The sequence below is a fragment of the Streptomyces hawaiiensis genome, from assembly GCF_004803895.1.
Taxonomy (GTDB): Bacteria; Actinomycetota; Actinomycetes; order Streptomycetales; family Streptomycetaceae; genus Streptomyces; species Streptomyces hawaiiensis.
The window spans coordinates 8,708,859-8,765,012 of sequence record NZ_CP021978.1 but is presented as its reverse complement, the minus strand read 5'-3'; the positions used below and the strand labels follow the sequence as shown (position 1 = coordinate 8,765,012).

At 69.1% G+C, this 56,154-nt stretch carries 49 protein-coding genes and 12 pseudogenes (1 of these 61 cut by a window edge); 20 read left to right on the top strand and 41 right to left on the bottom strand.

All coding sequences use genetic code 11. The features are described from left to right. Both CEB94_RS39790 and CEB94_RS39785 read left to right on the top strand, forming a co-directional pair. Positions 1-619: the 3' portion of an SDR family NAD(P)-dependent oxidoreductase gene (locus CEB94_RS39790; protein ID WP_175436749.1), read on the top strand. It extends 140 nt beyond the left edge of the window; the window shows 619 of its 759 coding nt (coding positions 141-759); its start codon lies off the left edge, out of view; the stop codon is at positions 617-619. A 91-nt stretch (positions 620-710) separates the two neighbouring features. Further along, positions 711-1,181 (top strand): annotated as a pseudogene (locus tag CEB94_RS39785) (IS6 family transposase); the annotation flags it as partial. A 217-nt stretch (positions 1,182-1,398) separates the two neighbouring features. Here CEB94_RS39785 and CEB94_RS39780 read toward each other — a convergent pair. Together CEB94_RS39780 and CEB94_RS39775 are read right to left on the bottom strand one after the other, a co-directional pair. Continuing rightward, entirely contained in the window at positions 1,399-2,268 is an 870-nt protein-coding gene (locus tag CEB94_RS39780; protein WP_175436748.1) for a helix-turn-helix domain-containing protein, read from the bottom strand. Further along, positions 2,265-3,005 carry a peptidoglycan-binding protein gene (locus CEB94_RS39775; RefSeq protein ID WP_342790397.1) on the bottom strand — a complete coding sequence of 247 codons (741 nt, stop codon included), beginning with the start codon at positions 3,003-3,005 and terminating at the stop codon, positions 2,265-2,267. Before CEB94_RS39775 ends, CEB94_RS39780 begins: the two co-directional genes overlap by 4 nt. A 381-nt stretch (positions 3,006-3,386) precedes the next feature. Here CEB94_RS39775 and CEB94_RS39770 point away from each other — a divergent pair, with 381 nt between their 5' ends. Next, positions 3,387-3,854 carry a hypothetical protein gene (locus CEB94_RS39770; protein WP_175436746.1) on the top strand — a complete coding sequence of 156 codons (468 nt, stop codon included), beginning with the start codon at positions 3,387-3,389 and terminating at the stop codon, positions 3,852-3,854. A gap of 160 nt (positions 3,855-4,014) precedes the next feature. Beyond that, positions 4,015-4,935, top strand: coding sequence for a hypothetical protein (locus tag CEB94_RS41535; RefSeq protein ID WP_246112086.1), 921 nt, complete (start codon positions 4,015-4,017; stop codon positions 4,933-4,935). Here CEB94_RS41535 and CEB94_RS39755 read toward each other — a convergent pair. Continuing rightward, on the bottom strand, positions 4,893-5,135 hold the full coding sequence (locus tag CEB94_RS39755) for a hypothetical protein (RefSeq protein WP_175436745.1): 243 nt from the start codon (positions 5,133-5,135) through the stop codon (positions 4,893-4,895). The genes CEB94_RS41535 and CEB94_RS39755 overlap by 43 nt on opposite strands. Positions 5,136-5,388: 253 nt before the next feature. On the opposite strand from CEB94_RS39755, the pseudogene CEB94_RS39750 reads away from it, so the two are divergent. Both CEB94_RS39750 and CEB94_RS39745 read left to right on the top strand, forming a co-directional pair. Beyond that, positions 5,389-5,707: pseudogene (locus CEB94_RS39750) on the top strand (IS6 family transposase); the annotation flags it as partial. A gap of 91 nt (positions 5,708-5,798) precedes the next feature. Further along, entirely contained in the window at positions 5,799-7,088 is a 1,290-nt protein-coding gene (locus CEB94_RS39745) for an MFS transporter (protein WP_175436744.1), read from the top strand. On the opposite strand, the pseudogene CEB94_RS39740 reads toward CEB94_RS39745, so the two are convergent. The 16 genes and pseudogenes from CEB94_RS39740 to CEB94_RS39670 form a co-directional block, all read right to left on the bottom strand. Next, a pseudogene (locus CEB94_RS39740) lies at positions 7,089-7,450 on the bottom strand (ATP-binding protein); the annotation flags it as partial. It abuts the gene before it with no gap. Beyond that, entirely contained in the window at positions 7,396-7,587 is a 192-nt protein-coding gene (locus CEB94_RS42390; protein WP_425472573.1) for a hypothetical protein, read from the bottom strand. The gene CEB94_RS42390 and the pseudogene CEB94_RS39740, both read right to left, overlap by 55 nt. A gap of 4 nt (positions 7,588-7,591) precedes the next feature. Next, positions 7,592-8,002, bottom strand: a complete 411-nt coding sequence (locus CEB94_RS41530; protein ID WP_425472568.1) for a hypothetical protein — start codon at positions 8,000-8,002, stop codon at positions 7,592-7,594. Next, positions 7,900-8,382: a Mu transposase domain-containing protein gene (locus CEB94_RS42385; RefSeq protein WP_425472525.1), complete on the bottom strand. Its 483-nt coding sequence runs from the start codon at positions 8,380-8,382 to the stop codon at positions 7,900-7,902. Before CEB94_RS42385 ends, CEB94_RS41530 begins: the two co-directional genes overlap by 103 nt. Before the next feature lie 828 nt (positions 8,383-9,210). Continuing rightward, positions 9,211-10,368 carry an Mrp/NBP35 family ATP-binding protein gene (locus CEB94_RS39725; protein ID WP_175436743.1) on the bottom strand — a complete coding sequence of 386 codons (1,158 nt, stop codon included), beginning with the start codon at positions 10,366-10,368 and terminating at the stop codon, positions 9,211-9,213. Between the two features lie 45 nt (positions 10,369-10,413). Further along, on the bottom strand, positions 10,414-11,511 hold the full coding sequence (locus CEB94_RS39720) for a 2-oxoacid:ferredoxin oxidoreductase subunit beta (RefSeq protein ID WP_175436742.1): 1,098 nt from the start codon (positions 11,509-11,511) through the stop codon (positions 10,414-10,416). After that, entirely contained in the window at positions 11,508-13,427 is a 1,920-nt protein-coding gene (locus CEB94_RS39715) for a 2-oxoacid:acceptor oxidoreductase subunit alpha (protein ID WP_175436741.1), read from the bottom strand. The genes CEB94_RS39720 and CEB94_RS39715 overlap by 4 nt, the downstream gene beginning before the upstream one ends. Positions 13,428-13,708: 281 nt before the next feature. Next, positions 13,709-14,404 carry a hypothetical protein gene (locus CEB94_RS39710; protein ID WP_175436740.1) on the bottom strand — a complete coding sequence of 232 codons (696 nt, stop codon included), beginning with the start codon at positions 14,402-14,404 and terminating at the stop codon, positions 13,709-13,711. Further along, positions 14,401-14,739 carry a ferredoxin gene (gene fdxA / locus CEB94_RS39705; RefSeq protein WP_175436739.1) on the bottom strand — a complete coding sequence of 113 codons (339 nt, stop codon included), beginning with the start codon at positions 14,737-14,739 and terminating at the stop codon, positions 14,401-14,403. Before fdxA ends, CEB94_RS39710 begins: the two co-directional genes overlap by 4 nt. Before the next feature lie 69 nt (positions 14,740-14,808). After that, a complete protein-coding gene (locus CEB94_RS39700; protein ID WP_175436738.1) occupies positions 14,809-15,585 on the bottom strand; it encodes an ABC transporter ATP-binding protein in 777 nt (258 codons plus the stop codon). Then, positions 15,582-16,478: an ABC transporter permease gene (locus CEB94_RS39695; protein WP_175436737.1), complete on the bottom strand. Its 897-nt coding sequence runs from the start codon at positions 16,476-16,478 to the stop codon at positions 15,582-15,584. The genes CEB94_RS39700 and CEB94_RS39695 overlap by 4 nt, the downstream gene beginning before the upstream one ends. 21 nt (positions 16,479-16,499) lie before the next feature. Next, complete coding sequence (locus tag CEB94_RS39690; protein ID WP_175436736.1) at positions 16,500-17,954, bottom strand: ABC transporter substrate-binding protein; 1,455 nt, start codon at positions 17,952-17,954, stop codon at positions 16,500-16,502. Positions 17,955-17,971: 17 nt separating this feature from the next. Next, positions 17,972-18,199, bottom strand: coding sequence for a 4Fe-4S dicluster domain-containing protein (locus CEB94_RS39685; RefSeq protein ID WP_175436735.1), 228 nt, complete (start codon positions 18,197-18,199; stop codon positions 17,972-17,974). Between the two features lie 84 nt (positions 18,200-18,283). Continuing rightward, a pseudogene (locus CEB94_RS39680) lies at positions 18,284-20,967 on the bottom strand (fumarate reductase/succinate dehydrogenase flavoprotein subunit). A gap of 6 nt (positions 20,968-20,973) precedes the next feature. Then, positions 20,974-21,771, bottom strand: coding sequence for a GntR family transcriptional regulator (locus tag CEB94_RS39675; protein WP_175436734.1), 798 nt, complete (start codon positions 21,769-21,771; stop codon positions 20,974-20,976). Between the two features lie 341 nt (positions 21,772-22,112). Continuing rightward, a complete protein-coding gene (locus tag CEB94_RS39670) occupies positions 22,113-23,018 on the bottom strand; it encodes a LysR family transcriptional regulator (RefSeq protein WP_175437364.1) in 906 nt (301 codons plus the stop codon). A 165-nt stretch (positions 23,019-23,183) separates the two neighbouring features. Between CEB94_RS39670 and CEB94_RS39665 the strand changes: the two genes are divergently transcribed. The 4 genes and pseudogenes from CEB94_RS39665 to CEB94_RS41815 all read left to right on the top strand — a co-directional run bounded on the left by CEB94_RS39665 (position 23,184) and on the right by CEB94_RS41815 (position 25,450). Next, positions 23,184-24,206 (top strand): YeiH family protein, encoded by a 1,023-nt coding sequence (locus CEB94_RS39665; protein WP_246112084.1) that lies wholly within the window; start codon positions 23,184-23,186, stop codon positions 24,204-24,206. Between the two features lie 200 nt (positions 24,207-24,406). Then, positions 24,407-24,511 (top strand): annotated as a pseudogene (locus CEB94_RS42015) (VOC family protein); the annotation flags it as partial. A 291-nt stretch (positions 24,512-24,802) separates the two neighbouring features. Then, on the top strand, positions 24,803-25,156 hold the full coding sequence (locus tag CEB94_RS39655; RefSeq protein WP_175436732.1) for a hypothetical protein: 354 nt from the start codon (positions 24,803-24,805) through the stop codon (positions 25,154-25,156). A gap of 171 nt (positions 25,157-25,327) precedes the next feature. Then, positions 25,328-25,450: a hypothetical protein gene (locus CEB94_RS41815; protein WP_281292564.1), complete on the top strand. Its 123-nt coding sequence runs from the start codon at positions 25,328-25,330 to the stop codon at positions 25,448-25,450. Between the two features lie 129 nt (positions 25,451-25,579). Here CEB94_RS41815 and CEB94_RS39650 read toward each other — a convergent pair whose 3' ends face one another. Further along, a complete protein-coding gene (locus CEB94_RS39650; RefSeq protein WP_246112082.1) occupies positions 25,580-25,795 on the bottom strand; it encodes a hypothetical protein in 216 nt (71 codons plus the stop codon). Positions 25,796-26,001: 206 nt separating this feature from the next. Between CEB94_RS39650 and CEB94_RS39645 the strand changes: the two genes are divergently transcribed. Beyond that, on the top strand, positions 26,002-26,352 hold the full coding sequence (locus CEB94_RS39645) for a hypothetical protein (RefSeq protein WP_246112081.1): 351 nt from the start codon (positions 26,002-26,004) through the stop codon (positions 26,350-26,352). Between the two features lie 266 nt (positions 26,353-26,618). Next, complete coding sequence (locus CEB94_RS39640) at positions 26,619-27,746, top strand: hypothetical protein (RefSeq protein WP_175436731.1); 1,128 nt, start codon at positions 26,619-26,621, stop codon at positions 27,744-27,746. Between the two features lie 90 nt (positions 27,747-27,836). On the opposite strand, the gene CEB94_RS39635 is transcribed toward CEB94_RS39640, so the two are convergent. The 4 genes from CEB94_RS39635 to CEB94_RS39620 form a co-directional block, all read right to left on the bottom strand. Then, on the bottom strand, positions 27,837-27,980 hold the full coding sequence (locus tag CEB94_RS39635; RefSeq protein WP_175430204.1) for a hypothetical protein: 144 nt from the start codon (positions 27,978-27,980) through the stop codon (positions 27,837-27,839). Positions 27,981-28,258: 278 nt separating this feature from the next. Next, positions 28,259-28,555 carry a hypothetical protein gene (locus CEB94_RS39630; RefSeq protein WP_175436730.1) on the bottom strand — a complete coding sequence of 99 codons (297 nt, stop codon included), beginning with the start codon at positions 28,553-28,555 and terminating at the stop codon, positions 28,259-28,261. 208 nt (positions 28,556-28,763) lie between these two features. Beyond that, positions 28,764-29,435, bottom strand: a complete 672-nt coding sequence (locus CEB94_RS39625) for a pyridoxamine 5'-phosphate oxidase family protein (protein ID WP_246112080.1) — start codon at positions 29,433-29,435, stop codon at positions 28,764-28,766. A gap of 1,034 nt (positions 29,436-30,469) precedes the next feature. Beyond that, positions 30,470-30,874 (bottom strand): DUF6336 family protein, encoded by a 405-nt coding sequence (locus tag CEB94_RS39620; protein ID WP_175436728.1) that lies wholly within the window; start codon positions 30,872-30,874, stop codon positions 30,470-30,472. Between the two features lie 408 nt (positions 30,875-31,282). Here CEB94_RS39620 and CEB94_RS39615 point away from each other — a divergent pair, with 408 nt between their 5' ends. Further along, positions 31,283-31,486 (top strand): MarR family winged helix-turn-helix transcriptional regulator, encoded by a 204-nt coding sequence (locus CEB94_RS39615; RefSeq protein WP_246112079.1) that lies wholly within the window; start codon positions 31,283-31,285, stop codon positions 31,484-31,486. Between the two features lie 38 nt (positions 31,487-31,524). Here the strand turns inward: CEB94_RS39615 and CEB94_RS39610 are convergent. From CEB94_RS39610 to CEB94_RS39595, 4 genes and pseudogenes are all read right to left on the bottom strand, one after another. Beyond that, positions 31,525-32,019 (bottom strand): annotated as a pseudogene (locus CEB94_RS39610) (GNAT family N-acetyltransferase); the annotation flags it as partial. 597 nt (positions 32,020-32,616) lie between these two features. Next, a pseudogene (locus tag CEB94_RS39605) lies at positions 32,617-33,530 on the bottom strand (hypothetical protein); the annotation flags it as partial. Between the two features lie 600 nt (positions 33,531-34,130). After that, entirely contained in the window at positions 34,131-34,898 is a 768-nt protein-coding gene (locus CEB94_RS39600) for a transposase (RefSeq protein WP_175436727.1), read from the bottom strand. A gap of 51 nt (positions 34,899-34,949) precedes the next feature. After that, complete coding sequence (locus CEB94_RS39595) at positions 34,950-35,294, bottom strand: hypothetical protein (protein ID WP_425472567.1); 345 nt, start codon at positions 35,292-35,294, stop codon at positions 34,950-34,952. Positions 35,295-36,072: 778 nt separating this feature from the next. Here CEB94_RS39595 and CEB94_RS39590 point away from each other — a divergent pair. Beyond that, positions 36,073-36,492, top strand: a pseudogene (locus CEB94_RS39590) (transposase); the annotation flags it as partial. Positions 36,493-36,654: 162 nt separating this feature from the next. On the opposite strand, the gene CEB94_RS42380 reads toward CEB94_RS39590, so the two are convergent. From CEB94_RS42380 to CEB94_RS39575, 4 genes are all read right to left on the bottom strand, one after another. Further along, a complete protein-coding gene (locus CEB94_RS42380; RefSeq protein ID WP_175436726.1) occupies positions 36,655-37,236 on the bottom strand; it encodes an MmyB family transcriptional regulator in 582 nt (193 codons plus the stop codon). Between the two features lie 321 nt (positions 37,237-37,557). Continuing rightward, entirely contained in the window at positions 37,558-37,815 is a 258-nt protein-coding gene (locus tag CEB94_RS41515; protein ID WP_246112077.1) for a DUF6207 family protein, read from the bottom strand. Positions 37,816-37,885: 70 nt separating this feature from the next. Next, complete coding sequence (locus CEB94_RS39580; RefSeq protein ID WP_175436725.1) at positions 37,886-38,158, bottom strand: hypothetical protein; 273 nt, start codon at positions 38,156-38,158, stop codon at positions 37,886-37,888. A 45-nt stretch (positions 38,159-38,203) separates the two neighbouring features. Beyond that, on the bottom strand, positions 38,204-38,434 hold the full coding sequence (locus tag CEB94_RS39575) for a hypothetical protein (RefSeq protein ID WP_175436724.1): 231 nt from the start codon (positions 38,432-38,434) through the stop codon (positions 38,204-38,206). A 151-nt stretch (positions 38,435-38,585) separates the two neighbouring features. Between CEB94_RS39575 and CEB94_RS39570 the strand changes: the two genes are divergently transcribed. Beyond that, positions 38,586-39,803 carry an MFS transporter gene (locus CEB94_RS39570; protein ID WP_175436723.1) on the top strand — a complete coding sequence of 406 codons (1,218 nt, stop codon included), beginning with the start codon at positions 38,586-38,588 and terminating at the stop codon, positions 39,801-39,803. Between the two features lie 97 nt (positions 39,804-39,900). On the opposite strand, the pseudogene CEB94_RS39565 reads toward CEB94_RS39570, so the two are convergent. The 3 genes and pseudogenes from CEB94_RS39565 to CEB94_RS39555 form a co-directional block, all read right to left on the bottom strand. After that, a pseudogene (locus CEB94_RS39565) lies at positions 39,901-40,149 on the bottom strand (transposase family protein); the annotation flags it as partial. Positions 40,150-40,898: 749 nt separating this feature from the next. Continuing rightward, positions 40,899-41,771 carry a GNAT family N-acetyltransferase gene (locus tag CEB94_RS39560; RefSeq protein ID WP_218945960.1) on the bottom strand — a complete coding sequence of 291 codons (873 nt, stop codon included), beginning with the start codon at positions 41,769-41,771 and terminating at the stop codon, positions 40,899-40,901. A 367-nt stretch (positions 41,772-42,138) separates the two neighbouring features. Next, positions 42,139-42,345 (bottom strand): annotated as a pseudogene (locus CEB94_RS39555) (hypothetical protein); the annotation flags it as partial. On the opposite strand from CEB94_RS39555, the pseudogene CEB94_RS42375 reads away from it, so the two are divergent. Further along, a pseudogene (locus CEB94_RS42375) lies at positions 42,320-42,719 on the top strand (transposase); the annotation flags it as partial. The pseudogenes CEB94_RS39555 and CEB94_RS42375 overlap by 26 nt on opposite strands. Then, entirely contained in the window at positions 42,674-43,051 is a 378-nt protein-coding gene (locus CEB94_RS41505; protein WP_425472566.1) for a VOC family protein, read from the top strand. The pseudogene CEB94_RS42375 and the gene CEB94_RS41505, both read left to right, overlap by 46 nt. A 513-nt stretch (positions 43,052-43,564) precedes the next feature. Here CEB94_RS41505 and CEB94_RS39540 read toward each other — a convergent pair. Next, positions 43,565-44,281 (bottom strand): class I SAM-dependent methyltransferase, encoded by a 717-nt coding sequence (locus tag CEB94_RS39540; protein ID WP_175436721.1) that lies wholly within the window; start codon positions 44,279-44,281, stop codon positions 43,565-43,567. Positions 44,282-44,354: 73 nt separating this feature from the next. Between CEB94_RS39540 and CEB94_RS39535 the strand changes: the two are divergent. Then, positions 44,355-44,480 (top strand): annotated as a pseudogene (locus CEB94_RS39535) (helix-turn-helix domain-containing protein); the annotation flags it as partial. A gap of 140 nt (positions 44,481-44,620) precedes the next feature. Here the strand turns inward: CEB94_RS39535 and CEB94_RS39530 are convergent. From CEB94_RS39530 to CEB94_RS39515, 4 genes are read right to left on the bottom strand one after another with little or no spacing between them, the layout of a single operon-like run. Then, entirely contained in the window at positions 44,621-46,654 is a 2,034-nt protein-coding gene (locus CEB94_RS39530) for a beta-galactosidase (protein WP_175436720.1), read from the bottom strand. A 43-nt stretch (positions 46,655-46,697) separates the two neighbouring features. Then, on the bottom strand, positions 46,698-47,585 hold the full coding sequence (locus tag CEB94_RS39525) for a carbohydrate ABC transporter permease (RefSeq protein ID WP_175436719.1): 888 nt from the start codon (positions 47,583-47,585) through the stop codon (positions 46,698-46,700). Beyond that, positions 47,582-48,562: a carbohydrate ABC transporter permease gene (locus CEB94_RS39520; protein WP_175436718.1), complete on the bottom strand. Its 981-nt coding sequence runs from the start codon at positions 48,560-48,562 to the stop codon at positions 47,582-47,584. The genes CEB94_RS39525 and CEB94_RS39520 overlap by 4 nt, the downstream gene beginning before the upstream one ends. A gap of 38 nt (positions 48,563-48,600) precedes the next feature. Next, entirely contained in the window at positions 48,601-49,911 is a 1,311-nt protein-coding gene (locus CEB94_RS39515) for an ABC transporter substrate-binding protein (RefSeq protein WP_175436717.1), read from the bottom strand. Positions 49,912-50,403: 492 nt separating this feature from the next. Between CEB94_RS39515 and CEB94_RS39510 the strand changes: the two genes are divergently transcribed. Together CEB94_RS39510 and CEB94_RS39505 are read left to right on the top strand one after the other, a co-directional pair. Beyond that, the gene (locus CEB94_RS39510) at positions 50,404-51,468 is read left to right on the top strand and encodes a LacI family DNA-binding transcriptional regulator (protein ID WP_175436716.1); all 1,065 of its coding nucleotides are present in this window, start codon (positions 50,404-50,406) and stop codon (positions 51,466-51,468) included. A 205-nt stretch (positions 51,469-51,673) separates the two neighbouring features. Then, complete coding sequence (locus CEB94_RS39505) at positions 51,674-53,731, top strand: RICIN domain-containing protein (RefSeq protein WP_175436715.1); 2,058 nt, start codon at positions 51,674-51,676, stop codon at positions 53,729-53,731. 591 nt (positions 53,732-54,322) lie between these two features. On the opposite strand, the gene CEB94_RS39500 is transcribed toward CEB94_RS39505, so the two are convergent. Further along, entirely contained in the window at positions 54,323-55,645 is a 1,323-nt protein-coding gene (locus tag CEB94_RS39500) for an aldehyde dehydrogenase family protein (RefSeq protein ID WP_175436714.1), read from the bottom strand. Between the last annotated feature and the right edge of the window lie 509 nt (positions 55,646-56,154).

Genomic DNA, 56,154 nt, shown 5'->3' with positions numbered 1-56,154 from the left:
CCTGTCCCACCGGATCGGGGCACGCGGCGCGGAGGTCGTCGCTGCTCGCCTCGATGTCTCCTCCGCGCGGGAGTGGGACGAAGTGATCACCGTCGTACGCGACCGGTTCGGAACGCTGGACGTGCTCGTGAACCTCGCCGGCATCCTGGACTGGCCAGGTATCGAGGACACGCGGGAAGAGGCGTGGGACCGCGTCATCGACGTGAACCAGAAAGGCACATGGCTCGGCATGAAGGCGGCGTTGCCGCTCCTGCGTGCGAGCGGGAACGCGTCGGTGATCAATACGTCGTCAGTACTCGGCCTGGTAGGAAGCGGTGCGGCTGCGGCCTACCAGGCGTCCAAGGGGGCCGTGCGCCTGTTGAGCAAGACCGCCGCGGTCGAGTACGCCCGGCAGGGAGTACGGATCAACTCGGTGCATCCCGGCGTGATCGCCACGCCGATGATCCACGAACTCCTGGACGATCAGGGCGACCAGCAGCCGGACATCCAACGCACCCCCATGCGCCGAGCCGGCCGCGCCGACGAGATCGCACCCGCGATCCTCTTCCTGGCCTGCGACGACTCCTCGTTCGTCACTGGCTCGGAGCTGGTGGTCGACGGCGGGCTCACCGCGCACTGAACAATCCAGCCGTACGACGTCCACGTGGGCCTGCCGTGAATGCGTCAACGGCGCGGCCCACCCGGTCCGCGCACCGCACCACTGCACGGCACTCAAGATCAACGGGCGGTTGCAGTACCTGTGGCGGACCGTCGACCAGGGCGGGAACGTCCTCGACATCCTCGTGCAGAACCGGCGGGACAAGGCTGCGGCCAGGCGCTTCTTCCGCCGTCTTCTCACAAAGACCCGCACGCTGCCCAGGGTGATCGTCACCGACAAGCTCCGCTCCTACGGCGCGGCCCACCGCGAGGTCATGCCCTCCGTCGAGCACCGGCAGTCGAAGTACCTGAACAACCGGGCCGAGAACAGCCACCAGCCCACCAGGCAACGCGAACGCGCGATGAAGGGCTTCCGCAGCGTCGGCGCAGCCCAGCGGTCCCTGTCCGCCTTCAGCGGCATCTCGCCCCACTTCCGCCCCCGACGGCACCTGATGAACGCCCCCGACCACCGCACCGAGATGACCACCCGCTTCGCGATCTGGGACCAGTTCACCGGCACCATCGGCCAGCCCACCACAGCTTGAATCAACACTGAAGGCCTGGGCCAGCCACACCCTGGCACCACGTCAGATACCCACGTGCCCGACAACGTGAGAGCGCCCAGCCCAACATGCCCATGGCCGCCGACCGGCCGGGATGCCACACCGCCACACGTTCAGGTGACGACAAAACTCCTATGCACTCTCATTCCGCCCACTGAGAATTCCCGACTTCGGCATCGACACGCTCGAGGGCCTGACGCTACTGGAGTGAGGGCGGCCGGGTCGTGGTGGCGGCCCCGCCCACGCGGGCCTCGAAGCACTCCCGTTCGCCGTCGGCCGACGCGGGCCGGAAGCAGGCCCGGACGGTGCTGCCAGGACTGACTTCGGTCATCTCGGTATAGATGAAGGTTGCCGAGTCGTCCTTGTTGCTGATGCGCACGCTGTGGGTCGGGCCGCCTGCCGTGACGTCCACCCGGTCGCCGATCTCGGTCCCCCAGGTCCGGGCCCAGCTCGCGCCGCACTTCTTGCTGTAGCGCAGCTCGACGTGGGCGCCGGTGGCGGTGCGGTATGTGGTGAGGGTGTCGGGGCCGATGCCGCAGATCAGGCGCATGGGGTCCCGGCCCTCGCAGGCGGCTCCGTGGCATTGGGGAGCGAGGGAGAACGGGACGGAGGCCGGCAGCGGTTCGTCCTCCTGAGCCTGCGAGTCCGGCAGCAGGGAGAACAGCAGGGCCGCAGCACCACCGACGGTCACGGTGTACACCGACGCCAGCACCACCAGGAGCCTGCCCCCGCGAAGGCGCCGCCGCTCGGTTATGGCGGGCGGTGGCGCCTCCTCGGGATGTGGCCGCGGCGATTCGTCCGCGGGAGGAGCGGGCGCGGGGGCCACCGCGCGTCCGCTCCAGTGCGACTCGGCGATCTCCCACAGGGCTAGCGGCCGCCCGTCCGCTTCGTTCGCGAGCCGGCACAGTTCCTGTACGGCCTGGCGAGGAGGCAGGCTCTTGCCGTTGAGGTAACGCTCCCACGAGGACTTGCTGTACGCGGTCCGCTCCGCCAGCGCCGCCAGGCTCAGCCCCGCACCGGCCCGCAGCTCCCGCAGGGCCGCGACCAGCCGGGTGTGTTCCGCGGTCACTTCGGATCCGCCTCCCGCAGGGCCTGCCAGGTGGGCGGGTCGATGACTCCGTTCACGACCAGCCCGTTCCGCTTCTGCATGAGCTCGACCGCTCGCCGCGTCTTCGGGCCGAAGACGCCGTCGATGTCCCCTGGCGCAGTGCCCGCCCGGCGCAGCAGGCACTGCGCCTCGGCCACTTCGAGCCCCACGTGGGTGTTGGACAGGAGGAGGTCCGTGGTCCGGGTCAGGCCCGCGTACCAGTGACCGTCACGCTGCTCCAGCCGGCAGGTGTAGATGATCGGCACCAGGGACTCCGACACGGTGGCCGGGGCCGTCGCGACAGCATCGCTGCGGTCCTGCGCGAGCTGGGCACGGGCCTCGGTGAGCCGCACGGCCAGCAGGAGCGCCGCGGAGATGGATAGCACCGAGACCACGGCTCCCGCCGTGACCGCGGCGCGCAGGTGACGCCCGTACGGCTGCTGCTCCGTGGGGGTGCGTGCCGGTGTCGCGGAGAGGTTCTCGGGGGCGTCGGTGGTGACCACCCGTCCATCCGCCCAGCGTTCGGCGGCGATCTCGTACAGCACCAGCAGCCGGGGCGGATCGTCACCGCCGACGCGGGCCATCGCCTCGACGGCCTCCCGGGGCGGCAGCGACCTGCCGTTCAGATACCGCTGCCACGACTTCGCGCTGTACCCGGTCTCCACAGCCAGTTGACGCGTGCTCAGTTGGCTGCGGTCCTTGAGTTTGCGAAGTCGCACGATCAACTGGCGGACGTGTGGATGCAGTTCTGCGGGCAACTCTTTCCAACGCGGCATGATTCCCCCCGCTCACATCAGGGACCGCTGGTCCGTCCCCCGTGTCCCGGTCTCATTCTGCATCAGCTGTCACGGGGATCACAGAGCGGGCACGCCGCCCTGGTGCGACCCAGCCCTGGCGCGGAGTCAGCCATTCCCTCTCACCGCAGTCCCGCCGCAGGGACTCGGCGGGCGACATCTCCGCAGATCAGTGCACGGGACGTCCCGGGATGAGGTCACTTCTGCGTCAGCTGTGGCCGAACGTCGCGCCGAACCCGCAATCTCGTTGCGGAGCCGGCCGGTGCGGTCGGCTCCGTCGATGCCACCTCACCAGGAAGTGTTCCCATGAAGCTGAACAGAAAGCTGGCGGCGACCTTGGTCACCACCGGACTGGCCGCGGCCTTGACCCCGCTGACAGCCTCGTCTGCCTCCGCCGCCAGCATGCATGGCTGCTCGTACCCGCGCGTATGTGTGTACGAGGGTTCCTACTCCGGCGGCAGCGTCATCGGCTGGTTCCAGGACACCTACTACCAGAACATGCCGACCGCGATACAGAACGATCCGGACGCGGTCGTCAACACCCGTAACGACGACTCCGTCTGGCTGCTCGACACGCGCCCCTCCCCGGACGCGTACATCTGCATCCCGAAGAACACCGCCGTGAACCTCGGCAACTACGACCACCCCACCAACGACACCACCTGGGCGAACGACGTCGACACCATCAAGATCTGGGGCGATCCCGACACTGGGACGTGCAGCGGCACCCTCAAGGTGCAGCAGGGCCGCGTCCCCGACGGCTGGCGTCCCTGACACACGCGGCCCGTCCCCTCGTGCAGGAAGGGACGGGCCGCGTGCGCCCCTCCGGTCCGCCTGGTGATCCGGACGAAACCTCCTGGCTAACGAGGTGGTGCATGGTTGGCGGTGAGACGTCGAGCTTTTGATCGTTGATCATGGTCATGTGGTGGGGAACGTGACTCGTGCAGTGATCATCAGCAACCGGCGGATCATGGGCCTGGCGGCCGATGTGATCGCTGAACTCGTCGATGAGATCGGCCCGTTGTGGCCCGAGCGGCACCAGGCCAGACTTGCCTCCCGGCAACGGAAGCGGGCCGTAGGTACTGGTGCGAAGCACCAGCTCGTCTTACACGACCTGGGCAGCCGCCGGCAGTACCGCGCCTGGTTCGCCACCGTCGCCCGGGCCGCCGCCGAATCCGGCAACGACCAGCTGCACGCCTGGGTCCTCGCCCGCGAGGCCATGGTCCCGCTCAACTACGGAGCCCCGAAAGCAGCGGCCGATCTCGCCGAACGGGCCCGTCACGTCGCCGGGCACCGGCCGACCGCCGCAACGACACTGGCGGCCGCGGTCGCCGCCCGCACCTACGCCCTCAACCACCAAAGCGAACAGGCCCGCGCCGCACTCGCGGCCGCCGACGCCCTCATGGACCGGCTCCCCGAGAGCCAGCGGTCGGACACGTGGCTGACGTACGGCGAGCAAAAGCACCACGTCCACCTCAGCCACGCCTACACCACGCTCTCAGACACCCGCCGTGCGAACGAGAGCCAGCAGCGCGCCTTGGAGCTGTCCGCGCCGACCAGCACCATGACGCGGACGTTGCTGCACATCGCTGCTGCGTGCTCCCACCACGACGGTGTCAGCGAACAGGCGTGCCGTCGTACGGTCGCCGCCCTGACCGCGCTGCCGCACCGGCCTGGTCCGCCGCCGCGCCCAGGACCTGTACGAGGCGATCCCCGCCCAGCACTACCGCGAGCCCGCTGTACGGGAGCTTCGGGACGTCCTCGCCGCCTGACGCCGAAGCGCGGAACCCGTCGGCACGGCGGGGCAGTCGGTCACGCCGTGGCGTCCTTGGCGGTGATCTTGTCGTCCAGGTAGACAACCTCCGTCGGCCCGGAAGCGTCCGCGGAGGGAACGACGTTCAGCAGGGCCTGCGAGATCGCCGCACCCACCCGGCGCCCGATCGCCTTGTCGAGAGCGTTGTAGGCGTGGTTCGGCAAGTAGGGCCAGTCCTGGACATTGGCGCAGAAGTGCAGCACCGAAGCGAGCGAGCTGCCCGCCAGCGGCACGGTCACCATGCCGTCGGTCTCGGTGGTGATGTCCTCCTCGGCCGGCGCGCGCGGAAGACGTTGTCCACCACCTCCCTCGTTGCAGCCCCGCCTTCCCTGTGCTTGGGGACTTGCTCTGCCAAGTAGTCCCAGGTGTTGCGGTGCAGCGCACCCGGGCCACTCCGACTGGGGCTTCCCACGGAGAGGCACTGTCACGTTGGCTGACCGGTGGGGTGATCTTCGGGTTGATCAACCGGGAAGGGTCGCCCGTGGGAGCGCGTCGCTGTCGTACAAGGGGCACCGGTACCCGGTCGAGGTCATCTCCCACTGTGTGTGGCTGTACTTCCGCTTCCCGCTGTCGTTCCGCGAGGTCGAGGAGCTGATGCTCGAGCGCGGGATCGTCGTCTCGTACGAGACGATCCGCCGCTGGTGCGGCAAGTTCGGGCAGACCTACGCAGGCGCGCTGCGCCGCCGGCAGCCCCAGTCGGGGGACAAAGTGGCATCTGGACGAGGTCTTCATCAAGATCAACGGGCGGTTGCAGTACCTGTGGCGGGCCGTCGACCAGGACGGGAACGTCCTCGACATCCTCGTGCTGAACCGATGAGAGCCGACAACGCTGGCGCATGTCTGCCGTCGTTGGGTGACTTGTCCCGCCGTCGTCCGGCGGTGATCCTCGCTGATACGGTCCGATCATGCCGCGCCTGGTGGAAGTCCCTGGGTACGTACGTTTCTTGACCGCCTCGGCTGTGTCTGCGTTCGGTTCTCAGGTCACGGGACTGGCGTTGCAAATCCTTACCGCCGTGACGCTGAGCGCATCCGCCACGGAGGTCGGCATCGTCAATGCCGCCCGCTGGGTTCCGTATCTGCTCTTCGGACTCATAGCCGGGGTCGTGGTGGACCGCTGGCGGCGCAAGCCGATGATGGTCACTACGGACCTCGGAAGAGCAGTCCTGCTCGGGGCGATACCGGTGCTGTATGCGCTGGATCGACTCAGCATCCCCGCGCTGTGCGTGTTCGTCTTCGTGTTCGGGGTGTTGTCCTTGCTGTTCGAGGCGGCGAACCAGTCGTATGTGCCACAGCTGGTACCCAAAGAGCTGCTCAATGCGGGATACGCGCGCGTGCAACAGGCCGACGCGGTGGCCGGCTCGACCGGCCCTCTGCTCGCCGGGCTACTGATCAAAATCATGGGAGCGCCGCTCGCCGTGCTGGTGGACGCCCTCACCTATCTGATGTCCGGCCTGCTCCTAGCCTCGGTGAAGGCACCCGACCCCGTCCCTGATCGAGGCGCGCGGGGCAGCATGGGCAGCGAGCTGTGCGAGGGCGTGGCATGGGTCTACCGGCATCGCACGCTGGCGTCCATCGCCCTGACCTCGCACGCGATGCTCCTCTTCAACAGCATGGTGAGCACGGTCTTCGTGGTCTTCGCCCTGCAGAGCCTCAAGATCGGAGAATTCGGTCTGGGGGTCACCTACGCCTGCGCGAGTGTCGGCGTGATACTCGGCGGTGCGCTCTCCGGTCGCGTGGCCAGAAGACTGGAGGTCGGCGCCACTCTGATCACCTTCCGCCTGCTCGCTGCCGTCGGCTGGCTGCCTTTGGTCCTGGCCGGGCGTGGACCGTGGGCGCTCGCCTCCGTGTCGCTCGGCTTCTTCGTCGTGTCCCTGGCCATCGGCGTCGAAAGTCCGGTGGAGATGAGCTACCGCCAGGCGGTGACACCCGATCGGCTGCGAGGGCGGATGAACGCGACGATCCGCTCGATGAACTGGGGAATGGTAGCGGTGGGTGCACCACTTGGCGGAGTAATCGCCGACCAGGTCAGCTACCGCTTCGCCCTGTGGATGGGACTGTCCGGAGCAGTCATCCAGGCACTTGCGCTGACGTTTTCTCCCACCCGGAGGGCCCGTACTGCCGACGAACTCGATCCCTCGGCAGCTGATCTGACACGGCACGGCGCAGAAGCCGCTGCTGGAGAGAGCAAGGACTGATCAGCTCGTGGTGGCATTTTGGGCCTGGGCGGCCCTGGTGCTGGCGAGGCGGTAGGAGTCGCTGCCGGTCTCGATGATGTTCCCTCCGAAGGTCAGGCGGTCGACGATGGCCGCGCAGAGTTGCGGATCGGTGAAGGTCTTCGTCCACCCTCCGAACGACTCGTTCGAGGCAATGGCGACGCTGTTCTTCTCCTCCCGCTCGGTCAGCACCTGGAACAGCAACTCAGCGCCGCGGCGGTCCAGTTCCATGTATCCGAGCTCGTCGATCGCAAGGAGGTCCAGCGGCCGTATCGGGCGATGGTCTTGGTCAGTACCTTCTCGTCCGCGGCCTCGACCAGTTCGTTGACCAGTTTGGTGGCGAGTGGTGGTCCCGGGCGGCGGCTTCGGCCAGGTCGGGGATCTGGGCCCGGATGGTGGGCAGCCGCAGCATGCGGCATGCCTGGTCGACGGCGGCGTCGGCGGCCTGTTCGGTCAGCCCGCGGTGGCGTTGGAACGTCATGGCGTCACTCTCCCCGGATCGCGGGGCGGTCGGCCGGCTGCCTGTTTTTCAGCAGCTGGTCGTAGGCCGCAACCGAGAGCGGCGGCCGGTTGTCGGGCGGCAAGTGGGCCAGCCGCCGCTGGGTCAGGAACGTCACCTTCGCCCGGTCCGACCGGGCGGGGGCGGGCGGCTCGTCCACGTCGTCGGCCTCCGCTGCCTTCCGCGCCTCCAGCGCGACCGCGTCCGCGGTCAAAGCGCCGGCCCTCAGGGCGGTGGCGAGTCCGGCGACCAGGTACTCGTGGGTGAGGTTGCGGCCCAGCAGCAGGACCTCGATCAGAGCCCGGGTGCCGTCCCGGTCCCCGTGGGCCTTGCAGGCCGCGGCCCACCAGGCGTCATGGACCGGGGTGAACTTGCCCGCGGACTTCGCCTGTTCCAGGGCGGTGGCGCCCGGGAAGGCGCCGGGCTTCTTGACCAGGGCCTCCAGGTAGTGGTCCAGCACGGGTCGGGCCTGACCTTTGGCGATGAGGCGCTCGTGCCGGGTGACTTCCTTCTGCCCGTCGTAGCCACCAGCTCGGACGCGTGCAGCATGACCCGCGCCGTCCGGCCGATCAGCCGCACCGGCACCGAGTAGCGGTTGGTGCGGACGCTGACCTGGCTGAAGCGGTCCACCCGCAGACTGAACAGCCGCCCCGTCTCGAACGGTTCGCCCGGCAACGGGTGCAGCAACGGCCGTTCGACAGCAAAGTACTCACCCACCGGCCGTGGCCGGGAGCCGATCCGGCGGCGTTCGTCGGCCGCGTCCGTGGTCGGAGTCATGGTGGGGTCAGCGGCGGCGTGGTCGGGGTCGGGGAGCTCCGGCGGGAAGTGCCGCCCCAGGATCTCCGCCCGCCGGTGCAGGACGACGAACTGTGTCGTGTCGGCCTGCGCCTGGACCGGCTCGGTCAGGGCGTCGATGAACGGCTGCGCCGGCTGTTCCCGGCGGCATCCCGGAGTCGGCCTGCTTTAGGCGTTCGTGCGCGGCCGGTAAGGGTAAGCGCCCTTGGCCCACTCATCGTGCTCCCTGACGCGCCGGGAACCCTCCTTCCAGTTCGATCTGCACGATCGTGTGCGCAGAGTCGGGCGGTGTCACATCTGCTCCGGCATTCCGACCGTGACGCAGGCGTTCTCGGGCATGGGTCCTGCCTTGCAGTCCGGACACACGTCGCCTTCCGTCTCCGACGAAACCCTTCATCGAGCCAACTCCCCTTACGGCTGCCGTGAAGACCCGCTGCCGCTGCGGGGCGACGGCATAGTCCACGTTGATCACGACACAGTCGGCCATGGCGGCTAGGTAACGACAGATAGCGCGACCTGAAGCTGACCAGCACCTGCCTGCTCAAGCTGCTGACGGGCTACCAGACACCGGCCGCGATCCGCCACGCCGGCACCCCCATGGCTGACGAACTGGCCCTCGACGAGCACATGAGATCGGCAAACTCAACGAGGGCACTACACCTACGGCCTGCGCCGACACGGGGAGGCAGTCCGGCTCGGGCAGGCCTTCAACGGAGCGATCGCAATCGTCTTGTGGCACTGGGACTCGGGGAGCATCGCCGGTGTGGGCAGCGGGACTCGGGAAGCCCACGAAGCGGCAGACGTGATCGTTCAGTCACGGGACAGGCTGAGCGGAAGCGGTTGGCCGGCCAGGCCGCGGGGGCGTACGGAAAGGGTTGTGGCAATGGTGCGCAGGGCCGTCGCCGCCGGGGCCCGCGGGGCGGTGAGGACCAGGGGGGCGCCGGTGTCGCCCGCTTCGCGCAGGCGGGGGTCCAGGGGTATCCGGCCGAGCAGGGGGATCCGGGTGCCGACCTTGCGTGACAGTGAGTCGGCGACCGTCTGGCCTCCGCCGGAGCCGAACGGTTCTGTACGGGATCCGTCCGGCAGCAGCAGCCAGGACATGTTCTCCACCACGCCGACCACTCGCTGGCCCGTCTGCAGCGCGATGGCTCCGGCACGCTCGGCCACTTCGGCTGCGGCGGGCTGCGGAGTGGTCACGATGAGCAGTTCGGAGTCGGGGAGCAGCTGCGCGACGGAGATCGCGATGTCGCCGGTGCCGGGCGGCAGGTCGAGCAGGAGCACGTCCAGGTCTCCCCAGTAGACGTCGGCGAGGAACTGCCGCAGAGCCCGGTGCAGCATCGGGCCGCGCCACACCACGGGGGCGTTGCCCGGAGTGAACATCCCGATGGAGATCACCTTCACGCCGTTGGCCCGCGGCGGCATGATCATTTTTTCGACCTGGGTGGGGCCGGTGTCGACGCCCAGCATCCGTGGGACCGAGTGGCCGTAGATGTCGGCGTCCAGCACGCCCACCGACAGTCCGCTGTCGGCCATCGCCGCCGCCAGGTTGACGGTGACGCTCGACTTGCCGACTCCGCCCTTGCCCGAGGTGACGCAGTACACCCTGGTGAGCGAGCCGGGTTCGGCGAACGGGATCGCCGGTTCCGCCGCGTCACCCCGCAGGCTTCGGCGGAGTGCGGTGCGCTGCTCGTCGCTCATGACGTCCAGTTCGATCCGTACCTCGCGCACGCCGGGCAGTGCGGACAGCGCGGCGGTGGTGTCCGCGGTGATCCGGTCCCGCATCGGGCAACCTGACACGGTCAGACAGATGCTGACGGTGACGGTTCCGTCGGGGTCGACTGTCACGTCCTTGACCATCCCGAGCTCGGTGATCGGCCGGTGGATCTCCGGGTCGAGGACCCCGGAGAGTGCCCGGCGGAGGTCGGCGGCGACGGGTGTGTGGTCGGTCGACGGGGTGCTCGTTGTCATGGGGGCTCGCATTCCGGTGGGTGTGAGCGGCGGTGCTGAGGGATGTCAGCCGGTGACGGTCCAGCTCTCCTTGCCGGCGAGCAGTGCCTGAAGATCTGCCGGGGCGGCGGATCTGGCGTGGTCGGTCTGGGCGCGGACCTGATCGTCGTAGGCGGGACGGCTCACGGAGCGGAAGATGCCGGTGACGCAATGGCTGAGGTCCGGTGAGGAGAGCCGCGACAGGGCGAAGGCGGTGGTCGGGTCAGCGCACGTGGCGTCGTGCACCAGGAGGGCGTCCTCGCCGGCTTCTGCGACCCTGGCGGTGGTGAGTCGTCCGGAATCGTCGCGGGTGACGCCGTATTCGCCCTCGGGGCCGAAGCGGATCGGTTCGCCGTGGCGCAGCGGGATGATGCGCCGTTCCCTCTCGCCTGGCTGCCGTAGCACTTCGAAGGCCCCGTCGTTGAAGATCGGGCAGTTCTGGTAGATCTCCACCAGCGCGGTGCCCCGGTGCTCGGCTGCGGCGGTCAGTACGTCCGTGAGTCCCGCACGGTCGGAGTCCAGGACGCGTGCGACGAAGGTGGCTTCGGCCCCCAGGGCGAGTGAGACGGGATTGAACGGGGCGTCGACCGAGCCCGCGGGCGTGGATTTGGTGATCTTCCCGGTTTCGGACGTGGGGCTGTACTGGCCCTTGGTGAGGCCGTAGATCCGGTTGTTGAAGAGCAGGATCTTGAGATTGACGTTGCGGCGCAGGGTGTGGATGAGGTGGTTGCCGCCGATGGACAGCGCGTCGCCGTCGCCTGTGACCACCCAGAGGGACAGGTCGGGGCGGGCCACGGCCAGGCCGGTGGCGATGGCGGGGGCGCGGCCGTGGATGGAGTGCATGCCGTAGGTGTTCATGTAGTACGGGAACCGGCTGGAGCAGCCGATGCCCGAGAGGAAGACGATGTTCTCCCGGGCCAGGCCCAGCCGGGGCATGAAGCCCTGCACCGCGGCCAGGACCGCGTAGTCCCCGCAGCCGGGGCACCAGCGCATCTCCTGGTCGGATTTGAAGTCCTTCGGCGAGAGCTCGGCGTCGGTGGCCGGCACCAGCGCCTGGCCGCCGAGGCCGGGAAGGCCGGGAGCCGGCGAACCGGGGCGGGGCAGGCCGAGGTCGGTCGTGCTCATGTCCGGACTCCTTCGATCACTTCGGTGAGCACGCCCTGCAGCTCTTCGGCCCCGAACGGCAGACCGGCGACCTTCGTGTACGACACCACGTCGGTCAGGTATCTGGATCGCAGCAGCATCGCGAGCTGGCCGAGGTTCAGTTCGGGGACGACGACGCGCTGGTAGTGGGAGAGGATCTGGCCCAGATTCGGCGGGAACGGGTTGAGGTGACGCAGGTGCAGGTGGGCGACGGCACGGCCGGTTCCGCGGACACGGCGTACCGCGGCGCCGATCGCCCCGTAGGAGGAGCCCCAGCCGACCACGAGAATCTCTGCCGTCCCGGAGTCCCTCCCGCTGGAGGCGGGGTCGTCGACGTGCGCGTCGGGCACGGTGATTCCGTCGACCTTGGCCTGGCGCAGCCGGACCATGCGCTCGTGGTTGCCGGGATCGTAGGAGATGTCGCCGGTGCCGTCGGCCTTCTCCAGGCCGCCGATGCGGTGTTCGAGCCCGGGGGTGCCCGGCACGGCCCAGGGGCGGGCGAGGGTGCCGGGGTCGCGCAGATAGCCCCAGAAGTCGCCTGATCCGTCGGGGGCGTTGGGCTCGGTCGTGAACTCGACGCGGAGGTCGGGAAGACGGGCGGTGTCGGGAACGAGCCAGGGCTCCGAGCCGTTGGCGATGTGGCCGTCGGAGAGCAGTACGACGGGGGTCCGGTAGGCCAGGGCGATCCGGGTGGCGTCGAGTACCGTGTCGAAGCAGTCCGCTGGCGTGGACGGGGCGAGGACCGGCACCGGGGACTCGCCGTTGCGGCCGAACATCGCCTGGAGCAAGTCCGCCTGCTCGGTCTTGGTGGGCAGGCCGGTGGACGGCCCACCGCGCTGCACGTCGATCACCAGCAGCGGCAGCTCCGTCATCACGGCCAGGCCGATGGTCTCGCTCTTGAGGGCGAGGCCGGGGCCGGAGGTGGTGGTGACGCCGAGCGCGCCGCCGTAGGAGGCACCCAGTGCGGCGCCGACGGCGGCGATCTCGTCCTCCGCCTGCAGGGTGGTCACGCCGAAGTTCTTGTGCCGGGACAGCTCGTGCAGGATGTCGCTGGCCGGGGTGATGGGGTAGCTCCCGAGCACGACCGGCAGTCCGGAGCGGATCCCGGCGGCGATGATGCCGTACGCCAGGGCGGTGTTGCCGGTGATCTGCCGGTACTCGCCGGGTGGCAGTGTCGTCGCCGGGGCGACCTCGAAGCTCACCGCGAACGACTCGGTCGTCTCGCCGTAGTTCCATCCGGCCCGGAAGGCCAGGACGTTCGCCTCGCCGATACCGGGTCTCCGCGCGAACTTCTCCCGCAGGAACCGCTCGGTCTCCTGGGTCGGCCGGTGGTACATCCAGGACAGCAGGCCGAGGGCGAACATGTTCTTGGCCCGCTCGGCGTCCTTCTTGCTCAGGCCGGTGGCCTCCAGCGCGCCCCGGGTCAGTGTTGTCATGGCCACTTGGTGCACTTGGAAGGCGGTCAGGGCGTCGTCGTCCTGGAGCGGGTTCGACGCGTATCCGGCCCGGGTCAGGTTGCGCGCGGTGAACTCGTCGGTGTTGACGATCAGGGTTCCGCCGGGCGGCAGGTCGGCGAGATTGGCCTTCAGGGCGGCGGGGTTCATCGCCACCAGCACGTCGGGGCGGTCCCCGGCCGTGAGGATGTCGTAGTCGGCGAAGTGCACCTGGAAGGAGGAGACACCCGGGATCGTGCCCTGTGGTGCGCGGATCTCCGCCGGGAAGTTCGGCAGCGTGGCCAGGTCGTTTCCGAAGGCAGCCGCTGCCGAGGTGAAGCGGTCCCCGGCGAGTTGCATGCCGTCACCGGAGTCCCCGGCGAACCGGATGACGACGCGGTCGAGCCGCTCGGTCCGGGTGGCCGGAGCCGCACCGGGAGCACGGGGGGTGTGGGTGTCGGTCATGGTGCTGCTTCTCCTTGGCGTGAGTAACGCTCTCGAGAGGGACCGGGCGGGGCGTCGTTGGCCCTCGGCGATGCGGGCTCCCGGCTGATGCGGCAGGTGGGCCCGGAAGGCGCCGGGCCGGGGTAGGCCGGGGCGGCTGCCCTCGGCTTTCTGCGCGCGGCGTAGGAGCCGAGCCGGAGGGCGCAGGGGCGCTACAGGGTGAGGAGTGGCCTACGGCCTTGAAGGGTTGTGGTCCGGGCGCGGATGGCAGGCTGCCCGGGCCCGAACCCACCGTGCGGGCCTCAGGCCGGGCAGGAGGCGGGGACGAGGTCCTGTACGGACTGCAGATACAACGCGAGGCGGAGGCGGGTGCGTTCCGCGTTCGCGGCGGCAGCCGAGGCCGGTGGCAAGCGCCGTGCCAGGTGGTCCGCGCCGGCCAAGGCCCGGCGGAGGATTTCCGCGGCCTGCCCTGGGTCGCGGACGAGCGTCCCGTCCGCAGGTGCCGGGGTGCCGGAGGCCGGCCCCTCGGCACCTGCGGACGGCAGGGCCGGGACGGGGGCCAGGGCGGCCCGTCGAAGTGCGGCGAGGACGTCCTCGGGCGAGCCGGTACCGCTCGGATCGTCGAAGTCCTGGCGCAGGATCCAGGCACCGTCCGGCCCGAGCAGACCAAGGCCGTCGAGTACCCGGCCGGACGCCTGGTCCCACGCGCCCAGTTCCCGGGCGACCGCTTCCACCGCCACGTCCGGCACCCACGGGAAGGGCAGCCGCCAGGCCGCGCTGATCGCCTGCCGTGTCCCGGGCGTTTCCGAGGCCAGCAGGAGGACTTCGGCGCCGGCGGCCGAGAGGCGCGGAGCGAGGCGGCGGACCACGCCGGCGAGTCCACAGGAGTAGGGCCAGTGGCCACCGCGGAGGGCGATGACGAGCACCGCCGCGGCCGCGGAGGTCCGCGCCGCCAGCACCGTACGGACGGGATCCGCGTCGGTCACCGGGTCGCTCATGGCGCGGTGTAGCTCTGGACGAAGGGCGTGTCGACACCGATCGGACCGAGCCGGTCCGCACCGCCCGGCGTGCCCAGCGGTTCCGTCCGTCCGGGCAGCACCGTGGCGAAGAAGCGCGCGTTCTCCGCTACGAACTCCGTCTGGTCCGGCGCGACTTCGTCCTCCATGGTGATCGCCTCGACCGGGCAGACGGGTTCGCAGGCGCTGCAGTCGATGCATTCCTCGGGGTTGATGTAGGCCATGCGCTCGCCGACGTAGATGCAGTCCGCCGGGCACTCGTCGACGCAGGCGCGGTCCATGACGTCGACACACGCGGCCCCGATGACGTAGGTCATGACGAGGTGTCTCCTTCGCTGGGACAAGGGGATGGGGATGGTTAGGCGAGCAGCGCGGGCAGGGCGGGTTCACGGCGTGTCGATCGAGAGCGCGGAAGGGACCGGGGTCTCGCCCATCGCGGCGAGGATCTCGTAGCGGCGACGGGTGAATTCCGGCTCGAACTGCGCGCCGGGCCGCCGTGGTTGGGGGATGCCGACGACCTCGCGGACCGTGGCGGGGCGGGGGCTGAGCAGGACGACGCGGTCGGCCAGCAGCAGTGCCTCGTCGACGTCGTGGGTGACGAACAGGATCGTGGTCTCGTACTGCTCCCAGACGGAGACCAGGAGTTGTTGCATCTCCGAGCGGGTCTGGGCGTCGAGCGCGCCGAACGGCTCGTCCATCAGCATCACCCGGGGGCGGGTGGCCAGCGTCCGGGCGAGCTGGACGCGCTGGCGCATGCCTCCCGACAACTGGCCGGGCAGATGGTCGGAGAAGCCCTCAAGGCCGACCTGGGCCAGCAGGTCCTCGGCCTGTCGGCGCCGCTCCCGGCGAGGGACGCGGCGCAGTTTCAGGGCGTACTCCACGTTGCGTACGGCCGAGCGCCAGGGCAGCAGCGCGTCTTCCTGGAAGACCATCGCGCAGGAGGCGTCACTGTCGCCCACGGGCCTGCCGTCCACCTCGGCCAGTCCGGCGACCGGCTTCAACAGCCCGGCCAGCGCACGCAGGATGGTCGACTTGCCGCAGCCGGAGGGGCCGAGCAGGACCACGATCTCCCCCGGCTCCACGTCGAGGTCGACTTCGGCCGCCGGCATGTCGCCGAAGGCGAGCTTCAGTCCCTGCAGCCGGACCCGCGCTCCGGCGCTCATCGGGCCGCCCTCGGCAGCCACCGGTTGACCCGGGATCCGAGCCGCTCCACGAGCCAGGCCGTCGCCCAGCCCAGGAGGCCGATCGAGAGCATGCCGACGACGACGCCCGAGTAGTCGAGCAGTCCGTACGACTGCCACGTGTAGTAGCCGATGCCGAACTGGCCGGAGATCATCTCGGCGCTGATCACGCAGATCCAGGCGACCCCCACCGAGACCGACAGTCCCGAGAAGATGCCGGGCATGGCCCCGGGAAGGATCACGTGGGCCAGGACGGAGAACCGTCCGGCGCCCATGGTCCGGGCGGCTTCCTCCCACACGTCGGGCAGGGTTTTCATCGCGTGGATGGTGCTCACCACGACCGGGAAGAAGGCCGCGAAGAAGGTGATGAAGACGATGCCCTGTTCTCCGGTGGGGAACATCAGGATCGCCAGGGGTACCAGGGCGATCGCTGGGATCGGCCGGGCGACCTCGATGAGCGGCCGCACCAGGACCCGCACGAGCCGGGAGCGTCCCACCGTGATGCCGATGGCCACACCGCTCACCGCCGCGAGTCCGAAGCCGATCAGGATGCGGCGCAGGCTGGCCAGCAGGTCCTGGTAGTAGGCACCGGAGGTGAGTTGGGTCCGCAGGGTGTCGTACACCTCGACCGGGCCGGGCAGCTTGTCGAAGCGCAGCCACAGGACGACGTCGTCCGCTGTGAGCAGGTACCAGAGCAGCACGGCGGCGGCGAGCGGGAGCACGGCCAGGGCGACGGCGGCCGGCCGGCGCAGCCATCGGCCGGCCGGGGTGCGCGGGCGGAGACCGGTACGAAGTCCGTGGCGGGGGCGGGGCGGTGCCGCCGCTGGGACACCGGCGTCCGTGAGCGGCTTGGCGGAGACGGGAGTGGTTGTCATGGGTCCTCTTCCTCCGATCTCTTACACGGCGGCGAGTGCCGCGGCGTAGTCGAGTGCGCGGGCGCCCGTGTGGCCCGCCAGGTAGGAGTCCGCGTCGGCGGTCACCGCGAACGGCAGGAGCCGGGAGTTCGCGGAGCGGGCGGGGTCGAGCACCCAGGTCGCGGCGGTCGCGAACATCCGGGTGCCGTTCTTCGCGTCCGGTACGTAGGCGGCGCGTACGTCGCCGTTGTGTGCGGCGATCTGCCGCAGCAGGCAGGTGGGGGTCGCCGCGACGCGGGTCGACTTCTGGCCGGCGAACCATACTTCGGAGGCGGTGGCCGGATCGTCGACGGCGGCGTGGCAGACCGGGTCCTGGCCCTTGACCGGGTCGGGGTTGCTCACGCGTGCCCGGGCGGATGTATAGGAGGGGCCGTAAATCCTGCGCAGGTAGCTGTCGTTGACGAACTTCCCGACGTCCAGGTCCTTGACCGAGCCGAGGTCCTTGAGGAACGGCAGGTCGGCGTCGAGGGCGTCGACCAGTGGCTGTTTGATCGTCGGGTCGAAGGTGACCAGGCCGCCCGGCCCGTTGTAGAGGTAGACCACCTCGGGCGCGATCCCGGTGATCTTCGCGACCCGCTGTGCGGCGGCCAGCGGGTGCTGGTTGAGGTAGTCGGTGGTGTCCCGCAGCGACTCCAGGAAGGCCCGCATCACCTCGGGGTGAGCGGCGGTGAAGGCGTGGCGGGCGACGACCGCGTGGAAGGTGGGGACTCCGTTGGAGCCGCCGTCGTACAAGAGCCGGCCCTGTCCCCGGAAGACCATCAGCTGCGGCCACGGAACGAACTGGGAGAGGGCGGCGACCTGTTCGCTCTGCAGCGCCGAGGCACCGACCGGCGGGTCCTGGTTGAGCAGCCGGACGTCGTCCGGGCTCATCCCGTTCTTCCGCAGCGCCTTGACCAGCATGCCGTGGCCGGCCGAGCCGAGACTGGTGGAGACGACCTTGCCCCGCAGGTCGGCGAGGGTCTTCGCCGACGAACCGGTGGGCACCACGACCTGGTTGAGGGATCCGCGCAGGTTGTAGCCGGTGACGGCGACCAGCTCCGACTTGGCATCGGGGTACTGGGCGGTCTTCGCCCCGTTCACGAGGACCGGGTAGTCGCCCATGGAGCCGATGTCGACCTTGCCGGCGATCATCTGCGCCGTCAGTGGCGGGCCCGAGGGGAAGTCCTGCCAGACGACCTTGTAGTGCACACCGTTCGACTTGCCGATGGCGTCGAGCTTGCGTTCGAAGGTGCCTCGGTCGCGCAGCAGCGTACCGGCGGTGACGGTGTTGATGGTCTTGGACTGGTAGCCCATGTCGACCACGACGGTGGAGGAGTTCGACGCGCTGCCGGTGCCGCAGCCGGCGGCAGTGGCGGCGAGCCCCAGCACGGACAGCAGCGCGAGAAGGGGCCGGTTGCGGTGAGCCGCCCTGCCGGGCGGGTAGGGGAAGGCGTCCATGGTGGGCTTCGCTCCGCTCAGCGCAGGAGGAAGGGGATGTCGACCGTGACCGCGTCGACCGGGCAGCGGGCCGCGCAGGGACCGCAGTACCAGCATTCGTCCACGTGCATGTACGCCTTGCCGGTGTCGGGGTGGATGGCCAGGGAGTCGAGCGGGCACATGTCCACGCAGAGCGTGCATCCGTCGATGCACTTCGATTCGTCGATCGTGACCGGTACGTCCACCCGGTTCGCTGCTTGCGCCATCTGCTGTTCTCCTTCAACGGATCGTTCTCGGGCGTGTGGTGGTCCATGGGGTGCGTCGGTGTCCGGCGGGCGGAGCCGCCGGGATCACTCGGCGTCGGAAGCGGCGAGACTCATGCGGGCGAAGGCGCGGACGTCGGCGTCCGCGTCGTCCAGGGCGACCTCCAGGGCCGCCCGGATGCCCGGGCGGCCCGGCAGCCTGCTGCCGAGAGCCCGGACCGCGGCCTTGCGGACGTCGAGGTTGGTGTCGCGGGTGGCGGCGATCAACGGGTCGATCGCCTCCTGTGGGTCCGCCACGGACAGCGCGGCGGCCGCTCCCTGGCGGACCTGCCAGGCCGGGTGGGCCAGTGCCGCGGTGGCGACGGCCGTGGCCTGCTCGGCGCAGCCGGTGTGTGCCATGGCCGACAGGGCGGCGGCCCGGACCAGGACCTCGGAATCCTCGGCCAGCGCGGTCAGGGTGGTGGCCGCACGGGGGGCACCGACGGAGCCCAGCCCGCGGGCGACGGCCAGCCGCACCGCCGATGCCGCGTCGGCTGCGGCCTCGTCCAGCTCCTCCAACGCGTCCAGGGAGACGAGCCCGAGCACCACCTCGCAGCGGACGCTCTCCTCCGGGTCGGACAGGAGCGCGGCCAACTCCGCGGTGGTACAGAGTCGGTGGCGCCACAGTGCGCCCACTGCGGCGGAGCGGACAGCGGCGTGCTCCGAGTGGCTCGCCTCGCGCAGGGCCTGCGTGAACCGCTCGCCGATCACCAGGACCTCGCGCAGTTCGCCGAGCAGATCGACGGCGGTGCGGCGGACGGTCTCGTCCGGGTCCAGGAGGGCCGCCGCGAAGACCGCTGAGGCTTCGTCCCACGATTCGGCCGCCTCGCTGAGCACGGACAGTGCCGTGCGCCGCACGCCGGGGTCGCTGTCGGTGAGGAACTCCGTCAGTTCGTCGGTGGTCGGGGATTCCTCGGCCAGCTCCATCAGCGCGAGTATCCGGTGGGTGCCCCGCATGTCCGTCGTCATCCCCACACCGCCGCGAGGTCGGCACCGGCCGGTGCGGGCACGTCCGGTACCCCGTCCGGGCGGACGAAGCCGGGAACCGGCACGATGTACGGTGCCACCGGGCGGGTGAGCGCCTCCATGTCACCGCCGGCGCTTTTGCGCAGGTTCAGGTGACGGAACCAGTTGGCGTCGTCCTGCTCCGGCCAGTCGGCACGCTGGTGGTACAGCCCCCACCGGCTCTCGGTACGGGCCAGCGAGGCATGGGCGGCCATCTCGGCGCAGTCCCGGATGAAGCTGACCTCGGCACAGCGCATCAGCTCGTGCGGCGTGCGGGCTCCCATACCGGCGATCTCACCGCGCATCCGGTCGAACGTCTCCAGCCCGAGGGTCAGATAACGCTCCGTCTTGGGCGGCTGGAGATAGTCGTTGACGAACCGGCGGAGCTTGTACTCCACCTGCGGCTGGGGAGGACCGTCCGGGTGGGACAGCGGACGGTAGACCAGTTCGTGCGCCGCGGCGATCTGGTCCTCCGGCAGCGCGGGACGGCCGGCCGAGGCGGCGAAGGCGGCCGCGTGCTCGCCTGCGATGTCGCCGTAGACGAAGGCGCCGATCATGTAGTTGTGGGGCACACAGGCCATGTCGCCGGCCGCGTACAACCCGGGAACCGTGGTCGCGGCGTGCTCGTCCACCCACACGCCCGAGGCGGAGTGGCCGCTGCACAGCCCGATCTCGGAGATGTGCATCTCGACGTCATGAGTGCGGTAGTCGTGACCGCGGCCGGCGTGGAAGGTGCCGCGGGTGGGGCGTTCCGTGGTGTGCAGGATGCCTTCGATCTGGTTGATCGTGGCGTCGGGCAGGTGGCTCAGCTTGAGGTAGACGGGGCCACGGGCGCTGTCCAGCTCCCGTTTGACCTCCGCCATCATCTGACCGGACCAGTAGTCGCAGTCCACGAAGCGGTTGCCGTCGGCGTTGACCTGGTAGCCGCCGAAGGGGTTGGCGACGTAGGCGCAGGCCGGGCCGTTGTAGTCCTTGATGAGTGGGTTGATCTGGAAGCACTCGATCCCGGACAGCTCCGCGCCGGCGTGATAGGCCATCGCGTACCCGTCACCGGCGTTGGTCGGGTTCTCGTACGTGCCGTACAGGTAGCCGCTGGCGGGCAGGCCCAGGCGCCCGCAGGCTCCGGCGGCCAGGATCACCGCGCCGGCGGAGATGGTGACGAACTCCCCGCTGCGGGTGTCGAGGCCGACCGCCCCGATGGCCCGGCCGTCCTCGGTGAGCACCCGCACCGGCATGATCCGGTTCTCTATCGTGACCCGGGAACGCACATGGCGGGCCCGCAGCGTCCGGTAGAGGACCTTCTTGACGTCCCGGCCCTCGGGCATCGGGAGCACGTAGCTGCCCGAGCGGTGCACCTTGCGCACGGCGTACTCGTTGTGCTCGTCCTTCTCGAATTTGACGCCGTATCCCTCCAGGCGCTGCACCATGCCGAAGCCGCGGGTCGCCGTCTCGTAGATGGTGCGCTGGTTGACGATGCCGTCATTGGCGAGGGTGATGTCGGCGACGTAGTCCTCGGGAGTCGCCTTGCCCGGGACGACGGCGTTGTTCACGCCGTCCATGCCCATGGCCAGCGCACCGGAGTGACGTACGTGCGCCTTCTCCAGCAGCAGGACATCGGCACCGTTCGCGGCCGCGGTCAGGGCCGCCATGGTTCCGGCGGTTCCGCCGCCGACGACGAGGACGTCGCAGGCGAGTTCACGCCGTTGCGACGGGGGTGGGATCTGCACGGAAAGTCAGCCCCTTTCGGGAGAAGGGTGGTGGTTCAGCAGCGGGTACAGCTGGTCAGGGGTGCGGTGGAGCCGGCCCGCCAGCGACGTCCGGTCCCCGCGGAAGCGGACGAACTCCAGGTCGATGGGCCGGCCCGCTTCGGTGTACGTCAGCCGTTCGAGGAACAGCAGGGGAAATCCGTCGGGCACCCGGAGAAGGTCGGCGACCGTCCGGTCGGCGGCGATCGCCTCGATGGACAGCACCGCGGCACCCAGCGGCAGGCCCAGTTCGCCTTCGATCAGTCCGAAAACGTCATGGCGGGCCAGGTCCATCTCCAGCAAGGGCCGCCCGACGTCCGCCGGCAGGTAGCTGGCGTCGAGGGACAGCGGCAGCCCGTCGAGGAGCCGCACCCGCTCCAGGGCGATCACTTCGGTGCCGGGATCGAGCGACAGCCGCTCGGCCACCGTGGGTGTGGCGGGGACGGAGTCCGCGAGCAGGACCTGGTTGACCACCCGGTCGCAGCCCGTGTCGAAGCTCTCCGCGAGCCCGCGCAGCCGGTCGAGACCCTGTACGGCCTTGCCCGAGACCACGAAGGTGCCGACCCCCGGGATGCGGTCGACCAGACCCTCCTTGCGCAGCAGTGCGAGGACGTCCCGCACGATGTTGCGACTCGCCCGGAACTCCGCGGAAAGATCGGTCTCGGAGGGCAGCGACCGGGTTCCGTAGACACCCGCGAGGATGCGGGTGCGCAGCACGTCCCGGATGCGCCGCACGGGTGCGACACGGCTTCCGGTCGTTCTGCTGCCAGTGCTGGTCCCTGTCATGGCCGGAATGCTGTGGAGTGCTTGTTACGTCGGCCGATGGCCGCAATTGCGTGTTTGTTACGCCAGTCTCCCCACCCGGCCCCGCGCCGCTGACCTGGGGTGACGGGGACTCTTGAGGGCGTATCGCCAGGTCCGCCACCGGGGCGGCGGACTTGCGGGTCCCGGCGGAGCACTCCCCATCGCCGCTGCACCGGGTCGTGGGCTCACCACGGACGGCGCCGGGTCGCCCCGCACGTCCCGTCCTACCGGACGGCAACCGCCGCCCCCGGTTGAGCCGCGCCGGAACCAGCAACTCGCGCGGCTCAGCCCGGTGTGACCCCACTGCGCGGGACCTTCAGACGTTACGCGTGCAGGACGAGGTCCAGCAGCGTCGTCGCCGGACCCGCCGGAGGTGTGTCACTCAGCCACACAGCACGGAACGTCCGGCGGAGCGGACCGAGTCCCTCCAGCGGCACATTGATCAGCCGACCGTCGTCGAGCTCGGCGGACACCGCGAGACGGCTCAGAACGGCGGGCGCGTCACCTGTGGTCAAGGCCGACTTGATGGCGGTGGTGGAGCCGAGTTCGGCCGCGGGCGACGCGAACTCACCGGCCTCGCGCAGGAACTCCCCCAGCGCGTCACGCGTGCCCGATCCTTGCTCGCGAAGGATCAACGGGGTGGCGGCCAGCGACCGCAGCGGCAGAGGTAGTCGGCGCACTGCCCAGGGGTGGCTCGGTGCGACCACCACGACCAGTTCGTCGGCGCCGATCGCCCGGCTGCGCAAGCCGTGCGGGGCGTGCGGGCCCTCGACGAATCCCAGATCGGCCTCACGGCGGCGGACCATGTCGGCGACCTGGGACGAGTTGCCGACCCGCAAGGCGACTCTGACGTCGGGGGCCCGGTCGTGCAGCGTGATCAGCCAGCCCGGCACCCGGTGATCGGCGATCGTCATCGACGCGGCGACCCGCAACTGGCCCTCTTGGTCGGCATGGAGCGCGGCGACCCCACTGACCAACGCCCGGGCGGCGTCGAGCACGGGGCGTGCCCAGTCCACGACAGCGGCTCCGGCCGGGGTCAGCCGGGAGCCGGTAGGGCCGCGTTCGAGCAGCACCAGCCTAAGTTGACGCTCCAGCGCGCTGATCTTCATGCTCGCCGCCGGCTGGCTGATCCGGTGCCGCCCGGCGGCTCGGCCGAGGCTGCCCGTCTCAGCGACGGAGACCAGCAGATCCAGCACCCTCAGTTCCGGCGTTCCCGGCGGCAGGCCCATCAGCACGGCTTATGACCTCCTCGGATTTCTGTCTCTACCGGAGCCCGGCGGAAGACGGCGATCGTGCAGTGAACGTCCCAGCCCAGCGAAGGAGACGTAATGGAATCGGCCTTCGTCGTATCGGTCAAGCCACCGCCGCAGCGTGCTCCGGGCCGCGCGCGGCGTGTGTACGCGGCGGTCGGTGCCGTGTGTCCCGGATTGGTCGTCGCGGCAGCCGTTGCGTTGCCGGCCTCCTGGCTGGGCGCGCTGTTTCCCACAGTGGGCGGCGCGGTGTCGGGGATCGTGGCGGGCGCCGGAGTCGGCGTTGTGCTGAGACGGATCCTGGCGCCCCGGCATTCCGAGCGGCTGCGGCCCGGATTCACCACGGCGGGAAGGCATGTCCTTCAGGCGTCCATCGTCCTGCTCGGAGCCGGGCTGCCACTGGGCGACGTGCTGCGCGTGGGAGCCGGGTCGCTGCCGGTCATGCTGGGGACCCTGGCAGTGGCGTTGGGAGGCGCCTGGCTCGTCGGCCGTCTGTTGGGCATCGACCCCGAGACACGGCTGTTGATCGGAGTGGGCACAGGAATCTGCGGAGCATCCGCGATCGCCGCGGTCACCGCCGTCGTGAACGCGGCCCAGGCCCGCGTGGCGTACGCGATGGGCACCATCTTCACGTTCAACATCGCCGCCGTCCTGCTGTTTCCGCCACTCGGTCACCTGCTCGGTCTGTCGCAGGAGGCGTTCGGACTCTGGAGCGGCACTGCGATCAATGACACGTCGTCGGTGGTGGCCGCCGCCTACGCCTACGGAACACCGGCCGCGGCGTACGCCGTTGTGGTCAAGCTGACCCGCAGCCTCATGATCGTACCGATCTGCGTGATCCTGCAGATCTGGCAGTCCCGTCGTCGGCGGGCCGGGAGAGAAGCCGCACCCGGCCGCGGCGTATGGGGGGCGTTTCCCCTGTTCATCGTCGGCTTCCTGGCCGCATCTGCGGTCGCCACCCTCGGTGTCGTTCCTGCCTCCTGGCAGTCGGCCATATCGGCGACCAGCACCTTCATGATCACGATGTCCTTGGCCGGAATCGGGCTGTCGCTGAATCCGTCGCAGATTCGCGACGCGGGACCGCGTCCCATGCTGCTCGGCGCGGTCCTCTGGATCGGCGTCGGCGGCACCGCCATCGGTCTCCAGGCGCTCACCGGCCGGCTCTGACCGTCACCCTTCACGGGGCCCGACATCCGCGCTCACGTCCGGCGGGCTGACACCGCCCTCCAGCACATGGACAAGCCAAGTCGGCTGCACGCGGGCTACGTCGAGCCACATCGCCCGTGACCTCCACGCCATGCGCCGACGCGCCCTGGCGCAGCCGGGTGGACTCCAGGATCGATGCTCCGGACAGCGGGATCCTGCACGCCGAGATCCTCCAGCCGCCGACAGATATGTTTCACGGTGACCGCACCGTCATCCTCAAGGACCCTTCGGGTCACATGTGGGTATTTCTGACCCACTTGGAAGACGCAGGTCAGCGTCCCCTCATGGTGACAACCAGCACGCTTCGGCTCATCTACGGCCGCCGGGCCCACCGTGCGGCGGCCGGATATTCCGTCACCGTTTCCGCGGTGACGATGGGGAGGCTCGCGTGAGCGCCCCCTGTTCCCCGGTGCCCGGAATGCGCCTCTCAGGGTGACCTTTTGCGTACGTAACCCAATACGCCGTGACATCAGGGTTCTTCAGGTGCCGGGTGTAACACGACTGCGAATACCGGGCGCTGTAGAGGGAGAAAACAAACCCGTCAGAGCGGATTCCCCATGAACAACACCGGCCCGGCTTCCGGATACCAGACATACGACCAGCCCCCAGCGCCCGACCGCCCCGCCCGCAACCAGGCCGCCGCACGCAGAATTGCCCTCACCATCTGTACGATCGCCGACATCGCGGCCGGTCTGCTGGGCCTGTGGATCGTGCTCTACCTGCTCGACGCCAACCAGACGAACACCTTCGTCGAATTCGTGCACGGAGCGGCGGACTGGCTGTCCGGCTGGGCACAAGACATTTTCACCATGGACACAGCGGGACTACGCGTCGTCCTCAATTACGGGCTTCCGGCCGCCATTTACCTGCTGATAGGTCACGGCATCGCCGCACGGATCAACCGAGCCTAGATGTGACGTAAACGTGGCGCTTCTGTGGCGCTTCGCGACAGCCGAGCGCCTTGCCGGAACCACTACTGCGGAAAGCGCTCGACATGGAAAGACCGGCACGGTGACAGGCCGTCCGAACGAGGGAGATCACCCCCGATCTACGACGACCTGGTGCGCGAGCGAGGAGACGTCGTGGCAAACGCTCAGTCGACTGCCGAGCACGCGCGGCACCAGGCGGCCCAGCTGCTGGGCAGACACCCGCTGGACCAGCCGCATCCCCTGGCTGTGACACCCGAGACCCACGGTGCGCTGTAGCCAGTGGGTCACGAGTCGACCCCCGTGAGGCGCGCTCCCCCCGTGAGCGGGTCTCGTGTGAAGGCGGGCAGGCACATCCCCCTGTTGCCTGCCCGCCCCGACCAGCATTCGCCAGCCGTCACCGTCCTGTCAGAGGTACGGGTCGCGGTACGTGGTGCAGCCCTCGGGCCATGCGGGGATGAGCAGTTCTTCCCGCGGGCTGAAGGTCCTGCCGCCGTCGTGGGAGACGGCGCAGGTGACCGGCTGGTGCTGGAGCGAGCGGTCCACGCGGTGTGCGGAGTAGAACGCGACGAGACGCTCGCCGTCGGAGACGGCGTTGCCGGAGAAGCAGCCGTCGGCGTCCACGCCACCCGGGGGTCGGCGTCAGGGCGATCGCCAGCGGCTCCCAGGTCAGCAAGCCGGGACTGCGGAAGTTGCCCCCGTGCAGGTTCGCGTGGGTCGCTCCGCTGTACGGACCTCGCTGAACACCATCCCGCGTTCCGCTCGGCCATGATCACCCACACGACTTCCGCCGCATCCTCACCACTGAGCTCGTCAACGGCGGACTGCCCATGCACATCGGCGCTACCCTGCTCGGCCACCTCAACATCCAGACCACCCGCGGCTACGTCGCCATGTGCGACGACGATGTCTTCCGCCACTACCTCGCCCACCTGAACGCACGCCGCCGGCTCCGCCCCGATGACGAATACCGCGACGCCACCAGCGCCGAGTGGGACGAGTTCGAGAACACGTCGACAAGCGCAGGTCGAACTCGGCGCATGCGGACGTCCCTACGGCACCCCCTGCCAGCACGAACACGCCGGCATCCGATGCCCCATGCTGTGGCGATCGCGCGGAGCTGCTCGCCCCACAGTCCCCTGCCGCTCTCAGCGACCGAACGGTCATCGTCGCAGGCGTAGCGGGTGGGCGCCGCAACCACCCGTGCCGGTGGTTGACAGAGGGCCGCGCCCGGTGGCGCCGCAGAAGGTATGGGAAGGCTGGGGGTTGTCCCTGGCCGCGAAGGGCCCGGATACGGGCCCGCCCCCCAGGCGTGCACTGCGCTCTGGATGTCTGATACATCTGACGTCGTTGTCATGCATCCGCCGACTAGGCGGATGGGAGCCCGCACGTCTCGGCGGGCGTCGGATGGGGGCCCGCGCGTGTGGGCGGGCGGGGGAGAAGGACAATGACGTATCGGCGTGTGCTCGCATCCGCGGTCTTCGGGGCGCTTTTGCTGGCAGGGCTGCTGTGGTGGGCGGGGACCAGCGCCCACGCACTCAGTCTGCCCGGCGCCACACGGTTCTTCGGCCCGGACCAAGCGAACCGCCTGGCCGCGTGGACGATGCCCTGGTCGTCCGAGTCTCCGTCATCAGCCCAGTTCACCGACCCCGCAGGCGCACCCGGCCACGGCGCGGACTACGCGGCCCTGAGAGAGACCGCCATGCGGGTGCGCTACGCCGCGCTCGTCTTGTTCTTTGCGTGCGGCGCGGTGCCGCTGCTGCGCCGGCTGTCGGACCGCGGCGCCGGGCGCGCGGCCGTCGCCGTGGCGGCCCTGTGGGGCTGGGGCATCGTTGCGGCCATGCTCGCCGTCGCTGTGTCCGCGCCCTGGATGGTCGCTTCCGGCGGCTCCGCCGCGTTTCGGCTGCTGCCCGGCCTGGCGAGCGCCATGTCCCAGGGCCGCGAACTGCCGGTGGGCGCTGCCCTGGTCGCCGCCGCGGCCGCCGTCGGCCTCATGACCCTGCTGCGGCCCGAGGTGACACTCCCACCTGGCCGGTCTGTGCCGACCGTGGCCACCGCGCGGCTCGCCGCGACCGTGGGCACCGCCGTGGTCGCCATCGCCCTCGTCGTCCTGTCCAACGACCGGGTGGCCGGGCGCATACAGACCGGGTTCACGGGCAACGGGCGGCTGTCCGAGCCTGGTGATCTGCTGCGGCAGTGGATCCAGCTGGGCGCCTGGACCCTGCCCACCGGCTCCGATCCCGGGCGCTGGCTGCTGTACCGGCTCGGCGACGTGGCGCTGCTCGCCCTGGTCTGGTGGGGGCTGCGGCTGCTGCCCGTCCTGCTCGACCGCGTCACCTACCCCGCCTACTCACTTGGCGCCGTCGCCGCCACCACCCTGGGCGTGGTGGTGAGCGGAGTCTGGCACTCGCTCCTCTCCTATCAAGGCAGCACCGGCGGGCCCCTGCTCTACTACGTCTCCGTAGGCTCAGGTGTGTCGGCGGCGCTCGTCTTCGGCCTCATCGCCGGCTACGCCGGCACGCTGACCGTCCGGATCCGCAGCCGCGCACAGCAGCCCGTCCCGCCAACACCGTAAACCCAACCGGTCTGACCGGGCTGGCCGTACAGACAGGGCACCGACAAGCCACAGGGCGCTACCGTCGCCGCTCGCGGCCCGCCGGATGGGTCAGCCCGAGCGCAACCGGTCCGGTTGCCGGCCGGTGTTGGTGACCGTGAGGTAGCCGGCGGCCATGTCGGACGTCGGCGGCGGCGGCTGCGGCTGCGGCTGCGGCTGCGGCTGCGGTATATAAGCACCGGTCACCTTGAGCACCGGCTCGTCGTACGCCGCCGCCCCTGGGGAACGACGAGGACACCGCGGACGAGGACGAGGAGCCACAGCCGGTCAACGCGGCGGCACCGACCAGAGGACCGGCGACGGCGGTCCTGGAGCGCAGGATTACGCGGCGCGTCATGACATCGCCCCCTTGACGATCTTGGGAAGGTCGGCAGCGTAGCGCTGCTCCGACGTCCCGGCCGTGTAGGACACCCGCCATGCCTACTTGATCGCGCACCTCCATTGCGGGCACGGCTGGGAAGGCACGTACGGCGTCACGGCCAGTGCCGGCCGGCTACGCCCACGCGCTCGACCTGCTGCACTCGGGTATGCGCAAGCTCGACGTCCCGACGCCGCACTTCACGGACCGAGTCGAGCAGGCCGAACACCTCGTGGCGAACCGCGACCGCACCCCGGCCGTGGTCGACGCGGACCGTGAACTGCTCAGCGAGACGCCACGTCGCCTCAGACGAGTGATCGGCGAGCGCGGCTGCGTCGGGCAACTGCTGCACGGCGAGCCGCACCCGGGCAACGTGCTCACCACGCCGGGTCCTCGTACTGGCGATGATCACGACGTGGCGCTGGGACCGAAACGACCAATTCCCGAACGAACGCCGGCTGGGCACGCAGTGGCTCAGCCAGATCCGGACAGGGCTCGATCCCCGCTCCTGGACACCCATGGCTGATCGCGGACCGCCGAGGCCAGACCACGGCCACGCCCACGGCCAAGGAACCGGGCGTAGGACACCCCGGCGAGAAACGCCGCCTCGGTGCTCCTTCTCAGCGCGAAGCCAGCCCGTGTCGTCGGGCCGCCGCTTCGAAGTAGTCGCCGCCCTTGCGCCTGACGTCGTCCGTGCCCCACGCCTGCCCGCCGTCCCCGGCCGCACCCTGCCCGCCGTCGACGCTCTGCCGCAGCGGTGCCTTCACCAGCCTCGGTATGTGCTTCGAGCAGTGGATGTACGCCTCCTCGACCTCGACCTCCACCCACATCTGAGGACGGCGGCCCGGGACCGGATCGACGGGCAGGCCGGGGTACTTGCGGCGCATGGCCTCGTCGGTGACCAACCGGGCGCGGCCGTTGACGTGCAAACCGATACGGTCCTGGGAGAAGTCGATCATCAAGATGCCGACGTGTGGGTTCTCCCGGATGTTGCCGAGCGAGGCCATGACCCCGTTCCCGCGGTACTCCGGGTACGCCAGGGTCGCGGCATCGATCACCTGGAGAAAACCGGGCGGTCCCGCCCGGAACGTGCTGTCGCACTCCCCGTGCCCGTCCGCCGTGGCGAGGAAGAACATCTCCTGACGGGCTACGAACTCCGTCATTCGCGAGTTGAGCCGGTCGAGCACCTGTTCGCCGTAGAACCGGTCCGCGCGGTCGACGGTGCCCACCTCGCGCTGGATCTGGTGCTCTCCGTGGCTTCCGGGCCGATCTGCCCGCTCGTCGTGGTGCAACGGTCCTCCCTGAAAGGCATTCAATCGAGTGCAGCGGTCCACTGGGCCGAGGGAGTGCGAGCGCCTATGTCCGGGCCATGACCCGGTGTTCACAAGACTCACGTGACCTGATTGCATCGCCGCTCAGGCCGAAAATCGCACCGGCCGTGCCCATGAGGGTAGAGCAGGCCGGCAGAGGGGCTCGGGCCGGGCCACCGCGCCGGGCCCGGCCCCGGCCCCGGGCCGGGGCCGGGGCCGGGGCCGGGCCGGGGCCGGGTCCGGGGCCACCGCCACGGTCTAACCGCGGGCGACACGGTCCGCTGCCACGATGCCGAACGCTTCGCGCGCCTCGCCCCGCCAGCCGCCGTTCGCAAAGGACCGCTGGCTCTCGAAGTGGGCGACCACACGCTCGACAGCCCGCTCCTCGCCTGCGAGCGCAAGGGCACGAGACACAACCACCAGAGGACCTCGCCTCGTTCAAGGACCACTCTCGGCGTGTCGCCCGTCACCAACGTCCCGGGACAGCACATCTAGGGCGTGTCCGCATGGTCAGATGATCTTGGTGTTCCTGAGCACGTGGTGCCCGCGATCCAAGTGGATGCACGCTGCCGAAACCCCTGCCGCCCGGCCTGGCTGAGGGCATGAACGCAACCGCATCTGCTCCCCCGCTCTTGGCGGCACCGCAGCCGTATCGCACCCGGCTCTGGGCAGCTCTGGCCGCCGTCCTGTTCCTGCCGACTGCCGTGGGAGTTGTGACGCCGGCGTCGGAGCGGGCAGGCCGGTGTGTACTCGCGCCGCTGCCGGTCGTCACGACTCTCTCGGTGCTGCCGATCCGAGGTACGGCTACAAGATGCGCGGCTGCCGCACGGGTGCACTGGGCGACTGCCGTTCCCCGAACCATCCTGGAGCAGCTCCTCATCGAGGCCGGGATCAGTCCCACTGATCCTTCAGGGCGGCGGTCGCCTGAGTTCGGGCTCGAGGATCCGTCGAATCTCGTACGGCCGTTCTTCGCCCGTGGCCTGGCGCGTTGAGCGCCCGCGCCGGGCGCGCGTGGCTCAGTCGCCGTACAACCAACTGCCGTACCCGGCGCCGTCCACGAGGTGGTACAGGCCGAAGGCGCCCGGGAACAGCACCAGGGCCAGCACTCCGATCCGCAGCAGGACCGGGGCCGCGACGGTCACGGGCCCGGCCTGGCCCCTGACGGTGCGCCAGTCGCGGCAGCGCCGGATGTCTCCCCCGCAGGCCCACCAGAAGAAGAGCCCGATAAGGATCCCCACCACGGCCATGGCGGCGGCGAACCCTCCGGCGACGGCGAGGAAGGTCGTCCGGTCGTGGTGGTCGCCGACGAACAGGGAGACCACCCCGAGCAGGGGCACGGCGGCCAGCCCGTACAGGGCCCCGCGCGCCGCCACGTCCCTGATCCGGAGCAGGGGTCGGATGATCGCGTCCTCGGTACGCATACGCGGCACCGTAACCCAGCCGCGCCGCCGGGATCACACCGCCTCCGGCCGCCCCGGCTTGACCCTCAGGTCACTCAAAGCCCGACGATGACGGGGTACCACCACCAATCCCACGCCGCCGCCTCCTGCCGAGCCACTCCGCCGTCCACCGAACCCACGCCGCCGTCCGCGCTGATGCCGATCGGTGCCTTCGCCCGCCGCAGCGGACTGACCCCGAGCGCCCTGCGACTCGGGGCTGCTGCGCCCCGCCGAGACCCGCCCGGCACGGCGGGGTGGCGGTGGTTGAACAGCAGCAACAGGCGGATCTGAACCTGGCCGAAGCGCTGCGGCGGGGCATGTCGAGGCTCGCGACTCGCGCGCGCCGAGAAGCCCGGAAGTAGCCGTACCCTGTCGCGACTGGCCGCCTCGATGTTGGCCAGCCTGCGTCACAGTGAGGCGTTGACCCCCTCGGAACTCGCCGCCATCGAAGGACTACAGGCACAGTCTCTGACCCGCGTACTCAATGAACTGCAGGAGCAGGGCCGCATCCGTCGTTCGCGCAGCAACGTGGACGCTCGCCGCCAGAACGTCGTCATCGCCGAAGCGGGACGTGAGCCCGGCGAGAGCATGTGAGGGACTGGCTCTGTCCACGAGAGCGGACAGCATTTGTTCACCGCTTCGTGGCGACGGATCGACCCGTCGGGCCCTTCCTCGTCCCAGGCTTCCGGTTTGCGGCCGTGTGCGACGTAGCCCAGGCGCTCGTACAGGGCGCGCGCCCGGGGGTTGTCCTCCTCCACCGCGAGTTCGGCCCTACGCAGCCCGCGGTGCCTGATCCGCTGTTCGGCAGCGCGGACGAGCAGCGTTCCCAAGCCGCAGGACTGCAGCGCCGGCAGCACGGCGAGCTGCCACAGGGTTCCGGCTTCCTCGGCGACCTCGTAGTCGATGCCGCCGATCGCCACCGGCAGATCCACGGGAGTGCATACAGCCAGGTAGTCCACCTCGCCCGACGCAGCTCGCGCCAGCTCTCGCTCTACGTGACGTAGGTGGGTGGCCGAGCCGGACCAGGTGCACGCTGGCAAATCCTGGGGCAGCAGATCGCGCACGGTGACAGGCATGGTGACGGTGGCATCGGTGGAGTCGTCTTCAGTGGTCACGGTCTGAAGCATGCGACCGCGGCGATGGCACGACAACGGATTTCTACCGGCTTGGTGCCGTGCGTCGGCGCCGACCGGGCTCGCTGGCGTCGCTGCCGCTTGTGGTGAACATCGAACATGACGTGGCTGGAGTGCCTCCCGAAACGCTGAGCAAGTGCTGTCGAAGCTGGTGAACAAAGCCAGAGGGACGGCAATTGCTGGCTGGCGACGGCACTTCGCCAGCGATTGTCGCCGGCTGAGCGCGACGTTCTTCAGATCGCGGCTGGCCTCCTGGAACAGGTGGCTGCGGCAGAAACCACCGAGGGCGGGCCCACCGGGCGAGCGCGAACACCTGATCCGGGAGAAGGGGCGGCTGGCGCGCTATGAGCACCCGTTCCGCGGCCTCGCCCGACGCAGCCGGCCCGCATACCGTTAGCCGCGTTGATCGGCGTAAGCCCCCCGGCCACGGACATGCAGGTTCCTGCCTTGCCCGACTTGGGCCCGTTCCTTGGCAACCGACGCCTCCAGTGCGCAACTGACTATGCGCTGTTCGGCAACGGCAAGGGCCTCTGGGGACCCGGGACCACTGTGGGAGGCACGGAGAGTCTGGCCCTGTTCGATGCCAGACGGCTAGAAGAGGTCGGCCGAGGTTCCCTGCGTGAGATTCTCGAGGATCGTGCGCAACCACGGGCTGCGCACGGCTGGTAGGCGGACCAAGGTGTGCTGGAACGTACCCCGGTCGGCCCGGAACAGGTAGTTGGGGAGTAGTGGGAGCGGGTCGTCGCGGAGGACGTCTTGGGGAATGCGGCCCGATGCGGGAACCGTCGAGTAGAGCTGGGGCGAGACCAGCCACAGCCACACCCCCAGCGGCAGGGGTACAAGGTATGCCGACGTAGTCGGGCTGGCGGGGGTCCAGGTATGACCCGTCTGGGGATGGACCGGCACGAGGAGGATGTCGACGCCCGCGTCCGGGAAGGGCTGTCCCGGTCCAGCCAGGACGGCGCGCCGTTTCGGGGTGCCTGCGGGCAGCAGGGCATCGAGCGCACGTTGGAAGACGTCCGCGGTCAGACCGCCCGGGACTTTCACCGGCTGCCCATGGGAGGCAACCAGCAGGTGGGCGAGCGCCTGGCCGACTGCCGCCTCCCACTGCGGACTCCACAACCAGAAGTGGTTCGGCCCCAACCGTCCTCCCCACGTGGCAACCGGCTCGAACGGCGGCGTTTTCTCCCCCTCTCTGCCAGCTCCTCCCACAAGAGGGGCGCAGCGTGGGTACCGTCAACGGGGAGGCGGTGTACGGCGTCCGAGCTGAGCCGCGCCGCCTGCCAGAGCGAGCAGTCGTCGACCCTGGTCGCCCCGGGGAGGTCGCATGCCTCGCAGGCCATGTTGGGCCCGTCGGCTCCGTCGAGGCCACAGCAGGCACCGCCGCGCTTCTCAGGCATCAGCCTGGTTCCACGGATGTCACCGGGCGGGATGACACTCTCCCCGGGCGTACTGTCGGAAAGGGCGTAGACCAGCGCGTAGACGCCGCGTGCCTCCGCCTCGCCTACATGTTTTCCCATCCGTTGCGGGAACGGCACCTACCACCGCCGTGGATCACCAGCGCAGGGCGGGCAAGTGCCAGCCGCCACGTCTGACTGCGGCAAGCGACTCACTCAATACTCCCGGCGTGCTGCGCCCGTCCCCGGAAACCTTACTGGCGCATATCGGGCGAGAAGATCGTTCTGGAGAACGGCGACAGGTGCCTCCCCGGACCGCGATAACGGATCTAGAACCCCTGGAATTGACCGTCCGCCGGGTTTCCAGGGGGGTGGAGAGCGCATGGAAGGCCTGGCCGTGGAGCCGGATGGGCGCGGCCGGTGCCGTGGCGGTGCAGGAGGCACTTCGGGGTGTAAGCCAAGGCGTTCGCGGGGGCGCCGTACTACGCGACCGAGGACGAGACCACCGCCGCGCTCCGGCGGTTTCCGTCCCAGGCGGATTGGGCCAGCTTCCGGGCGTACTGGGGCGTGACGCGGGTGGCGAGCCGGTGAGCATGGCCTATGGGTGCATGCTGGAGTCCGGCAGTGGGCGGTGGGGCCCTAAAGGCTGTCCCGTAAATGATCTTTCGGTCACCTCGAGTGTGCTTGGCCGCAGTGTGGCCCGCTCGTTCATCCGGCGAGGGCGAGGTTGTGCATCCGGGCGATGCCGTGCATGGCGTAGTGGACTCCGTCGCCTTTGAGACGGCAGTCGCAGAGGATCTTCCAGGTCTTCATGCGGGCGAAGACGTGCTCGACGCGGGCGCGGACCTGTTTGTGGGACTTGTTGTGTGCTTCCTTCCAGTCGGGCAGCTCTTCGCCTCTGCGTCGGCGATGGGGCATGACGAGTCCCGTGCCGGGATAGCCGCCGTCCGCGATCGTGACTGTCCTGCCGACAGCGGCCTTGGCGCCGGATTCCTCCCACGCCTTGCAGTCGTTGCGGTTCCCGGGCAGCGGTCGGCCGACCACGACGACGAGCCGGGTGTCGGCGTCGATCACGACCTGATGGTTGGTGGAGTACCGGTAGTTCTTCGACTGCTCGGCGATGGTGTGGTCGCGGGTGGGCACCAAGGTGCCGTCCACGATGAGCACGGTGTCCTTGGCGAACCGCTTGCGGGGCTGGAGCGCGAGCATCGGCCCGAGATGGTCAATTACGCGGTCCGTCGCGGACTTGGACACCCCGAACAACGGGGCGAGCTGGCGCATCGTCAAATTTGTGCGCCAGTACGCCGTAACCAGCAGCGCCCGGTCCTCCAGGGACAGGCCCCACGGCCGGCCCTTTCGGACCGCGTCGGCACCCTCGCGCCGCAGCACGGTCACCAGCTTCCCGAAGGCACGCGGGCTCAGCCCGGTGAACGGGGCTATCCAGGACGGCTCCGACGCCGTGATCACACCAGCCACGTCGGGATCATCGCACCGGGCCAACCTGCCCTGGCGGCAAGCTTCCCCGCCTCAGTGGAACTCGTGGACCACGTGGATCTCGCCGACAATGTGGGCGTTGAAGTCGTCCAGCTCCTCGGCTGGAACCCAGAGCTCGAGGATCGTCTGCCCGCCCGCCTGTTGGATGGGATACCGGCTCAAGAACTCCGACTCGACCTCAAAACGAGTGACGAAGCCGGCGCCATCGTGCTTCACGTTCCAGTCCCGCGCGATCCTGATCGCGTAGTCCTCGTTGAGGACCGGGTAGAAGATCGGCTGCTCCGGCAGCCGGGGCGGCCACGCACTCCAGTTCAGCTCCAGACCGGACGATACCGGGAGCGCGAACTCAGCAGCTACACAGTTTCCACACCTGGCCAGCTCCGTGACCAGCAGTTACGGGACAACGCTTAGTCGATGACCACATGCATAATAGAAATCGAATAGGGGCCGTCAGTAAGCCGACGACCCCTCACGAAAGACCCGGCTGGCTACTACTCGTTGAACTCGCCAGTAGAGTCACAGGGAGAGCTCAACTGGTTCTCAAACGGACCAGTCGGGTACCGCCCCCAGCACATAACGAACGTATAACTGCCACCGTTTCCGATATTGTGACCCTTACTGCCACATCCGGCGTCGCCGCCGTCGGACATCGTCATCACTCTCTGGTAGCCGTTAGTGGCGATATACGAGTTGTAGAAAACCGCGCCATATACACCCTTGCCATCCGCCAGAGTGTCACAGACCCTGAAGACGTCTCCGTCGTCAGTGAAAGTCATATAGCCGCGGATAGTTTCCACCCGCATGTTCGCGGCAAAGGCCGGACTCGCTGTCGCGACAACCATCGCGGCGGCCCCCGCGGCCCCTGCTACCGTGCGAACGAACTTGGACTTAAGCATTGTCCCCCCATGTATCGGACGTTCTATTCGTGAGCCGAATAAAGACGTCGATCATCGTGCCGGGGTAGTTTGCCATGAACTTGACAGCTCTGCAAAGTAGCCAAGCCACAGGCCGCTTGCCGGGCGTGGAAATTCGCAAGGTGGGCGAGATCCGGCCGTGCGAGGGTGCGCCCTCGTGACGTGGTGGTGCTCGGTGCGGTCTGAGCGACCTTTCTCGCTGCGGATGCGGGCACGTTCGCGGCGCTCGGCGGCCAGGACGCCGCGGTGGCTCGCCGGCCCTGATCCGCAAGGCCGGACGGCGTCGGCTGATCAGCCTGATACGCCCGAAGGCCCCCAGGATGGCCGAGCAGCTGGTCGAGGACATCTTCACCGCGCTCGACGAGCAGACCGTCGTCGTCCCCGGCACGGACGCCGCCGCCCTGATCGTCCCCAGCCTCGCCAGCTCCCTCCAAGCCGTCCTCGGCCAGCGCAAACTCCTCGCCACGAGAATCGAGGAACTGCTGGAGGCCCACCCTCTTTCCAAGGTCCTGACGTCCATGCCCGGCATCGGCGTCAGGACCGGAGCCAGGATCCTCATCGACGTCGGCGACGGCAGCAGTTTCCCGTCCGCCGCCCACCTCGCCGCTTACGCCGGACTCGCCCCGGCGACCCGCAGTTCGGGATCGTCGATCCGCGGCGAACAGTTCGGTGTCAGCCCCGTGACCGCCCAGCGCTGGTCTCAGCTGGCCGGGAACAATTTAGGCTCCCTACCTCGCAGCCCGGCAGTGATCAGGACAGCAGTCACTGCGCCAGGAGGCCATGTGGGCGCAGGTCTCGGCGTTGCTGAACATCCGTGGGTGGGCCTACGCGTGGCGGGGATCTTGTTCGCCCGCCCCGTCCCTCAGTGGCTGGGCGGTGTCCTTGTCGGCGGTGGCGGGACGGGGGTGGACTGGGCGTACCAGCTGGCGAGGAGGCGCAGTTTTTCGAGGTCGCCGTCGGTCTTGCCGGCCTAGACGAATGAGGATTTGGTCGGGGTCGCCCGGCAGGGAGAGGGCTACATAGGTGATGTCGAGGCGGCCGACTACGGGGGGGTTAAACCGTTTGGTGCCCCAGGTGCGTTCGATGACGGTTCGCTCGGACCACCAAGTGCAGAACTCGGGGGATATGGAGCGCAGCTCGGCGACGAATTCGGCGGTCTGCGGGTCGTGGGGGTTGCGGCCGGCCTCGGCGCGCAGGACGCCGACGACCTCGGAGGTGACCTGTTCCCAGTCGAGGTACAGGGAGCGGGCGGCGGGGTCGAGGAGCATCCAGCGCAGCAGGTTGCACTCGTCGGCCGGGCGGTGGTTGAACGGGGTGAGCATCGCGTCGAGGAGGTTGTTGGAGGCCAGGACCTCGTTGCGGCGGCCGAGGACGAAGGCGGGCTGGTCGTGCAGTCCGTTCAGCATGCGCAGCAGATCGGGCCGCACCTGCTGGGGCGGCGCCTGCTGCGCGCTGCGGCGGGGCTGGGGGCTCAGTAGGTCGCGCAGGTACTGGGGCGCGCATCCGTGGACGGCCTGGACGTTCTCGACAGGCTGGGGAACGCAGCGCACCCTCGATGCCTTCCTGGTGCAGCCCGATGTCGTCATGGAAGTCGACGTCGACGTCGCCCGCGGCAGCGCCGGACGGTGGCGGCACCGGCCCCGGCCCCGGCCTCGGCCCCACCGCATCCTCGCGGACGTCGACGTCCAGGGGGCCGTTGTTCGGCGAAGACGGCACCCTGTCATGAGTCAGGGCCGGGCCTGGTCGGCTCCGTGGTCGGGCCGACCACGGCAGCGGCAGTGAGCTGCTGACGCAGGTCCAGAGAGCAGCGCAACCGTACGTCCCGACTGAACGGCGTCCCGCGTCCATGTCTGCTCCGCTGTGGCCGTCGCCCACCGGTCGGCGAGCAGCTGCTGGAAGGCCAGCACGGTGGCGTCGGCGGCGGCCGCGACGTCAACGACGAGCAGGCCCGGCTCGCTTACGTGTGTCTCGCGGATCGGGTCCATGTACGTCGCTTCGCCCAGCCCCCTGGGAGAGTTCCGCCGCTGCCGTGTCCTCACCCGACCGAGCGGGTGTTCAGGGGCTGTCACCGGACCAGTCCCAGTGGGCCGGATCGCCGGAGCGCGGATCGTACAGCGCCCGGCCCCCAGGCCCGAACTGCCCGAGCTCGGTGAGGAGGGCGACACCGTCGTCGATCTCCTCCGGCCTCCAGCCGGTGATGTCGAGCAGCAAACCGTCCAGCGGCCCGCCCACCAGTTCAGCGTAGCGCCGTCCCGGCTTCGGGCCCGGGCGTTCGTGGTCGGCGCCGTAGATCCGGCCGCGCAGGAATTGCTCGTCATCACGGTCCATCCGTTCAGCCTTGCAGCCGCCACTGACAGCGCGGGTCTGCCCGGGTCAGCTGGGGAAACGCGAGAGCCAGGTGCCGCCGGCCTTCTGCTCGGGCACGGCCTGGTCCTGCTCCTGGTGCTCCGGCGCGGGCTGTTGGGCTTGGCGTTCGGCGGTGACGGCCCGCTGCTTGCAGGCGTCGCACAGGTGCTGGTGGGTCTCCCGTGGGGCGCGCAGTGGGTGCGGTCGATCGCCTTCCACCTCGTTCTGCGCCGCAACAGCTTGGCGTGAATCAGCCATCTTCTTGGCGCGGACCTGCCATCGCGGCCGGACGGTGTTCCGGCGCACCTACGCTCGGTTTCATCGGCGTGATCCACACAGATCTCCGCAGGTGTGCACGGCGCCGGGCCGATCGTGGCTCGACCAAGACCGGGCCGGGACGGAGCTGACAATGACCGGTACCCATCCGGACCGAGCCGGCGGCCGGGACCCGGGGATCATCGCGGTACTCGGTGCGTTCGTTCTCAACGGCGCGCTGCTTGGCTCGTGGGCCCCTCGGGTGCCGGGGCTGGGCGCGCAGATCGGTGCGGACGAGGGTGCGCTGGGGCTGTCCCTGCTCGGTGCCAGCGTAGGTATGATCGCCGCTTCGATTCTCGCCGGTCGGCTGTGCGCGGCGTTCGGCGCTCGCGTCGTGATGACGGTGTCCGGCATTGCCGGCTCCGCAATGCTTCCGGCTCTGGGACTGGCGAGGTCGCCCGCGACGCTCGGCCTGCTGCTGATCGTGCTCGGTGCAATGGTCGGCGTGATGGACGTGGCGATGAACGTGGCCGGCGTGACAGCGACCCGGCGGACCGGCCGGGCCATCATGCCGCTGTTCCACGCGGCCTTCAGTTTCGGCACGCTGGCCGGTTCGGTCGGCGCTGCGGTCGCGGCCGGACAAGGGTGGGCACCGAGCCGTCATTTCGTCATCGTCGCGGTGATCTGCGGCGGCGTCACCGTCGGCATCGCCCGCTGGATCCCCGTCGAGGAACTACTGAGGGTGCCCGCAGAGAGCGGGCGCGCCGGGCGGGCACCGTTCAGGCGGCCCGTGCTGTGGCTGCTCGGCGGCGTGGCACTGTGTGCCTCGATAGCCGAAGGAGCGACCGCGGACTGGTCGGCACTGTTCGGTGTGCAGGAGCGCGGTTTCAGCGAGGCCACCGGCGCCCTGATCTACTCGTGCTTCTCGATCACCATGGCGTGCACCCGCTTGTGCGGTGAGGCGATCCAGCGTCGTTGGGGCGCACCACGGATGCTCATCGGGGGTGCGGCGATCGGTGGGCTGGGGCTGGCCACCGGGGTCATGGCGCCGTCGCCGGCGCTCACCTTCACCGGCTTCGCTGTCGCTGGTATCGGTTTGGCGTACGCGTCTCCCGTCGTCATGGAGTTGAGTGGCGCGGCCGGGCGACGGGCCGACGGGAGCGGTGGTGAGCGCGAGGTTGCGTTTGCGACAACCCTTGCCTACAGCGGGTTCTTGCTCGGCCCTCCCATGGTGGGTGGGGTCGCCGAGCTGACCAGTCTGCCGGTCGCGCTTGGCGCTGTCGCGGTGCTCGTGTTGTTGATCGGCCCTCTGACTCTGGCCGCGGGTACTTTCCGGCGCCGGGAGTTGTCGTCGGCCGAGGAGTCAGCGTGAACCCCGCCCGAGGCAGAACGATCCCGCGCAGAATGGGCTAAAGGGTGTTGCAGAAGGCTGGGTGGCGGCATGTCTGGGTGGTGGCTGGCCTGCTGTTTCACCCGGTCATGGCGAGGTTGTGCGTGATGGCGACGGCTTGGACGGCGTGGTGTGGGCCGTCGCCCCGTAGGCGGCAGTCGCGCAGGATCTTCCAGTTCTTCATCCGGGCGAAGGTGTGCTCGACGCGGGCCCGCACCCGCCGGTGTTCGGCATTGTCTTCCTCCTGGCCGCGCAGGAGGGGGCGTCCGGCTCGTTTGCGGTGCGGGACGATCAGCCCGGTGCCCAGGTAGGCGCCGTCCGCGATCACGGCCTTTGTGTAGAAGAGCGGTGGATTCGGGTGCGGGCACGGTGTCCTGCTTCCTCTGGCCGGAGGGCCAGGGCGGGCAACTGTCGGTCGCCCCGCGCACATCCACAGTGCGCACGGGGCGGGCACCACCCTGCGGGATCACCCCTTGACTGCGGTCGGCCTATCCCGGCCTGCGATATCCGATTTACCCCTTCGCCGGGCGGTTCGTCCGTGGCCAGTGCCACACCGCCCGGCCGCCAGTCGTGCGACGTCGGAGCCGAACAGAACGAAGAGCCGCGGCTGCGCGTCCCCACGCGGCCGCGATCCTGGCGACACAGGAGTCCGGAGCGACGGACACCGACCCGCACAAGCTGGTCGCGGAGGCCATCGCGGCCGCTATCTCCGGCAAGACGGCGGACGAGCGGGCCTGAAGGTCGAATTCAAGGACGTGAGGTTGTTCAACATCGCGTTTAGCTGCACCGAATTCACGACCGAGATAAACTTGTCTACTGGGCCGATGCACGACAGCTGTCAGAAGCAGACTCAGCGCTCCTGACAGAATGATCTGCCTCGACGTCTTCATAGCCACATCAGGATCGGTGAACGTGGTTGGTAGTGTCCGGCGGTGACCTTGACGGACGCGGCTTTGTCCGCGAGGGCGGACAGCGTCAAAGTGGTCCGGGAGGCGTCTTGCCGTCGGCACCGGCTCGGAGTGTCTACGGGTTCTGAGAGCACCGGGCCTTCCTAGCCGGTCGAGCGCGGCGGTGGTCTCAGCGCCAGTCGTCGATCACATACGCGTCGGGGTGGCTGTATCCGGGTTCGTTGGGCCTGTGCATGGTCACGCCCTGCAACCAAGTGCGGAAACCGCGGTCGATCATGCGCCGGTAGGCATCCGGGCGGCCCAGGTTCACTCCGGCATCCAACTCCCCCAGTCCGCGCTCGACGGCCGACCGCTCGCACGCGTCGAGCAGTCGCTCGAACCGGTCGGCGGCCTCCGGACCAGGACGTACGGCGCCGAATTTGACGAAGCACACGTCGGTGCCGGCCTCCGACCCGGCTCCGCAGTGGCAGACGGCCAGGCCATCGAGCTCGGAGCCAGCACCATGGAGCAGGATGGTGTCACCGAGTCCCTGCGCGTGCACGGCCACGATCTCGCGTTCCAGGCTCAGGCCCTCGTACACGGCTCCGGTCAGTGCGCGACAGAGGCTCAGCGCGTCGGGCCGCTCGGCGGCGGGCAGTTCGCCATAGAGCACCCGGCCGGGGACTGCGGCACCGTCTGCGACCTGCTTCTTCATGATGGCTGTGAGGAATCGAGGCCAGAAACCGTACCGGCGGTAGAGCTCAAGGTGCTTGGCACTGTGCGAGAAGGTGAACAGGCCGAGGTGCTGGTTCCCCCAGGCGTCGAAGCAGTCCATGACAGGCTCCATCAGACGCCTGCCGATGCCCTGGTCCCACAGATCCGGACGCACGGTCAGCGGGCCGAAGTAACCGACGCTGCCCCAGTTGGTGGCGAAGTTCGATCCGGCGAGCTCGCCCTCGACCGCCGCCGCGAACGCCGCGCGTGGATCTGCCGCCCAGCGGGTGCGGACGTAGTCGACGGTCCCGAAGGGATCGGGGACCCCGAGGAACGTCCCGAAGGCCATCCTGCAGATCTCATCGGCCCGATCCAGGTCCGACTCACCCAGCGGGCGGACTGATACCGGGGCCACTCCACTTCCACTCTTGCGTTCCGCTGCTGGTGGGATCATCGCTCTCTCCTTCCCACCCCCGTTCCATCGCACCACGGAGGTGCCTCGCAGGCGAGGCGAACGGTCCGGCGATATACCCGAGGATCGAGGACCAGGCCGGTCTACCTTGCCTTTCCGCGGGAACCACCGCAGGGAGCCGGCGCCAGCGACCCCATGGCCACCTGGATCGCCCTCTCCGACTCCACACGGTGAGCGACCTGGGTCGGCTCCTACGAGTACGGACGCTCAGGAAGGCCACCCTGCTCGGGACGGGGAGTCAGCCGGCTCGTCGTTCCCAGCGGATACGTAGGCGTCGGAAGCCGTGAAGCCAGGCGAAGGTGCGCTTGGCCACCGAGCAGGATCGCGAGCGGAGTGCCGTGTCCGTCGGTGATGAGGTGGTGTTGCGATCCGGCTCGTCCACGGTCGACCTGCGAGGGGGCTGTGTGCTGCCCCCATTCAGGGCCCTGACGTGGGACGAGTCGACCACACACGGGACCAGTCTTGTAGGAGTTGTTCTACGAGTGGTACCAGCCCCTCCAGCGCGGCCCCAGGGCGGTGGCCTACGCCGATATGGAGACCGGCAGGCGTTGGCGGCCATCGTGTTCGTGGCCACGACTGGCTGTATATGGCGCCAACTGCCGTCGGCATTCGGGCCGTCCGGGATCCAACCGCGCATCGGCGACCCACCGAGTGGAGCCGGGCCCGGGTGTGGCGCAGGCTCCACCGCCTGGTTCTGGAGAGTCGCCGCCCGAGGGGAGCTGGACTGGTCAAGGTGCGCGATCGACTCGGTGAACATGCGGGGCAGCGAAAAAGGGGGCCTGCCCGGGTCCGAATCCCGTAGATCGCGGCAAGAGAAGGATCAAAGATTCGTCCCGCTATCGAGCACTTCCTGGCCGTCGGCGCTGATGCTGGGCGACGCCAGCGCGGACCAGGCGGAGGTCGGCTCCTTCGCCGCACCGGCCGCGCTCGGTGGAGGAACGTCGGTCACGCTGCATGTCTTTGTGCCGGACGTGGACAGCTTGGCGGAGCGCGCGGAGGCTGCCGGCGCCGAGATTCTCCAGCCGCCGACAGATATGTTTCATGGTGACCGCACCGTCATCCTCAAGGACCCTTCGGGTCACATGTGGGTATTTCTGACCCACTTGGAAGACGTCTCGAAAGAGGAGCTTCGGCGCCGGCTGGTCGCCACCGGGTGACCTCCTGTAGTTGGGCGCGGTGGACCGGAAGGACCGAACCCGGTGACAGTAACTGCGCTTCCCGCACTGTTGGAAGACATGTTGCGCGCCGACCTAGTGACGACAAGTGTGCGTCGCCGACTCGAAGGCGCAGGTCAGCGTCCACCCATGGTGACAATTAGGGGATGTCCCTGGTGGGCCTACGGACGCCACTCTGGCGGTTCTTTGCGCACCGGCATGGGCCCCAGGGGGCTCATTGTGTGAGCCCACCTGGGGCCGGGGGCCGTGCATGGCTGCCGCCGGCGAGATGGACTTCTCGTGCTCAGGCCGCCGCGTGAGCGTCCGAGCCCGTGATCGCCTGCTTCGGCGCGGTCTGGCAACGGCGACGGCTGATCGCAAAGAGTGGGAGGCACCCGAACCGCGCTGTGTTCGACGGTCACGAGTAACTCGTGCACACAGTCAGCCTGGGGCGGGCATCCGCTGGACACGGCACCTGACCAGCCAGGATGCTCGGTTGCACCAGATGCAGAGCAGCTACCGGCGGCGGCAGACGAACTCACCGTGTGTCGGCGTGCGGGGCGCATGCGAGACGATCTCGAAGCCGGCCCGCTCCAGCATGCCCTCCAGGATCCAGGCGTAGGTGGAGAACTCCTCCCGGACATGCGCCTCGAAGTCCGCCCGGGTGAAGCCTTGGTCCTCAGGACGTCCTGCGGTTTCGATCCATCGCTGCAGACGCTCTTCAAAGTCGGCAGGTGGGAAGCTGAAGATGACGTCCCACAGGTAGAAGGTGCCGCCTGGCCGCAGCATGACGGCCACGTTCAGGAGCGCCTGCTGCTTCCAGAAATCCGGCAGTTGATGCAGGGCCGACTTGGTGGTCACCACGTCCGCATGCCCCGCGCGGTGGACGTAGTCCAAGAACCCCGCTCGGTGCCAGCCTGCGCTGGCACCGACCCGTTCCGCCCTGGCCTGGGCGAAGGCGAGCATCTCCTCCGAGACGTCGACGCCGTGCGCCTCGGCCCCGCGTCGTGCCGCCTGGACCACCAGTGAGCCGGTGCCGCAGGCCAGGTCGACAAGGCGGCTGCCCGCGACGACACCGAGTCGGTCGAGTAGTGCGTCGTCGGCATCCGGGTCGGTGCCTTGGTTGCGGTCGTAGGCGGCCACCGCGGCCGGGCTGCCGAGGTCGATGCCAACAGGCTCGTACTCGCGGAAGAACCATGCGGGGCGTGGGCGGGTCGTGTCACTTCGTGGCATGACCCCTTTGTAGGGTCCGGCAGATCCAGCGGCAACAGCAACATACGCAGCATGACGTTCCGGAAGGTGAAAGATGCAGGACCACGACCAGTACCGGCTCTTCCTCCATCTCGCCTCCACGCTGAGCTTCACCCGAACTGCGGCTGACTGCCACGTCAGCCCCGCTACGTTGTCCCGTACCATGCAGCGGCTGGAGGCCGCCACCGGGCACCGGCTCCTTGACCGCGGCCCGCACGGCGTCGCGCTGACCGACCACGGCCACCGCTTCCGCCGCTACGCGACCGAAGCCCTGGAACTGTGGGACCACTACCGCGACAACGACCTCACAAAGGGCCAACCTCACTCGGCACTCGGTCCGGGCAGCGGCTCGCGGACGACGGCGACGCTTCCCTCGGGGACGGTGACCGAGCCCACCACCGGTTTCCCCGTGAGGAGTTCGACGCCATCGGCGGGGATCTCGGCTCCGCGGCCGGCGTGGTCGATCAGGAAGAGGTAGTCGGCGTCCGTGCCGCGTCGCTTGACGACCTCGATGCCGGGCGGCACTTCCCGCTCCGGGCGCACGCCCGCCTGCCTGCGGATGCGTTCCAGGAGGGCGGCCAGGGTGGTGGGGTCCGGGTGGGTGGCGATGTACCAGGCGGTGCCGTTGCCGTACGCATGGCGGGTGATGGCCGGCACGTCGGCCAACGGTCCGTCCGCGTACCTGGCGACGGCCTCCGCCCCGGTGAGCCGCAGGCGTTCGGTCCACAGGTCAGCGGTCGCGTCCTGCGGGACCTGGCCGGTCAGGGCTACCTGTACGCCGGGCAGGAGGGGGAACAACTCGTCGCAGTGCACTCCGAGGAGCTCCCGGAAGGCGCCCGGGTAGCCGCCCAGGCGGATGTGGCAGTTCTCGTCCACCGCACCGCTGTGGAATCCCACCGCCAGGGTGCCGCCGCGCTCGACGAACGCCGTCAGGTTGGCCGTACCCGCGTCGTCGACCAGATACAGGCTGGGGGCGAGTACGAGCCGGTAGCGGTCGAGGTCGGGGGTGTCGGGGTGGATGAAGTCGACCGCCACCCCGGCCTCCCACAGCGGTGCGTACCAGTGCCGCACCAGGTCCTGGAAGCGGAGTTCGGCGCTGGGCTGGCAGGGCTGTTCCATGGCCCAGCGGGCGTTCCAGTCCCAGACGATGGCCACTTGGGCGGGGCTGGTACTGCCACGGACTTCGGCGAGGGCGCGCAGGTCGGCGCCGAGCTGGACGACGTCCTGCCAGATCTGGCTGTCGGTGCCCGCGTGCGGCAGCATCGCCGAGTGCCACTGCTCGGCACCCGCCTTGGCGGCCCGCCACTGGAAATAGGCGATGCCGTCGGCGCCGTGCGCGACGTGGGCGAGCGCGTTGCGGCGCATCTCGCCGGGGTTCTTGGCCCGGTTGACTGGCTGCCAGTTGACGGCTCCCGTGGAGTGTTCCATCAGCAGCCACGGTCCGCCGGCCAGGGAGCGCACCAGGTCGCCGCAGAGCGCGACGTCGATCTCCGACTCCGGGTCGGTGGAGCGCAGGTAGTGGTCGTTGGAGACGACGTCCAGTTCAGGGGCCCAGCGCCAGTAGTCCAGGGCGTCGAAGTTGTGCATCACCATGAAGTTGGTGGTGGCGGGGGTACCCGGGGCGGCGCGGCGGATCACGTCACGTTCCGCGGTGAACAGCGACAGCAGTTCGTCCGAGCAGAAGCGGCGCCAGTCCAGCCGGTGGGTGGGGTTGGGGTCGGCTCCGGTGGCGCGGGGCGGGAGGATCTCCTCCCAGTCGTGGTACCACTGGCTCCAGAAGGCGGTGCCCCAGGCCTCGTTGAGGGCGTCCAGGTCGTTGTCGTACTTCGCCTTCAACCACTTACGGAAGGCGGCCGCGCTGGTGTCGCAGTAGCAGGCGGAGTTGTGGCAGCCGTACTCGTTGTGGACGTGCCACATCACAACGGCCGGGTGGTCGGCGTACCGTTCGGCCAGCGCGCCCGCGATGCGCAGCGCCGCCGTGCGGTAGGCCGGGCTGGACGGGCAGAACGTCTGGCGGCTGCCGTAGGACAGTCTGCGGCCGTCGCTGTCCACCGGCAGCGCCTCGGGGTGGGCGTGGAAGAACCAGGCGGGCGGGGCCGCTGTGGGGGTGGCGAGGTCGGCGGCGATGCCGTTCTCATGGAGCAGATCCAGGATCTTGTCCATGCGGGAGAAGTCGTAGACCCCCTCGGACGGCTCCAGCAAAGCCCAGGAGAAGATGCCGACGCTGACCATGGTGACCCCGGCCTCGCGCATCAGGGCCATGTCCTGGGCCCACACCTCCTCGGGCCACTGCTCGGGGTTGTAGTCGCCGCCGTAGGCGAGGCCGGGCGGGCGAAGACGGCGTTCGGTGCTCACTGGCAGTACTCCGGAAGGTGTGGGAACGAGTGGGTGGCTTGCTTCAGCCCTTGTTGGCGCCCAGGGTCAGGCCGCTGACGAACTGCCGCTGGAGCGCGAAGTACACGATCAGGGTCGGGATCGCGGTGAGCAGGGCGCCGGCGGCGACGAGGTTGGGGTCGGTGAAGTACTGGCCGGAGAGGTTGTTCAGCGCCGAGGTGATCGGCATGTTCTCGCCGGTGGAGATGAGGACGATGGCCCAGAAGAAGTCGTTGTAGATCCAGATGGACAGCAGGGTGGCGAGGGCGGCCATCGCGGGCTTGCACAGCGGCAGCACGATCTGCCAGTACAGCCGCCAGACGGAAGCGCCGTCGACCAGGGCGGCCTCGGTCAGCTCGTGCGGCAGGGAGCGCATGTAGTTGCTCAGCACGAAGGCGCAGAATCCGGACTGGAACGCGACGTGGATGAGGACCAGGCCGAGCGCGGAGTCGTAGAGCTTGCCGCTCATGGTGATGCCGGGCAGGTCGATCAGCAGGTACAGGCGGTACAGCGGGGTGATGATGACCTGCTGCGGGAGCAGGTTGCCCGCCGTGAACACCAGCAGCAGGAACAGGTTGACGCGGAAGTCGAAGCGGCTGACGTAGAAGGCGACCATCGACGACAGCAGCAGTGTCAGCAGCACCGCCGGGATGGCTACCAACAGCGTGTTCCCGAAGTAGTGCAGCATGTCGGACTGCTCGAACGCGTTGGTGAAGTTGTCCAGGCTCAGCTTGTCGGGCCAGGAGACATAGCCCTTTTCGCTGGTCTCGGCATAGGGGCGCATGGCGGCGAACAGGGCCCAGAGCAGCGGGGCCAGCCAGGCCAGGGCCGTGACGACGAGGAAGGTGTGCAGCAGGACCCGGGCGGGCCGGAGTGGGGTGCGCTGATTCTCGAGCGCGCTCACTGTGCTCATGCGCTCCGCTCCTTCCGGAAGGTCGCGATCAGGTACGGGATGATCACGACGAGGGAGATCACCAGCAGGACCACGGCGATCGCCGAGCCGTACCCGATGCGGCTGGACTCCCCGATGATGTTGTTGGTGACCAGGATCGAGAGCAGCTCGGTGCCCTGAGCGCCCTTGTTGAAGACGAAGACCAGGTCGAAGGCGCGCAGCGCCTCGATGATCGTCACGACGAGGACGACGGTGTTGGTCGGGCGCAGGGTGGGGAAGACGACATTCTTGAACGTCTGCCACTCGTTTGCGCCGTCCAGTGCGGACGCCTCCCGCAGCGAGGGGTCAACGCCCTTCAGACCGGCCAGGTAGAGGATCATCATGTAGCCGGCGTGCCGCCAGGAGGCGGCTATGAGGATGGCCCACAGGTTCAGGTCCGGGTCGCCGATCCAGTCGATGTAGTGGCCGGGCTCGTTCGCGCCGATGAGGCTGTTGATCAGGCCCGTGTCCGGGTTGTAGACCAGCTGCCAGACGAAGCCGATGACGGCCATGGAGACCACGACCGGCAGGAAGAACGCCGTCTGGTAGACCCGGCTGAATCGGATCTGCTTGTCCAACTGGACGGCCAGGAACAGCCCGAACGGGGTCGGGATCAGGATGAGCACGACGAACCAGACGACGTTGTGCTCGACGGCGGGCCAGAACTGCGGGTTGCTGGTGAACAGCTCCCGGAAGTTGTCCAGCCCGACCCACTTGATGGAGCCGAAGCCGATGCCGTCCCAGGTGGTGAAGGCCAGGGCGATCGAGGCCAGGGCCGTCAGCCACACCAGGGCCACGTGCAGGATCGTCGGAACGCCCGCCATCAGGCCGAGCGTGATGCGGTCGCGGCGGGTCAGCAGGCGCCGATGGCCCAGCACCGCCCGCTTCTTCGGGGATGCGGTGCCCGGAGGCGGCACGGCGGCCGCCTCCGGGGTCTTCGTGATCGTTTCGGAACTCATGGTGTCGGTGTTCATCCGCTTCAGAAGGAGGGTCTGTCTCAGCCGGAGGCGAAGATCGTCTTCTTCTGACGCTCGATCGACGCCAGCAGGCCGTCGACGCCCTTGGGGTCGCGGACGAACTTCTGCAACGCGGGCTGCATCACCGTGGAGGTGAAGTCCGGCCGGCTGTCGCGGTCCATGAACTGGGTGAGGTGCTTGGCGCCGGAGATCGTCGCGTACGCCTTCTTCTGCAGCGCGGTGTACGAGGAGGTGTCGGCCTTGGAGGACGCGGCGACCAGACTCGGGTCGGACTTCAGGTAGATCTGTTCGGCTTCCGGACTGCCCAGGTACTCCAGGAACTTGAGGGCGCCGTCCTTGTTCTTCGGGGCCTTGGAGAGCATGAAGCCGTCGGTGGGGGCCTCGACGGTGTCCTGGCCGTACGCGGGATTGATCTCCGGGAACGCGAAGAAGTCCAGGTCGTCCAGATCGGCTTTGTTCGTGAACTGCTGCGCCACGAAGCTGCCGAACAGGTACATGCCCGCCTTCTTGGAGATGAGGGTCTGGGCGGCGTCCTGCCAGGTGCGGCCGACGGCGCCGTCCTGGTGGTAGGGCAGGAGCTCGGCCCAGTGGTCGAAGGCGGTGCGGACCTTGGCGTCGGTCCAAGACGCCTTGCCCGCCATCAGCTCGACGTGGAAGTCGTAGCCGTTGGTGCGGAAGTTGATCTGGTCGAAGGTGCCGAGCGCGGGCCAGGCGTCCTTGTCGCCGAAGGCGATCGGGACCATGCCGTCCTTCTTCATCTGCTTGCACAACGCGACCAGTTGGTCCCAGGTGGTGGGGACGGTGTAGCCGTGCTGCTGGAAGACGCTCTTGCGGTAGAAGACCCCCCAGATGGACGTGGAGATCGGCACGAAGTAGTACTTGCCGTCCTCGCCCTTGCTGAGCGCCTTCATCGCGTCGGGGAAGTTGACCCCGATCTTCTGCCACACGTCGTCGATGGGGGTGGCGAGCTTCTTGGCCGCGAAGAACTGCATCCGGTAGCCGGCGAACCAGTTGAACACGTCGTCCGGGGTGCCCTGGAGGTAGGAGTTGATCTGCTCCTGGAACGTGTTGTGGTCCTTGGTGTTCACGTCGACCGTGATCCCGGACTTCTTCGTGAACGCGGCGTAGATCTCGGCGAACGCCTTCTTCGGGACGGCGTCGGAGGCGTTGGAGCCGAGGGTGACCGTCTTCGGGTCGGCAGCGGCGCCGCTGCCGCCGCAGGCGCTGAGCAGGGGTATGCCGGCGCCCAGGGCCGCAGCACCGGCGACGCCGCGCAGCACGGTGCGGCGGCCGGGAGAAGGCATGGGGCGACCGAGGGAGGAAGAGTGCATTTCGGCTCCTGACGGGGCGGTCGTGCGCAGGCGGCACGTCGGCCCGAGGGTGTGACGGGGAAGCGGTCGCCCACGCGACCAAGACTCAACACGATCGAACAAAGTCGACCGGTGGTTGCGAGGAAGACTGAACGCTCCGGCGAGTCGCTGTCAAGCCTTTCCGGCCGAGGCGCAGAGCCGACCACACCTGCCGGGAAGTCGGGTGTCTTGCGGCAAGACGAGAAACGACGGCCCCTTGCGTGAGCGGGCCAGCGCCTGATCATCTGACCTCTGACCAGCCTATATGCATTTCAGGAGAGATCCTGTACCGGCCTTTGGGCCTGCGTCGCCGAACGGTCGTCCACCGCCGAATCCGCAGCCGCCCGTCGGAATCGAGACCGCAGCAACTCTTGACGTACGGCTCACGGCTACGTAGACATGACCACGCGGTCAGACCGCGCGGTCATATGATTGACCTCGTTCGATGCAGATGTGTGACCCTCGGGAGACTTCATGGCACCAACGGTTGGCTCGAGCGAGAGCTCCTCCGCGCCGCGCAGTGCGGACGTGGCCCGGCTGGCCGGGGTGTCGCGCAAGACGGTCTCCCGCGTCCTCAACGACGAGCCCTACGTCTCCGACGCAGCTCGCCGAAAGGTCCTCGCAGCCGCTGAGGAACTCGGCTACCGGCTGAATCAGGCTGCCCGCACACTGGCCTCCGGGCGCACCGGCTCCATCGGCGTGGTCGCCCTGGGGACCGCCGGCTACGGAACCGCTTCCCTCCTCGTGCACATCGAGCGGACCGTACGCGAAGCGGGATACGCGCTGCGCGTGGTCAACACGCCGGACGGAGACCCGGCGGGCATCGCCGGCGCAGTGGAGTCACTGCTCGAGCAGGGAGTGGACGGCGTCGTCGTCTCCGAACCCGTCGTGGAGGGAGATGTCGGCCTCCGCGTCGACGTGCCGGTCCTCTTCCTGGGGGCACCGCCCGCCTTCACCGCCGCTCGGACCGTGACCATGGGTGTGGGCGCCCACGCGCTGGCGCGGGCGGCCACCGAGCATCTGCTGGATCTGGGGCATGCGACCGTTCATCACCTCGCCGGCCCGCGGCGCTGGTACGCCACCAAGGACCGTATCGAGGGGTGGCGGGCGGCACTGGCCGCGCGGGGCGCGTACGAGCCGCCACTCCTCAATGGTGACTGGTCGGCCGCGTCCGGCCACGCCGTTGGCCGAGCGCTCGCTTCGGACCGTTCTGTGACCGCGGTCTTCGCGGCGGGCGACGAGATGGCCATCGGTCTCATCCACGCCCTGCGCGAGGCGGGGCGGCACGTGCCGGAGGACGTCAGCGTCGTCGGTTTCGACGGCAATCCGGTTTTCGCCTACGTCTCTCCTCCCCTGACCACTGTGCGTCAGCCGTTCGAAGCCGCGGCCCGGGAAGGCATCCGCCTTCTCGTGCACGCGATGGAGAAGCCCGACACCGACCTGCCGCAGGCGAGCGACCTACCGGTCGAACTCGTCGTCCGCGGTTCGACCGCGCCTCCGCCGTCCCACCAGGACAAGACGGACCGGCGCACCGTCTGAGAACGACCCCGGCAGGGAGCGCATCCGCACACCCGGGCACCGCTTTGCCACTCGCCGGCCGGCTCGATCGCCGTTGCCGCGCCCGCCTCCGTTCTCCTACGCGGTGGCGCGCCCCACGGGCTCGCCGTTTCCCACCCGGACCGCGTCAGGTGCGGCGAGCACCGCACCACACCACACCATCCCTTCCCTGTCCTGGGAGCAGCACATGTCCCCTGCACTGTCGGTCGTCAGACCCGGCGCCGCTCGACGTTCCCGCCCCTCCACTGCACTGTTCCTGCTTCTGGCGCTGGTTGTCGCCGCGGCGACGATTCTGCTGCCCGCCGCGGGGCGGGCGCAGGCCCTCTCCCGTCCCTCGCAGACGATGTACACCCCACCGTCCGGTGCGCCTTCGCCCGGTTCGCTGTATCCGCGGGCACTGCGCCTGCAGCAGAACGGATCGGCCAACGGCACCCTGCTGGCCACGTTCGAGCAGTACACCTCCGGCACGCCCGTCTTCCCGGTCTACCGCAGCACCGACAACGGCAACTCCTGGAGCAGGATCTCCGACGTCGCCGACACCCAGAACGGCTGGGGCATGCGCTGGCAGCCCGAACTGTTCGAACTGCCCACCGCGATCGGTGACTTCCCGGCCGGGACCATCCTGGCCGCGGGTGACTCGGTGCCCTCCGACCGGTCGGGCAGCAAGATCGACCTGTACGCCAGCACCGACCGCGGGCAGACCTGGAGCTTCGTCAGCAACATCGCCACCGGCGGGGCCGCCTTCGACACGAACGGGAGCACCCCGGTCTGGGAGCCGTTCTTCCTCGTCTCCGGGGGCAAGCTCATCGTCTACTACTCCGACCAGCGCGACCCCGACCACGGCCAGAAGATCGTGCACCAGGTCTCCACGGACGCCCGCACCTGGGGCGCGGTCGTCGACGACGTGGCGATGCCCACCTTCAGCAACCGCCCGGGCATGCCGACCGTCGCGAAGCTGCCGAACGGCAAGTACGTCCTGTCGTACGAGTACGGCGGCGCCCCGGAGGGGAACTTCTCCGTCTACTACAAGATCTCCACCGACCCGGAGGCGTTCGGCTCGGTCACCGGCATCCCGCTGCGCACGACGGACGGCGTGGTACCCCAGAGCGCTCCCTACATGACCTGGCTGCCCACCGGGGGGCCCAACGGCACCCTCGCGGTCAGCGCCAACAGCGCCGACGACCTGTTCATCAACACCCAGAACGGCGCCGCGAACACCTGGACGCGCATCAACGCCAACGTGGCCGGCGGCTACAGCCGCGGCATGACGTCCCTGCCCGACGGGCACAGCCTGCTGATCCTCAGCGCCGGACGCGGAGGCGGCAACCTCTCCAACCCGGTCACCTACAGCACGATCGACCTGGGCGGCGGCATCTCCGACGGCGCCACCTACACCGTCTCCAACGCGGGCAGCGGCCAGCTGCTCACCATCGCGGGCGGCTCCACCAGCAACGGCACCTACGCCACCCAGCAGAACGCCGACAACGCCAGCGACCAGAAGTGGCGGTTCGACCAGCAGCCCTCCGGCTACTTCAAGATCTTCAACGTGGCCAGCGGCAAGGTCCTGGGCGTGCAGAACCAGTCCACCGCCGACGGCGCCAAGATCCTCCAGTGGGACGACAACGGCACCGTCGACCACGAGTGGGCGGTCTCCCCGCACCCCGCCGGTGGCTTCTCCCTCATCAACCGGCTGACCGGCAAGCACCTGGAGATCCCCGACGCCTCCTCCACCGTCGGCACCACCGCCGGGCAGTGGGCCGCCACCGGCTGCGCCTGCCAGCGCTGGAACCTCACCCAGAGCGCCCTGCCGCCCCTCGCCACCGGCCAGTACATACTCGTCAACAAGAACAGCGGCAAGTACTTGGAGATCCCCGCCTCGTCCACCACTGCGGGCAAGGCAGCCGACCAGTGGCAGAACACGGCCTGCGCCTGCCAGCTCTTCACCTTCCAGTCCGCGGGCAGCGGCGCCTGGACCATCAAGAACGTCAACAGCAAACTCAACCTGGACATCCAAGGCTCCTCCAGCACCGCAGGTGCGGCCCTCGTCCAGAACACCGCCTCCAGTGCCGACTCCCAGAAGTGGAACCTCACCGACGCGGGCGGCGGCTACTACAAACTCCGCAACGTGAACAGCACCCTCGTCGCCGGCGTCGCGCAGTCCTCCACCGCCAACGGTGCAGCCGTCGTGCAGTGGAACAATGTCAGTGTCGACGACCAGCTCTGGAAGATCGTCCGTATTAACTGACGACTTCCACTTGTGTCATGACCAGGCGCGGGGACCGCCGGTGAAGCGGTCCCCGCGTCTGCCGCGGGCGATCGGCCGAGGCGTAGCCGACCTCATTTCCCACGGTGACCGATGTGGACCTCCTGCCCGCGACCGACGACCTCGCCACGAAGCGGACCCGCCGGTAGAGCTGCCTGCGCGCCGTGGGCGTCACGACGCTGTTCCTGCCGGGCTTCGCGGACATGCTCATCGCCGTCGCCAACAGCAAGTTCCTCTGGTCGGTGTTCCTGCTCCTGTCGTTCGGCCTCACGGCCGTTCTCTGGCCCCCGCCGATCGGCCCGCGTGGGTGGCCCCCCACTGCGCACCGCCGTACCCGCGGGTGTGTCCCTGTCACTGACCGCCGTCGCCACGACGACCGAGCGCATTCGCATGTTCGACGCCGGTGAAGTGGCGATCCTGCTCCGCCTGTTGCTGATCGCCGTCCGTACCTGCCCACCAACGATGGGCAGGCTCCTGTGCCCTGGTCATCGGCGGAGCGGCCATCGCGGCGTCACGGGCGCCGAGACCCGCCGCTCCGAACGCCAGCTGACCGTGCCGGACCTCGGACGGGCGTCAGCGCAGGGGCTTGTCCAGGACCGCCTTGCGGTGACTGAAGGTCTCAAGAGAGTAGCGGCCGTGATAGTTGCCCATGCCGCTCTCCCCCACCCCGCCGAACGGCAGGTCGGAGACGGTGAGATGGGCGAGCGGCAGGCCGTAGCCCAGGCCGCCCGAGGAGGTCTCGGCGGCAAACCGGCGCCGCGTCCCGTCCGACTCGGTGAAAACATACAGGGCGAGCGGCTTGTCCCGGTCGTTGATGAAGTCGATCGCCCCGTCGAGGCCGGGGACCGTGACGATCGGCAGGATGGGGCCGAAGATCTCCTCCCGCATGACGGGCGCGTCGGGGTCGACGTCGGCCAGGACGGTGGGCGCGAGGTACTTCGCCTCCCGGTCACTCGTGCCGCCCACGACGGTGCGGCCGGAGTCGAGCAGGCCGGTTAGCCGGTCGAAGTGCCGTTCGTTGATGATCCGCCCGTACTCACCGGACGCGGCCGGGTCACTGCCGTACAGCTCCTTCACGGCGTTCGCGAGCAGCGGCTCCAGAGCCGCCGCGGTCTCCGGATCAGCCAGAACGTAGTCGGGGGCAACGCAGGTCTGTCCGGCGTTGAGGAACTTGCCACGGGCCAGCCGGTCCGCGACGACGGCCAGATCGGCATCGCGGTCGACGAAGGCCGGCGATTTACCCCCGAGTTCGAGGGTGACCGGGGTGAGGTACTCGGCAGCGGCGCGCAGCACGATACGGCCGACCGTGCCGTTGCCGGTGTAGAAGATGTGATCGAAACGCTCGGCCAGCAGGGCCGTGGTCTCGGGAACGCCGCCCTCCACCACGGCGACCGCGTCGGCGTCGACGTACGTCGGCAGCAGCCTGGCCATGACGGCGGAGGTGGCTGGGGACAGCTCGCTCGGCTTGGCCACCACCGCGTTGCCCGCGGCCAGGGCACCGACGACGGGGGCGAGCAGGAGCTGTGCCGGGTAGTTCCACGGCGCGATGACGAGGACGACGCCGAGCGGGTCGAACTGCGTCCAGACCGTCGCATCCGCGCCGAGGTGCGCCGGGGCCGGGGCGGGCTCGGGGCGCAGCCAGTCGGCAAGGTGGTCAAGGGTGTGGTCGATCTCGCGGACGGTGAAGTCGATCTCGGTGCGGTAGGCCTCGGTCACACTCTTGCCCAGGTCGGCGTGGAGGGCAGCGGCCAGGTCCGCGCCGTTCTCCGTGAGCATGTCGCGCAGTCGGCGCAGTTGGGCCGTGCGCCACTCGACGGGCTTGGTGCGGCCGGTGCGGAAGGTGGCTCGCAGGCGGGCCACGAGGTCGGAGGGCTGCTCAGGGGCGGAGTGGTTCACGGGTACCTCATAGGCTCACGGTCAGATGTATATGCCAACCTTCTGCCCGCTCCCCTGGATTCCACCATGTCCGCACCACATTCGTGCCGTGCGTCACAGCGGACCCCACCGCGCGCATAGGGCCGCAACGGCGCACGCAGCGGTGCGGGACATTCAGGGCATGAAGGAAGAGCCTTGGCCGACGGTGAGCAGCACGGCAAATGGCGGGCCGGCCGGAGCGGCGCACTGCTGCCCGCGCTTGGTCCACCACTCCTCCCCCGCACTCAGTGCGATCTCGGTCGGTCGGCGGAGAGGCCGGGCCGATGACCGGCCATCACCTGGCCGGTTCCCTCACAGGTTGTGCAGCCTTCCGACCTCTGGGCAGCCACGCGGGTTGCGCAGGTCGGACAGGGCGTGTGCTCAGTTGTACGGAAAAAGAGGATCACACAATTGGCCGGTTCTTCCGGCTGAGGCAGTGCAAGGTGGCCGAACGCTTGCTCCCCCGACTGGGCGGCTACCGCCACCCGCCG

Excerpts from the sequence above, each read along its gene's own strand:
- CEB94_RS39770 (WP_175436746.1), top strand. The coding sequence starts at position 3,387 with ATGAAGCTGAACAGAAAGCTGGCGGCGACCTTGGTCACCACCGGACTG.
- CEB94_RS39755 (WP_175436745.1), bottom strand. The coding sequence starts at position 5,135 with ATGGTGACCGTGCCGCTGGCGGGCAGCTCGCTCGCTTCGGTGCTGCAC.
- CEB94_RS39745 (WP_175436744.1), top strand. The coding sequence starts at position 5,799 with ATGCCGCGCCTGGTGGAAGTCCCTGGGTACGTACGTTTCTTGACCGCC.
- CEB94_RS42390 (WP_425472573.1), bottom strand. The coding sequence starts at position 7,587 with ATGACGTTCCAACGCCACCGCGGGCTGACCGAACAGGCCGCCGACGCC.
- CEB94_RS42385 (WP_425472525.1), bottom strand. The coding sequence starts at position 8,382 with ATGACTCCGACCACGGACGCGGCCGACGAACGCCGCCGGATCGGCTCC.
- CEB94_RS39725 (WP_175436743.1), bottom strand. The coding sequence starts at position 10,368 with ATGACAACGAGCACCCCGTCGACCGACCACACACCCGTCGCCGCCGAC.
- CEB94_RS39720 (WP_175436742.1), bottom strand. The coding sequence starts at position 11,511 with ATGAGCACGACCGACCTCGGCCTGCCCCGCCCCGGTTCGCCGGCTCCC.
- CEB94_RS39715 (WP_175436741.1), bottom strand. The coding sequence starts at position 13,427 with ATGACCGACACCCACACCCCCCGTGCTCCCGGTGCGGCTCCGGCCACC.
- CEB94_RS39710 (WP_175436740.1), bottom strand. The coding sequence starts at position 14,404 with ATGAGCGACCCGGTGACCGACGCGGATCCCGTCCGTACGGTGCTGGCG.
- fdxA (WP_175436739.1), bottom strand. The coding sequence starts at position 14,739 with ATGACCTACGTCATCGGGGCCGCGTGTGTCGACGTCATGGACCGCGCC.
- CEB94_RS39700 (WP_175436738.1), bottom strand. The coding sequence starts at position 15,585 with ATGAGCGCCGGAGCGCGGGTCCGGCTGCAGGGACTGAAGCTCGCCTTC.
- CEB94_RS39695 (WP_175436737.1), bottom strand. The coding sequence starts at position 16,478 with ATGACAACCACTCCCGTCTCCGCCAAGCCGCTCACGGACGCCGGTGTC.
- CEB94_RS39690 (WP_175436736.1), bottom strand. The coding sequence starts at position 17,954 with ATGGACGCCTTCCCCTACCCGCCCGGCAGGGCGGCTCACCGCAACCGG.
- CEB94_RS39685 (WP_175436735.1), bottom strand. The coding sequence starts at position 18,199 with ATGGCGCAAGCAGCGAACCGGGTGGACGTACCGGTCACGATCGACGAA.
- CEB94_RS39675 (WP_175436734.1), bottom strand. The coding sequence starts at position 21,771 with ATGACAGGGACCAGCACTGGCAGCAGAACGACCGGAAGCCGTGTCGCA.
- CEB94_RS39670 (WP_175437364.1), bottom strand. The coding sequence starts at position 23,018 with ATGGGCCTGCCGCCGGGAACGCCGGAACTGAGGGTGCTGGATCTGCTG.
- CEB94_RS39655 (WP_175436732.1), top strand. The coding sequence starts at position 24,803 with ATGAACAACACCGGCCCGGCTTCCGGATACCAGACATACGACCAGCCC.
- CEB94_RS39645 (WP_246112081.1), top strand. The coding sequence starts at position 26,002 with ATGCACATCGGCGCTACCCTGCTCGGCCACCTCAACATCCAGACCACC.
- CEB94_RS39640 (WP_175436731.1), top strand. The coding sequence starts at position 26,619 with ATGACGTATCGGCGTGTGCTCGCATCCGCGGTCTTCGGGGCGCTTTTG.
- CEB94_RS39620 (WP_175436728.1), bottom strand. The coding sequence starts at position 30,874 with ATGCGTACCGAGGACGCGATCATCCGACCCCTGCTCCGGATCAGGGAC.
- CEB94_RS39615 (WP_246112079.1), top strand. The coding sequence starts at position 31,283 with ATGTTGGCCAGCCTGCGTCACAGTGAGGCGTTGACCCCCTCGGAACTC.
- CEB94_RS42380 (WP_175436726.1), bottom strand. The coding sequence starts at position 37,236 with ATGCTGAACGGACTGCACGACCAGCCCGCCTTCGTCCTCGGCCGCCGC.
- CEB94_RS41515 (WP_246112077.1), bottom strand. The coding sequence starts at position 37,815 with ATGGACCCGATCCGCGAGACACACGTAAGCGAGCCGGGCCTGCTCGTC.
- CEB94_RS39580 (WP_175436725.1), bottom strand. The coding sequence starts at position 38,158 with ATGGACCGTGATGACGAGCAATTCCTGCGCGGCCGGATCTACGGCGCC.
- CEB94_RS39575 (WP_175436724.1), bottom strand. The coding sequence starts at position 38,434 with ATGGCTGATTCACGCCAAGCTGTTGCGGCGCAGAACGAGGTGGAAGGC.
- CEB94_RS39570 (WP_175436723.1), top strand. The coding sequence starts at position 38,586 with ATGACCGGTACCCATCCGGACCGAGCCGGCGGCCGGGACCCGGGGATC.
- CEB94_RS39560 (WP_218945960.1), bottom strand. The coding sequence starts at position 41,771 with ATGGCCTTCGGGACGTTCCTCGGGGTCCCCGATCCCTTCGGGACCGTC.
- CEB94_RS39540 (WP_175436721.1), bottom strand. The coding sequence starts at position 44,281 with ATGCCACGAAGTGACACGACCCGCCCACGCCCCGCATGGTTCTTCCGC.
- CEB94_RS39525 (WP_175436719.1), bottom strand. The coding sequence starts at position 47,585 with ATGAGCACAGTGAGCGCGCTCGAGAATCAGCGCACCCCACTCCGGCCC.
- CEB94_RS39520 (WP_175436718.1), bottom strand. The coding sequence starts at position 48,562 with ATGAGTTCCGAAACGATCACGAAGACCCCGGAGGCGGCCGCCGTGCCG.
- CEB94_RS39515 (WP_175436717.1), bottom strand. The coding sequence starts at position 49,911 with ATGCACTCTTCCTCCCTCGGTCGCCCCATGCCTTCTCCCGGCCGCCGC.
- CEB94_RS39510 (WP_175436716.1), top strand. The coding sequence starts at position 50,404 with ATGGCACCAACGGTTGGCTCGAGCGAGAGCTCCTCCGCGCCGCGCAGT.
- CEB94_RS39505 (WP_175436715.1), top strand. The coding sequence starts at position 51,674 with ATGTCCCCTGCACTGTCGGTCGTCAGACCCGGCGCCGCTCGACGTTCC.